This is a genomic window from Pseudomonas sp. FW305-E2, assembly GCF_058782925.1.
Map to the genome: position 1 here is coordinate 1 of NZ_JBYSYE010000030.1, position 50,812 is coordinate 50,812.

Annotated in this window: 43 protein-coding genes and 2 pseudogenes; 17 read left to right on the forward strand and 28 right to left on the reverse strand. The window is 61.1% G+C overall.

Going from position 1 to position 50,812, the window contains the following annotated elements:
* Window positions 1–295: 295 nt before the first annotated feature.
* From AC3WLP_RS19550 to AC3WLP_RS19560, 3 genes are all read left to right on the forward strand, one after another.
* The gene (locus tag AC3WLP_RS19550; protein ID WP_088513492.1) at window positions 296–2,986 is read left to right on the forward strand and encodes a putative bifunctional diguanylate cyclase/phosphodiesterase; all 2,691 of its coding nucleotides are present in this window, start codon (window positions 296–298) and stop codon (window positions 2,984–2,986) included.
* A gap of 168 nt (window positions 2,987–3,154) precedes the next feature.
* Window positions 3,155–3,823 (forward strand): peptide-methionine (S)-S-oxide reductase MsrA, encoded by a 669-nt coding sequence (gene msrA, locus AC3WLP_RS19555; RefSeq protein ID WP_010951691.1) that lies wholly within the window; start codon window positions 3,155–3,157, stop codon window positions 3,821–3,823.
* A gap of 3 nt (window positions 3,824–3,826) precedes the next feature.
* The gene (locus tag AC3WLP_RS19560) at window positions 3,827–4,450 is read left to right on the forward strand and encodes a glutathione S-transferase (protein ID WP_003255655.1); all 624 of its coding nucleotides are present in this window, start codon (window positions 3,827–3,829) and stop codon (window positions 4,448–4,450) included.
* 165 nt (window positions 4,451–4,615) lie between these two features.
* Here AC3WLP_RS19560 and creD read toward each other — a convergent pair whose 3' ends face one another.
* The 4 genes from creD to rloA2 form a co-directional block, all read right to left on the reverse strand.
* Window positions 4,616–5,944, reverse strand: a complete 1,329-nt coding sequence (gene creD / locus AC3WLP_RS19565) for a cell envelope integrity protein CreD (RefSeq protein WP_004576363.1) — start codon at window positions 5,942–5,944, stop codon at window positions 4,616–4,618.
* Between the two features lie 107 nt (window positions 5,945–6,051).
* Window positions 6,052–7,488 carry a two-component system sensor histidine kinase CreC gene (creC, locus tag AC3WLP_RS19570; RefSeq protein WP_003255662.1) on the reverse strand — a complete coding sequence of 479 codons (1,437 nt, stop codon included), beginning with the start codon at window positions 7,486–7,488 and terminating at the stop codon, window positions 6,052–6,054.
* Window positions 7,488–8,168, reverse strand: coding sequence for a two-component system response regulator CreB (gene creB / locus AC3WLP_RS19575; protein ID WP_011953261.1), 681 nt, complete (start codon window positions 8,166–8,168; stop codon window positions 7,488–7,490). Before creB ends, creC begins: the two co-directional genes overlap by 1 nt.
* Before the next feature lie 147 nt (window positions 8,169–8,315).
* A complete protein-coding gene (gene rloA2, locus AC3WLP_RS19580; protein WP_010951688.1) occupies window positions 8,316–8,816 on the reverse strand; it encodes a retropepsin-like aspartic peptidase RloA2 in 501 nt (166 codons plus the stop codon).
* Between the two features lie 181 nt (window positions 8,817–8,997).
* On the opposite strand from rloA2, the gene yihG reads away from it, so the two are divergent.
* Complete coding sequence (gene yihG / locus AC3WLP_RS19585) at window positions 8,998–9,885, forward strand: 1-acylglycerol-3-phosphate O-acyltransferase, YihG family (RefSeq protein WP_088513491.1); 888 nt, start codon at window positions 8,998–9,000, stop codon at window positions 9,883–9,885.
* 85 nt (window positions 9,886–9,970) lie between these two features.
* Here yihG and AC3WLP_RS19590 read toward each other — a convergent pair whose 3' ends face one another.
* Window positions 9,971–10,546 carry a DUF2780 domain-containing protein gene (locus AC3WLP_RS19590; protein WP_014755089.1) on the reverse strand — a complete coding sequence of 192 codons (576 nt, stop codon included), beginning with the start codon at window positions 10,544–10,546 and terminating at the stop codon, window positions 9,971–9,973.
* 200 nt (window positions 10,547–10,746) lie between these two features.
* Here AC3WLP_RS19590 and AC3WLP_RS19595 point away from each other — a divergent pair, with 200 nt between their 5' ends.
* A complete protein-coding gene (locus AC3WLP_RS19595) occupies window positions 10,747–11,535 on the forward strand; it encodes an RHS repeat-associated core domain-containing protein (protein WP_011953257.1) in 789 nt (262 codons plus the stop codon).
* A gap of 158 nt (window positions 11,536–11,693) precedes the next feature.
* Here the strand turns inward: AC3WLP_RS19595 and fdhA are convergent, their stop codons facing one another.
* The 7 genes from fdhA to AC3WLP_RS19630 all read right to left on the reverse strand — a co-directional run bounded on the left by fdhA (window position 11,694) and on the right by AC3WLP_RS19630 (window position 20,748).
* Window positions 11,694–12,893 (reverse strand): formaldehyde dehydrogenase, glutathione-independent, encoded by a 1,200-nt coding sequence (gene fdhA / locus AC3WLP_RS19600; protein WP_003255673.1) that lies wholly within the window; start codon window positions 12,891–12,893, stop codon window positions 11,694–11,696.
* A 302-nt stretch (window positions 12,894–13,195) separates the two neighbouring features.
* A complete protein-coding gene (gene purU / locus AC3WLP_RS19605; RefSeq protein WP_003255675.1) occupies window positions 13,196–14,053 on the reverse strand; it encodes a formyltetrahydrofolate deformylase in 858 nt (285 codons plus the stop codon).
* 11 nt (window positions 14,054–14,064) lie between these two features.
* Window positions 14,065–14,697, reverse strand: a complete 633-nt coding sequence (locus AC3WLP_RS19610; protein ID WP_003255677.1) for a sarcosine oxidase subunit gamma — start codon at window positions 14,695–14,697, stop codon at window positions 14,065–14,067.
* Between the two features lie 170 nt (window positions 14,698–14,867).
* Window positions 14,868–17,882 (reverse strand): sarcosine oxidase subunit alpha, encoded by a 3,015-nt coding sequence (locus AC3WLP_RS19615; RefSeq protein WP_003255678.1) that lies wholly within the window; start codon window positions 17,880–17,882, stop codon window positions 14,868–14,870.
* Window positions 17,879–18,214: a sarcosine oxidase subunit delta gene (locus AC3WLP_RS19620; protein ID WP_003255679.1), complete on the reverse strand. Its 336-nt coding sequence runs from the start codon at window positions 18,212–18,214 to the stop codon at window positions 17,879–17,881. The genes AC3WLP_RS19615 and AC3WLP_RS19620 overlap by 4 nt, the downstream gene beginning before the upstream one ends.
* A gap of 14 nt (window positions 18,215–18,228) precedes the next feature.
* Window positions 18,229–19,479, reverse strand: a complete 1,251-nt coding sequence (locus AC3WLP_RS19625) for a sarcosine oxidase subunit beta family protein (RefSeq protein ID WP_003255680.1) — start codon at window positions 19,477–19,479, stop codon at window positions 18,229–18,231.
* 15 nt (window positions 19,480–19,494) lie between these two features.
* Window positions 19,495–20,748, reverse strand: coding sequence for a serine hydroxymethyltransferase (locus AC3WLP_RS19630; protein ID WP_003255681.1), 1,254 nt, complete (start codon window positions 20,746–20,748; stop codon window positions 19,495–19,497).
* A 324-nt stretch (window positions 20,749–21,072) separates the two neighbouring features.
* Between AC3WLP_RS19630 and AC3WLP_RS19635 the strand changes: the two genes are divergently transcribed.
* Window positions 21,073–22,113, forward strand: coding sequence for a threonine aldolase family protein (locus AC3WLP_RS19635; RefSeq protein WP_011953255.1), 1,041 nt, complete (start codon window positions 21,073–21,075; stop codon window positions 22,111–22,113).
* 138 nt (window positions 22,114–22,251) lie between these two features.
* Here the strand turns inward: AC3WLP_RS19635 and AC3WLP_RS19640 are convergent, their stop codons facing one another.
* From AC3WLP_RS19640 to AC3WLP_RS19655, 4 genes and pseudogenes are all read right to left on the reverse strand, one after another.
* Complete coding sequence (locus AC3WLP_RS19640; RefSeq protein ID WP_370588310.1) at window positions 22,252–22,989, reverse strand: methyl-accepting chemotaxis protein; 738 nt, start codon at window positions 22,987–22,989, stop codon at window positions 22,252–22,254.
* Window positions 22,990–23,115: 126 nt separating this feature from the next.
* A pseudogene (gene mcpH, locus AC3WLP_RS19645) lies at window positions 23,116–24,189 on the reverse strand (methyl-accepting chemotaxis protein McpH); the annotation flags it as partial.
* Between the two features lie 322 nt (window positions 24,190–24,511).
* The gene (locus AC3WLP_RS19650) at window positions 24,512–24,814 is read right to left on the reverse strand and encodes a cell division protein ZapA (RefSeq protein ID WP_003255684.1); all 303 of its coding nucleotides are present in this window, start codon (window positions 24,812–24,814) and stop codon (window positions 24,512–24,514) included.
* The gene (locus AC3WLP_RS19655) at window positions 24,811–25,041 is read right to left on the reverse strand and encodes a hypothetical protein (RefSeq protein ID WP_003255686.1); all 231 of its coding nucleotides are present in this window, start codon (window positions 25,039–25,041) and stop codon (window positions 24,811–24,813) included. The genes AC3WLP_RS19650 and AC3WLP_RS19655 overlap by 4 nt, the downstream gene beginning before the upstream one ends.
* 281 nt (window positions 25,042–25,322) lie before the next feature.
* Between AC3WLP_RS19655 and AC3WLP_RS19660 the strand changes: the two are divergent.
* Window positions 25,323–26,078: pseudogene (locus AC3WLP_RS19660) on the forward strand (MCP four helix bundle domain-containing protein); the annotation flags it as partial.
* The gene (locus AC3WLP_RS19665) at window positions 26,070–26,933 is read left to right on the forward strand and encodes a methyl-accepting chemotaxis protein (RefSeq protein WP_404940831.1); all 864 of its coding nucleotides are present in this window, start codon (window positions 26,070–26,072) and stop codon (window positions 26,931–26,933) included. The pseudogene AC3WLP_RS19660 and the gene AC3WLP_RS19665, both read left to right, overlap by 9 nt.
* A gap of 2 nt (window positions 26,934–26,935) precedes the next feature.
* On the opposite strand, the gene AC3WLP_RS19670 is transcribed toward AC3WLP_RS19665, so the two are convergent.
* Together AC3WLP_RS19670 and gbcB are read right to left on the reverse strand one after the other, a co-directional pair.
* On the reverse strand, window positions 26,936–27,658 hold the full coding sequence (locus tag AC3WLP_RS19670) for an RHS repeat-associated core domain-containing protein (RefSeq protein WP_080580351.1): 723 nt from the start codon (window positions 27,656–27,658) through the stop codon (window positions 26,936–26,938).
* A gap of 93 nt (window positions 27,659–27,751) precedes the next feature.
* Window positions 27,752–28,852 carry a glycine betaine monooxygenase reductase subunit gene (gbcB, locus tag AC3WLP_RS19675; protein ID WP_017148040.1) on the reverse strand — a complete coding sequence of 367 codons (1,101 nt, stop codon included), beginning with the start codon at window positions 28,850–28,852 and terminating at the stop codon, window positions 27,752–27,754.
* Between the two features lie 295 nt (window positions 28,853–29,147).
* Here gbcB and gbca point away from each other — a divergent pair, with 295 nt between their 5' ends.
* Window positions 29,148–30,440, forward strand: a complete 1,293-nt coding sequence (gene gbca / locus AC3WLP_RS19680; RefSeq protein ID WP_011953250.1) for a glycine betaine monooxygenase oxygenase subunit — start codon at window positions 29,148–29,150, stop codon at window positions 30,438–30,440.
* A gap of 80 nt (window positions 30,441–30,520) precedes the next feature.
* Here gbca and AC3WLP_RS19685 read toward each other — a convergent pair whose 3' ends face one another.
* The 7 genes from AC3WLP_RS19685 to AC3WLP_RS19715 all read right to left on the reverse strand — a co-directional run bounded on the left by AC3WLP_RS19685 (window position 30,521) and on the right by AC3WLP_RS19715 (window position 39,753).
* Complete coding sequence (locus AC3WLP_RS19685; RefSeq protein WP_011953249.1) at window positions 30,521–31,348, reverse strand: RHS repeat-associated core domain-containing protein; 828 nt, start codon at window positions 31,346–31,348, stop codon at window positions 30,521–30,523.
* Window positions 31,349–31,948: 600 nt separating this feature from the next.
* On the reverse strand, window positions 31,949–32,719 hold the full coding sequence (gene etfB / locus AC3WLP_RS19690) for an electron transfer flavoprotein subunit beta (protein ID WP_003255694.1): 771 nt from the start codon (window positions 32,717–32,719) through the stop codon (window positions 31,949–31,951).
* A 10-nt stretch (window positions 32,720–32,729) separates the two neighbouring features.
* On the reverse strand, window positions 32,730–33,962 hold the full coding sequence (gene etfA, locus AC3WLP_RS19695; protein ID WP_014755077.1) for an electron transfer flavoprotein subunit alpha: 1,233 nt from the start codon (window positions 33,960–33,962) through the stop codon (window positions 32,730–32,732).
* On the reverse strand, window positions 33,962–35,914 hold the full coding sequence (dgcB, locus tag AC3WLP_RS19700) for a dimethylglycine demethylation protein DgcB (RefSeq protein WP_088513489.1): 1,953 nt from the start codon (window positions 35,912–35,914) through the stop codon (window positions 33,962–33,964). Before dgcB ends, etfA begins: the two co-directional genes overlap by 1 nt.
* 178 nt (window positions 35,915–36,092) lie before the next feature.
* On the reverse strand, window positions 36,093–38,153 hold the full coding sequence (gene dgcA, locus AC3WLP_RS19705; protein WP_003255697.1) for a dimethylglycine demethylation protein DgcA: 2,061 nt from the start codon (window positions 38,151–38,153) through the stop codon (window positions 36,093–36,095).
* Window positions 38,154–38,168: 15 nt separating this feature from the next.
* The gene (locus tag AC3WLP_RS19710; RefSeq protein WP_011953247.1) at window positions 38,169–38,699 is read right to left on the reverse strand and encodes a DUF5943 domain-containing protein; all 531 of its coding nucleotides are present in this window, start codon (window positions 38,697–38,699) and stop codon (window positions 38,169–38,171) included.
* 76 nt (window positions 38,700–38,775) lie between these two features.
* A complete protein-coding gene (locus AC3WLP_RS19715) occupies window positions 38,776–39,753 on the reverse strand; it encodes a dipeptidase (RefSeq protein ID WP_003255700.1) in 978 nt (325 codons plus the stop codon).
* Between the two features lie 285 nt (window positions 39,754–40,038).
* Here AC3WLP_RS19715 and AC3WLP_RS19720 point away from each other — a divergent pair, with 285 nt between their 5' ends.
* From AC3WLP_RS19720 to AC3WLP_RS19730, 3 genes are all read left to right on the forward strand, one after another.
* The gene (locus tag AC3WLP_RS19720; protein ID WP_088513488.1) at window positions 40,039–40,455 is read left to right on the forward strand and encodes a lysozyme inhibitor LprI family protein; all 417 of its coding nucleotides are present in this window, start codon (window positions 40,039–40,041) and stop codon (window positions 40,453–40,455) included.
* A gap of 138 nt (window positions 40,456–40,593) precedes the next feature.
* Window positions 40,594–41,286, forward strand: coding sequence for a hypothetical protein (locus AC3WLP_RS19725; RefSeq protein WP_003255705.1), 693 nt, complete (start codon window positions 40,594–40,596; stop codon window positions 41,284–41,286).
* Between the two features lie 71 nt (window positions 41,287–41,357).
* Window positions 41,358–41,975, forward strand: coding sequence for a hypothetical protein (locus AC3WLP_RS19730; RefSeq protein ID WP_003255706.1), 618 nt, complete (start codon window positions 41,358–41,360; stop codon window positions 41,973–41,975).
* 3 nt (window positions 41,976–41,978) lie between these two features.
* Here the strand turns inward: AC3WLP_RS19730 and AC3WLP_RS19735 are convergent, their stop codons facing one another.
* The gene (locus AC3WLP_RS19735; protein ID WP_011953245.1) at window positions 41,979–42,926 is read right to left on the reverse strand and encodes a GlxA family transcriptional regulator; all 948 of its coding nucleotides are present in this window, start codon (window positions 42,924–42,926) and stop codon (window positions 41,979–41,981) included.
* A gap of 144 nt (window positions 42,927–43,070) precedes the next feature.
* Here AC3WLP_RS19735 and choX point away from each other — a divergent pair, with 144 nt between their 5' ends.
* The 4 genes from choX (at window position 43,071) to AC3WLP_RS19755 (ending at window position 46,636) form a co-directional block, all read left to right on the forward strand.
* Window positions 43,071–44,015: a choline ABC transporter substrate-binding protein gene (choX, locus tag AC3WLP_RS19740; protein WP_014589378.1), complete on the forward strand. Its 945-nt coding sequence runs from the start codon at window positions 43,071–43,073 to the stop codon at window positions 44,013–44,015.
* Between the two features lie 123 nt (window positions 44,016–44,138).
* On the forward strand, window positions 44,139–45,023 hold the full coding sequence (gene cdhC / locus AC3WLP_RS19745; protein ID WP_003255710.1) for a 3-dehydrocarnitine:acetyl-CoA trimethylamine transferase CdhC: 885 nt from the start codon (window positions 44,139–44,141) through the stop codon (window positions 45,021–45,023).
* A 166-nt stretch (window positions 45,024–45,189) separates the two neighbouring features.
* A complete protein-coding gene (locus AC3WLP_RS19750) occupies window positions 45,190–46,155 on the forward strand; it encodes an L-carnitine dehydrogenase (RefSeq protein ID WP_014755071.1) in 966 nt (321 codons plus the stop codon).
* A 10-nt stretch (window positions 46,156–46,165) separates the two neighbouring features.
* The gene (locus tag AC3WLP_RS19755) at window positions 46,166–46,636 is read left to right on the forward strand and encodes a thioesterase family protein (protein ID WP_047603179.1); all 471 of its coding nucleotides are present in this window, start codon (window positions 46,166–46,168) and stop codon (window positions 46,634–46,636) included.
* 205 nt (window positions 46,637–46,841) lie between these two features.
* Here AC3WLP_RS19755 and AC3WLP_RS19760 read toward each other — a convergent pair whose 3' ends face one another.
* Window positions 46,842–48,506, reverse strand: coding sequence for a reprolysin-like metallopeptidase (locus AC3WLP_RS19760; protein ID WP_223817354.1), 1,665 nt, complete (start codon window positions 48,504–48,506; stop codon window positions 46,842–46,844).
* A 366-nt stretch (window positions 48,507–48,872) separates the two neighbouring features.
* On the opposite strand from AC3WLP_RS19760, the gene AC3WLP_RS19765 reads away from it, so the two are divergent.
* On the forward strand, window positions 48,873–49,130 hold the full coding sequence (locus AC3WLP_RS19765; RefSeq protein WP_003255717.1) for a hypothetical protein: 258 nt from the start codon (window positions 48,873–48,875) through the stop codon (window positions 49,128–49,130).
* A gap of 121 nt (window positions 49,131–49,251) precedes the next feature.
* Here the strand turns inward: AC3WLP_RS19765 and gbdR are convergent, their stop codons facing one another.
* Window positions 49,252–50,358, reverse strand: a complete 1,107-nt coding sequence (gene gbdR / locus AC3WLP_RS19770; protein ID WP_003255719.1) for a choline metabolism transcriptional regulator GbdR — start codon at window positions 50,356–50,358, stop codon at window positions 49,252–49,254.
* Window positions 50,359–50,812: the final 454 nt, after the last annotated feature.

The window sequence follows — 50,812 nt, forward strand, 5'->3', positions numbered from 1 at the left end:
CTTTTAGAAATTGAGCAAGACAGTTGCTCCCACAGGCAATCGCAGTCCACATTGTGGGAGTAACTGTCTTGCTCAATTTCTAAAAGCTGGCGCGATCCCTGTGGGAGCGGCCTTGTGTCGCGATGGGCCGCAAAGCGGCCCCAAAATCTCCAGCCAAACTGCAGAATCGGCCACGTCAGCCGATAACCTGTCCACAGCATCAAGCATGGCCGCTTGCCAGCCCTCGGGACATGATGCAACCTTGCCAAATCCGCCGCAGCCACAAGGCAGCGTTCCCTCTTCAAGCGAGTCTTCGATGAAAAGCCAACCCGATGCCGCCAGCCGTGTGGCGGCCGAGGTCGTGACACAGTTACCCGTGCCCTCGCGGCTCGGCATGCTGCGTTTCGAAAGGCTCAACGAAGCCACCTGGGCCATGCTCTACCTTGACCCAGCCTGTGAGCGCCAGTTCGGCCTGAAAACCGGCGAGCTGTGTGCCCTGATTGACGCGCCCTACGCCAGCCTGATGGAACCCGAAGCACGCTACCGGCTGCACGACGAAATCCAGTTGCAACTGGCCCAGCGCGGCTACTATCGCGTGCGCTACACCCTGCACACGCCGAACACCGCGCTGCGCCTGCTGGAAGCGGGTGAAGCCTACAAGCAACACAACCGCCAGCTGTTGCGCGGCTACCTGAGCGTGCTCGACGACCAGCAGGAAGAGACCGGCGAACCCGGCGCCAGCGACCTGGAGTCACGCAACAACCGCCTGCAACTGGCCCTGCAACTGAACCAGCGCACGCAGCAAGAACAACTGGAGCACCTGGAGCGGGTGCGCGGCCAGCAGGACCTTATCCTGCGCCTCGCCCGCCATCGCTACAGCGCGGGCAACTCGCTGCTCGAAGCGGCCCAGCTGATCACCCAGAGCGCCTGCGAAATCTACAAGGTCGACAGCGCCAGCATCTGGCACCTGGAAGACCAACGCCTGGAACCGATCATCGCCTGGTACCGCGACGCGCAGGAGCACCGCCAGCCCGAAGCCATCGATGCCAGCCGCTTCCCCGACTACCTGGATGCACTGCACGCAAGCCGCGCCATCGACGCTCACAACGCCGGCCACGACCCGCGCACCCGCGCCCTGGCGCAAAGCATGCGCCCGGAAAACAAGGCCATGCTCGACGCCAGCATCCGTGTCGATGGCCAGGTGATCGGCGTGCTGTGCCTGGAGCAAACCGGCCAGCCACGGGCCTGGCAGTCGGACGAGATTGCCTTTGCCGGCGAGCTGGCCGACCAGTTCGCCCAAGTGATCACAAACCACAAACGACGGGCCGCGGCCAGCGCCCTGCACCTGTTCCAACGTGCGGTCGAGCAGAGCGCCAGCGCCTTTCTGCTGGTGAACCGCGACGGCCGGGTGGAGTACGTCAACCCCAGCTTCACCGCCATCACCCAGTACAGTACCGACGAAGTGCAGGGCCGCCAGCTGGGCGAGCTACCGGCACTGGAGAACCTCAGCGAACTGCTGTTCGACTCGCCGTCGAGCCTGGCCATGGGCAACAGTTGGCAGGGCGAGTTCAAGAGCCGGCGCAAAAACCTGGAGCCGTACTGGGGCCAGTTGTCGATTTCCAAGGTGTACGGTGACAACCGTGAGCTGACCCACTACATCGGCATCTACGAAGACGTCACCCAGACCAAGCTGGCCCAGCAACGCATCGAACGCCTGGCTTACACCGACAACCTCACCAACCTGGGCAACCGCCCGGCGTTCATCCGCAGCCTGGACGAGCGCTTCGCCCGCGATGGCGAAAGCTCGATGTGCCTGCTGCTGGTGGACATCGACAACTTCAAGCGCATCAACGACAGCCTAGGCCACCAGACCGGTGACAAGCTGCTGATCAGCCTGGCCAGGCGTTTGCGCAACAGCCTGCACAGCGGTGGCATCCTGGCGCGCTTTGCCAGTAACGAGTTCGCCGTGCTGCTCGACCACACCAGCCTTGAAGATGGCCAAGGCGTCGCCCAGCAGTTGCTGTGCACCCTCGACAAGCCGATGTTCGTCGACAACCAGCTGATCAACGTCACCGCCTCGGTAGGCCTGGCCTGTGCTCCGTTGCACGGCGTCGACCCGGCCAGCCTGATGAAGAATGCCGGCCTTGCATTGCACAAGGCCAAGGCCAACGGTAAACACCAGGTACAGGTGTTTACCGAAGTGCTCAACGCCGAAGCCAGCTACAAGCTGTTCGTCGAGAACAACCTGCGCCGTGCCCTGACCCAGAATGAGCTGGACGTGTTCTACCAGCCCAAGCTGTGCCTGCGCAGCGGTCGCCTGCTGGGCCTGGAAGCGCTGCTGCGCTGGAACCACCCCGAACGCGGCATGATCCGCCCGGACCAGTTCATCAGCGTGGCCGAGGAAACCGGCCTGATCATCCCTATCGGCAAATGGGTGGTGCGCCAGGCGTGCTGCATGAGCCAGCAACTGCGCAAGGCCGGCCTGGGCAACCTGCATGTAGCCATCAACCTGTCGCCCAAACAGTTCTCCGACCCGGACCTGGTGGCGTCGATCAGCACCATCCTCAAGGAAGAAGCCCTGCCCCCGCACCTGCTGGAGCTGGAGTTGACCGAAGGCCTGCTGCTGGAAGCCAGCGAAGACACCCACCGCCAGCTGGACGAGCTGAAGGCCCTGGGCCTGACCTTGGCCATGGACGACTTTGGCACCGGTTATTCGTCGCTGAGCTACCTGAAGAAGTTTCCGATCGACATCCTCAAGATCGATCGCAGCTTCATCAACGAAATCCCCGACAACCAGGACGACATGGAAATCACCTCGGCGGTGGTGGCCATGGCCCACAACCTGAAGCTGAAGGTGGTGGCCGAAGGGATCGAGACGCCGGAGCAACTGGCGTTCCTGCGCCGTCACCGCTGCGATGTGGGCCAGGGTTACCTGTTCGACCGGCCGATTCCCGGGCGCGAGCTGGCCGAACGGCTGAAGCGCTATCCGCGTGGCCCGGTGGCCTGACAGCTGCGTAATCCTCGGGCACTATAGAAGCCATTCGGGCCCTTTCGCGGGCACGCCCGCTCCCACAGGAACACCACAACCTTTGAAACCTGTGCTGTACCTGTGGGAGCGGGCATGCCCGCGAAGGCCCAAACCCCTACCCCACTGAATAAACACAGAGGAACGGCCATGGTCCTGCGTTCGGAAATCCTGGTGAACAAAAACGTCATGCCAACTGCGGAACAGGCCCTGCCTGGCCGCGACACGCCAATGAGCCTGCCCGAGTTCCACTACGTCTTCAAAGACACCCCGCTGCTCGGCCCGTTCTTCGAAGGCGCCATCGACTTCGCCATCTTCGGCCTGGGTTGCTTCTGGGGCGCGGAGCGCCGCTTCTGGCAGCGAGAAGGTGTGGTCAGCACCGTGGTCGGCTACGCCGGCGGCTTCACCCCGCACCCTACCTACGAAGAAGTCTGCTCGGGCCTGACTGGCCACACCGAAGTGGTGCTGGTGGTGTTCGACAAGGACAAGGTCAGCTACCGCGAACTGCTGGCAATGTTCTGGGAGCTGCACAACCCGACCCAAGGCATGCGCCAAGGCAACGACATCGGCACCCAGTACCGCTCGGCCATCTACTGCACCAGCCCGGAACAGCTGGAACAGGCCAAGGCCAGCCGCGACGCCTTCCAGGCCGAGCTGAGCAAGGCCGGCTTCGGTGAGATCACCACCGAAATCGACCAGGCACCGACCGTCTATTTCGCCGAGGCCTACCACCAGCAGTACCTGGCCAAGAACCCGGACGGCTACTGCGGCATCGGCGGCACCGGCGTGTGCCTGCCACCCAGCCTGCAAGGTAACTGAAGCATGAGCACGATGACCCTGTTCCACTCGCCGTTGTCGCCTTTCGTGCGCAAGGTCATGGTGGTGTTGCACGAGACCGGCCAGCTTGAGCGGGTGCAGCTGCAGCCGGTGAACATCAGCCCGGTGAGCGGCGACCCGCAGCTCAACCAGGACAACCCGATCGGCAAGATCCCGGCCCTGCGCCTGGAAGACGGCACCGTGCTGCACGACAGCCGGGTGATCTGCGAGTACCTCGACCTGCAGCACGTTGGCCTGCCGCTGCTGCCGCGTGAAGGTTCGGCGCGCTGGCGGCGCATGACCTTGGTATCACAGGCCGATGCGATCATGGATGCGGCGGTGTCGAGCCGGTATGAGAGCTTCCTGCGGCCAGAAGACAAGCGCTGGGATGGCTGGCTGCAAGCGCAGGGTGACAAGATCCGCCGTAGCCTGGCCAACCTGGAGCAGGAGCACTTGCCGGAGCTGATCTCCGGCTTCGACCTGGCGGCGATTGGTGTGGCCTGTGCGCTGGGCTATCTGGATTTGCGTCAGCCCGGGTTTGGCTGGCGTGAGCGCCAGCCTGGGTTGGCGGCGTGGTATGCCGAGGTGGTCAAGCGGCCATCGATGGTCGCTACAGCGCCAGTGGCCTGAGGGCCCCTTCGCGGGTAAACCCGTTCCTACAAGGTTTTCCACAGTGTGCGCTATCTGTGGTGGGCTTGTGGGAGCGGGCGTGCCCGCGAAGGCCTCACCTCGGTATCACAGGAAACAACAGCCCGATCCTGAGCGCCAACCAGCGCCCGATCTCTCTATCCTCCCTCATGCCGCCCTCCCCACACGCGCCCAGTCCAGCCGCCGGGTCAGCACCATGAACACCCCAAGCAAGCCGAAACACAACAGCGACCCCATCAGCAGCGCATAGTCTTCGGCACTCAGCAGCCCGAAGAGCAGCGCGTACAACGCCGCCAAACCCGCTGCAAAACCCACCCCTCGCACCAGGCTGCGCAACACATGGCTCAGGTAGAAGCCGATCAGCATCACACAGGCTGAAGCCGACAGCCCATACGCCAGACCAAAGCCAATGTGCTCGGACAACGACAGCAGCAGCAGATAGAAGAACGCCAGCGCCACGCCCACCAGGATGTACTGCACGGGGTGCACGCTCAGGTTCTTCATTACCTCGAACAGGAAGAAGCCGGCAAAGGTCAGGGCAATGAACAACAACGCGTATTTGATTGCCCGCTCGCTTTTCAGGTACTGGTCCACCGGGTCTATAAAACTCACGCCAAAGCTGCGCTCACTGAAATCCGTACACTGCCCGGCGTTAGCGCACTGGCGGATGGCATCCTCAAGGTTGGTGGCAAAGAACGAGGTTTGCCAATGGGCACTGAAGCCTTGAGCATCGATTTCGCGGCGGTTGGGCAGGTAGTTGCCGACGAAGCTCGGGTGCGGCCAGTTGGCGCGCATGTCCACGCTGCTGGTACGGCCCACGGGGACCACGTGCAACTGGCCGGTACCTTGCAGCGCCAGGTCAAAGCCATAGCTGAACGCTCGCGCCTGTAGCCCGTCCAGCCCCGGCAGGCTGGCGTGCACGCCGCCGCGCATCCAGTCGAGCTGGGTGCCGGGCTCGAACGGCACTTTTTGCTCGTCCATGCTCAGCTCCAGAGCACTTTCGATACCGCGGATATCACTGATGCCCACCACCAGGAACGGCGTGTCGAAGCGGTAGTCGTCAAAGTCCTTGTCGATGCCCCAATGCGCCGGGAGCTTGAAGCGGCCGCTGATACGGCCTTTGGTGTGGAACAACCGGGCCTGGTAGATGCCGCGGGCGCGCAGTTCGGTGTCCACCCCCAGGTCGGCGTCGAAGGTTTCCGGCAGGAAGTACAGGTGGCCGGCGATGGTGCTGGTTTCCTGGGTACGCTCACCGTCCTTTTCGATCCAGCGGCGCTGGTACTTGCGGTACGGCACCACCAGCAGCGGGCCGCTGAGTTGCTGGTCGAAGCTGGTGCTCTGGGCAATATCGCGCAGCACGCCGTCGCGCATGGCCTGGCGTTCGTCGATCAGGCCGTTGATCAGCAGTAGCGGGATGAGCAACAGCAACATCAGCATGGCGATCATGCCGAGTTTGAAACCGAGGGTCTTGTTCATGTGGCCTCCTGTGGCAGTGGGCGCAGTGTCTGCGCCTTGCGTGGAGGCTTTGTGGAGCGCGTGTGTGATTTACGTGTATTTGGGGCTGCTGTGCAGCCCCGGCTATCTCAGCTAATGCGCCGCACCGGCAGCCACAACCGCACCCGCACCCCGCCATCGACGTTGTCCACCGCCAAGGCTCCGCCATGCAGCTGCATCACCTCGGCCACGAAGTTCAGCCCCAGCCCGGTGCTCTTGCGCCCGCTCCCGGGTCGCGGCAGCGAGTAGAACCGCTCGCTGACCCGCCCGATGGCGTAGGCCGGTATCGCTTGCCCCTGGTTGAACAAGCTCAACGCCACCCGCTCGCCATCGCGCTCCAGGTCGAACAGCAGCGTGCCACCTTCCGGAGTGAAGTCCAGTGCGTTGTCGAGCAGGTTGGCCAACGCCTGGCGCATCAGAAACGGATCGCAGAGCAAGCGCAAAGTGGCAGGCACCCGCTGACGTACCTGCAAACGGGCGCCTTCGATACGCGCCGCATGGGCCAGCAGCAACTCATCGACCAACGCCGCCAGCGCCACCTGCTGCTCGTCCTCCAGCGCCTGCATCTGCTCGACCCTGGCCAGGTTGAGCAGCCGCTCGATCATCTGCTGCAAACGCTCGCTCTCGCGCTCGATATTGCCGGCAAAGCGTGCCCGCTGATCAGCGGGCATATCCTCGCCCTGCAACAGCTCGGAAGCACCACGGATGGCCGCCAGCGGGCTTTTCAGCTCGTGAGTCAGGGTGTGCACGTAGCGCTCGACATAGGCCTTGCCTTCCAGCTGGGTGCGCATGCGCTCCACTGCCTGTGCCAGGTTCGCCAGCTCGCCGCCCTTGTAATGCGGAAGCTCCGCACGCTCACCTTCGCTGACCGCCTGCGCATAACCTGCCAACTTGCGCAGCGAGCGCGCAAGCCACCACGACAGAGCCGCGCCGATCAGCAAGCCCAGGCCGATCAGCCCTAGCCCCAGGGTGAGCAGGCGCCGCTCGGAGCGGTCGATGTAGGGTTGCAATGAGCTATTGGGCTTGGCGACGGTGACAACGCCGATGATCTTGCCGTTGTCGATGATCGGCGCGCCAACGTGCATCACCGAGGTGCTTTCGTCGTTGGGGTCGCTGCGGGTGGAGCGGGCGCCATACTGGCCACGCAGGGTCAGCAGCACGTCATTCCACTGCGAGTAATCCTTGCCCAGGGCCTCGCCACTGGAGTCCAGCAACACGATGCCCTTGGCGTCAGTGACGTAGATGCGGTGGCTGACCTGGTTCTTGGCCAGCCCCCAGATCTGTGCGCCCGGGCTGCGCGAGCCGTAGGCCTCGAGCACCTCGGGCAGGCGGCCCTGGTTCAGGGTGCCGGCCTTGACGTCATCCCGCAGGATTTCTGCCAGCAGGTTGGCAGTGTCTACCAAGGTTTCTTCGGAGGATTGGCGCACCACCGGGCGAATCTGTTCGCGTACGGTATTGAGCAAGAAGTAACCGGCCAAGCCGACGAACAGGAAGTACACCAGAAAGATGCGAATGCCCAACCGCATCAGGCGTGCTCCGGGCTATAGCTGTAACCGAGGCCGCGATGGGTCTGGATCGGCTCGGCATCACCCGCTACCTGGCGCAGCTTGGCGCGCAGGCTCTTGATATGGCTGTCGATGGTGCGCTCATAGCCCACGTCGGAGGCCACGCCCAAAGCGTCGAGCAGCTGTTCGCGGCTGAACACCCGCTGCGGTTGTTCGAGCAGGCATTGCAGCAAGCGGAACTCATGCCGGGTCAGCGTGAGCGGCTGGCTGCGGTAGGTGATCTGCATGCGCAAGGTGTCGAGGTGGAACAAGGTGGTTTCGCCGACAACCTCGGCCCTCGGGGCCATGCGTTTGAGGATCGCCCGAACGCGCGCTGCCACTTCACGAGGGCTGAATGGTTTTACCACGTAGTCGTCGGCACCGATTTCCAGGCCCACGACGCGGTCGATTTCACCGTCCCGGGCGCTGAGAAACATCACCGGCACCTCGGTGAACCGGCGCAGCTGGCGACAGGTTTCGAAGCCACTGATGTCGGGCAGGCCGATGTCGAGGATGACCAGGTCGGCCGGGCGCTGGCGCTGCTGGTCGAGGGCGGCACTGCCCAGGGTTACCCACTCAGTGCTGTGACCGTCGGCCTGCAGGGCGTAGACCAGGGTGTCGGCGATGGCGGCTTCGTCTTCGACGATGAGGATATGGGGCATGGCGTCCGGCCTTGCGGTTTTGAAGGTTGGCACATTTCAGTGTAGGAGCGGGCTTGCCCGCGAACACCGGCGAAGCCGGTGCCTGACACCCCATTATGTGTGTTCGCGGGCAAGCCCGCGCCTACATTGTATGGCGCACGCTTCAGATCAGCAGCCTGGCTTGCCAGCAGTGAACTTCTTCGCCGGGTTGACCGCCGCCTTGAACTCGCGCAGCGCCTTGGAACCCACCAGCAGCGGGTAGTTGAAGTTGCTGCGGTCCACCAGATTCACCTCGACGGTGCGCTTCACATCCCCCAGGCACAACTCCAGGTCGACCACCGGGCGCTTAGAGACCTCTGGCGCATCCCCTTCGTCCTCTTCATCGGCACGGCCCTTGATCTTGCTGATGCGCGAGACCTTGTGCTCGTACACCTTGCCATCCGATTCCTTGGTCGCCAGGCGGAAGCGCACCCACTCGTCGCCATCGCGGGTGAACAGCTCGATATCCTTGGCCGACAACGACGCGGTAAAGGCACCGGTGTCCATCTTGGCTTTCAGGGTTTCGCCCAGCTCGGGCAGGGCGATGTTCTCGTAACGGCCGTAGATAGTGGGTTCTGCGGCCATCACCGGCAGCGCCAACAGCGACAACATGGCTAAAAGAGATTTCACAAGCAGGCTTCCTTGAGAGGGTCAATGCTTAGACTGCACTGGGCAGATAGGTTCGCTGTCACGAGCCTAACCAACATAATGTGAAACATTTGTCCCCGCCGTCGGGCATTGCACATTTGGCGTAGGCCACCGCCCTGCTTATCATTGCCAACCGTTTATCTCCCACAACAAGAGTCTCTTTATGCGTCGCCTGCTGACCGGCATTCTTACTACCACCCTGCTGCTGCTCAACACCGTGGTGTTGATCTGCCCGCTGCTGGTCTTCGCCCTGCTCAAGCTGGTGCTGCCAGGCCGTGGGCGTGACTATGCCTCGTGGGCAGTGATGTGGGTGGCCGAAACCTGGTCGGAAATCGACAAAGCCATCTTCGCCCTGTGCATCCCTACCCAGTGGGACATCCGCGGTGTGGAAAACCTGCGCAAGGACACCTCGTACCTGGCCGTGAGCAACCACCAGACCTGGGTCGACATCCCGGCGCTGATCGAAAGCCTCAACCGCCGGACACCGTTCTTCAAGTTCTTCCTGAAAAAGGAGCTGATCTGGGTGCCGTTGCTGGGCCTGGCCTGGTGGGGGCTGGACTACCCGTTCATGAAGCGCTACAGCAAGGCGTTTCTGGAAAAGCACCCGGAGCACAAGGGCAAGGACCTGGAAATCACCAAGGCGGCCTGCGAGCTGTTCAAGCGCCAGCCAGTGACCGTGGTCAATTACCTGGAGGGCACGCGGTTTACTGAAGCCAAGCGCCAGGAGCAGCAGTCGCCGTATCGCTACCTGCTCAAGCCCAAGGCGGGTGGTGTGGCGTTTGTGCTCGCGGCATTGGGCGAGCAGTTGGATGCCCTGCTGGATGTGACCATCGTGTACCCCGGCAACAAAGCACCGGGGTTCTGGGACTTGCTCAATGGCAGCATCAGCCGGGTGATTATCGACATTCAGGTGCGGGAGCTGGACCCGGCGTTGTGGGCGGGGGATTACGAGAATGATCCCGAGTTTCGGCAGACGGTGCAGGCTTGGGTGAACCAGCTGTGGGTGGCGAAGGACCAGCGGATCGAGCAGCTGCGGCAGGAAATGAGCTGATAATTTTCAAGTGTCTGCCCGGGCCTCTTCGCGGGCACCCTGCGAAGAGGCCCGGGCAGACTGCGCAAGAATCCTCACCCGACCTTCAGACCGAGGGCTGAGCCAATGGCGCCGGTGTGGTCCACAAACTCCCCAGATTCTGCAACAACGCCCCGGCAATCCCCTGCTGCCCCAGGTACTGCAGCAGCAGCGGCGCAAACTGCCCGATCATCCCGGTATCCATGCCTAGCGCCTTGAACGCATTGTCCAGGTCGCTACGGTTTTCCACGTTGTTGCCCAGTGCGTTGCTCAACGCCGACTGGCTCTCGCTGCTCTTGCCCAGCAAATCACCCAACCCACTTAACCCGCCCAGCGCATTTGCACCGGCCAGCAGGTCCAGCCCTGGCACCGCCTTGGTCAGTTGCCCATAGTCATCGCTGCTAAGGTTGTTGCGTGCCAGCCCCAGCATGGCTCCTGCTCCGCCTACCGCCTGTTCAGGGGTAATGTTCAACTGGCTGCCCAAGGTGTTGAGCAAATTGGCCTGCGCTTCGGGTGCCTGTACCTGGCCTTGTTGTTGCTGGTTCTGCATGGCGGACACGGCGTTGGCGGCGTCGCTGAGGTTGAAGGCGAACACCGGGCTTGCGGCCAGGGTCATCAGGGTTGCCAGGGTGATTGCTTTCATCGGGAGGGACCTCGTTGGCCGGGATGGCCTGGGAAACGACAATTTGACTTGTGGTTTTGGGGTTTGTTCCAAGCCAATTATCGGGACTCTTGGCCATTAAGGGCCGGCATCGCCTACCTGATATTTCTGTCAGTAGCGGACTCCGCTGGATTGGCAGACACTGCCGAATGTGCGTTCACAGCCGCTATAGGTCAAATTCAATGAGTAACCACCAAACACATACCTATACTGCCTATGGTTACGCAACGACATTGCCGTCGGAAAAAGCACGTCAAGGATTTAATGGTGAGTTCCCTGACGCGCTGACGGGGCTTTACTTTCTAGGTTCCGGATATAGAGCATATGAAACCAAACTGATGCGCTTCATATCACCTGACAGCTTAAGCCCATTTGCTGAAGGGGGCATTAATTCATACTGCTACTGCGGCAACGACCCAGTCAACAACAGTGACCCCACGGGCCATGTCGGTGTACGCGCAGCTATTGTTAAGCGGCGACTTCCATTGCCCCGGACACGCTCACAGACACTGCTTCAACTCGATAGTCCGGCCCAAGTCAACACACCTTATCATCGGGATGCTCCGCCTTACTTTACCTCCCATCCCGCAGTATTTTCGACATCAGGTACTCCGCCCACTTATAACCTTGGAGCGCTTCCAAGCTATTCCGAGCAGTTGCCAACCGGGCACCAGCGCATTGTCACACCTACCCTGTTGCCCACTGATAAAGGCCCGAAATTTCTGCCCCCCCCCAGACCACCTAGATATCCGATACCTAAACCCCAGCCTGAGATACAAGCTGCTCTTCCGCCAGATCAAGCTCGAGCCTACCGAGTTAGGCTACAGGCTATGCACGATAGGTATCGCCGGTTGAAACAGGTACTCAGAAGGTTGGAACGTGGAGACATGCATGTCCCTGAAGAACTTCGCCGGAATATCGAACAATTGCGCCAAGAGGGAACCCGCATCCGAGAGTTGCTAGCAGATTAGCGTGAAGTAAAGTCGACCCAAGAGCGTTATGTGAGCAGCGTTATACCAGCTGTCGAAAGTAACGCGATCGCAAGTGCAGATGCTGGCTGAGATGCGGTAAGCCAGAACAGCCATAAAAGAGCCCCTCTGTTCGAGGGGCTTTTGTTAAGCGTCAGTTGTTACGCCGCACCCCACATCTTATGCGGGTCAATCACAAACTTCTTAGGCACACCCGCATCAAACTCGCCATACCCTTCCGGCGCCTGATCCAGGTTGATCACCTGCACACCTACAACCTCAGCAATGTTGATCCGATCCCACATGATCGCCTGCATCAGCTGGCGGTTGTACTTCATGGTCGGGGTCTGGCCGGTGTGGAAGCTGTGCGATTTCGCCCAGCCCAGGCCGAAGCGGATGCTCAGTGCCCCGATCTTGGCAGCGGCATCGACCGCGCCCGGGTCTTCGGTCACGTACAGGCCCGGGATACCGATGTTGCCAGCTACGCGGGTCACTTGCATCAGCGAGTTCAGCACGGTGGCCGGGGCCTCGTGTTTGGCACCTTCGTGGCCATGGCCACGGGCCTCGAAGCCGACGGCGTCGACGGCGCAATCCACTTCCGGCTCGCCGAGGATGTCGACGATCTGCTCGTGCAGCGGGGTGTCCTTGGACAGGTCGACCACTTCGAAGCCCTGCGACTTGGCATGGGCCAGGCGAGCCGGGTTCAGGTCACCGACGATCACGCAGGCGGCGCCCAGCAGGCGCGCCGAGGCAGCGGCAGCCAGGCCGACCGGGCCGGCACCGGCAACGTAGACCGTGCTGCCTGGGCCTACGCCTGCCGTTACGGCACCGTGATAGCCGGTGGGCAGGATGTCGGACAGGCAAGTCAGGTCACGGATCTTTTCCATGGCCTTGTCGCGCTCAGGCAGCTTCAGCAGGTTGAAGTCGGCGTAAGGCACCAGCACGTATTCGGCCTGGCCACCGGTCCAGTCGCCCATGTCGACGTAGCCGTAGGCACCGCCGGCGCGCGCCGGGTTGACGGTGAGGCAGACACCGGTGTGCATCTCTTTGCAGGAGCGGCAGCGGCCGCAGGCGACGTTGAACGGGACCGATACCAGGTCGCCGATCTGCATGCGCTCGACATCGCGACCCTTCTCGACGATTTCACCGGTGATTTCGTGGCCCAGGACCAGGCCGACCTGGGCAGTGGTGCGGCCACGGACCATGTGCTGGTCAGAACCGCAGATGTTGGTGGAGACCACCTTCAGGATGACGCCGTGTTCGATTTTCTTGCCGCGCGGGTCCTGCATTTTCGGGTAGTCGATCTTCTGTACTTCGACCTTGCCAGCGCCGAGATACACCACTCCACGATTGCCAGACATGCTCTTACCTCGCTTGATTTTTATTTATGCAGCGGTGGTTGAACGCGCCGCCATCCGTGGGCGGCATGTGTTTCTGGAATGAGGGAATTGTGGGCCGGATGGGGAGATCTGCGCTGACTGGGAGCGACAGAGAGATGCCTTTTAGCGGCAGGAGTGTCGTTGGGGAGTTTGGGCAAACAGAGAGCGGCGGCCTGTGCGGGCCTCTTCGCGGCTAAAGCCGATCCTACGGGGACCGCACCAACCCGAGGGCTGTGCAGTACCAGTAGGCGCGGCTTTAGCCGCGAAGAGGCCGGCACCGGTTATTACAGAACGACAGTCCGGTTGGCGTTCAGGAACACCCGCCGCTCGATGTGATAACCCACCGCCCGCGCCAATGTCAGGCATTCGATATCCCGCCCTTTGGCAATCAGGTCTTCGGGATAGTGACTGTGATCCACCACCTCGACACCCTGGGCAATGATCGGCCCTTCATCCAGGTCGTTGTTGATGTAGTGCGCTGTGGCACCGACCATTTTCACGCCCTTGTTGTAGGCCTGGTGATAAGGCTTGGCGCCTTTGAAGCCCGGCAACAGCGAGTGGTGAATATTGATCGCCCAACCATCCAGACGGCGGCAAAGCTCGGGCGACAGTACCTGCATATAGCGGGCAAGAATAACCAGCTCAGCACCGGTCTCCTCGATCACCTGCAGCACCTTGCGCTCTTGCCCGGGCTTGTCCTTGGGGTCGAGTGCGAAGTGGTAATAAGGAATCTTGTGCCAATGCGCCAAGGGTTCGAGGTCCGGGTGGTTCGACACCACGGCCACCACATCCATACCCAGTTGGCCAATGCGCTGGCGATACAGCAGGTCATTCAGGCAATGGTCAGCCTTGGACACCATGATCACCACCTTGGGGCGGTGGTTGGGTGCGGTCAGCTCGAAAGCCATGCCGAACGCTTCGCTGCGCTCTGCGAGGCCGGCCCGGAAGCCCGCCTCGTCAAAATCGTCCGGCTGACGGAACTCGACGCGAATGAAGAAGCGTCCCGACTGCCGGTCATCGAAGGAGTGATGCTCCGTCACGTAGCAGCGCTGCTCGAAGAGGTAACGCGTCACCACGTCGACGGTGCCGAGCATGCTCGGGCAATCGGCGGTGAGAATCCAGGTATCCGGTGCCCGACTCATGTTCTTGCTCCTTAGGCTTCGATGCTCAGGCCGTATTCGGCAGAAGCGTCCTGCAGCCACAGCCACCAGTAATCGGCGAAGCTGCGGCGAATTACCAGCTCCCAGGTGTCTTCTGCAGTGCGGCGGATCACCAGTTGCGACTTGGCGAACACGGTGCCCACGGCCTTGCCCACCGGGAAGTTGTTCGGGTGAACATCATAGCTGGTGGACTTCATCAGCACGTCGCGCACGTTCGGGCCGCGCAGTTCCAGCAGGCTTTGCCCGCCACTGACATTGACGACCTGAATGTGCTGGCCTTCAAGGGCCGCGCGCAGCTTTTGCTCCGCTGCCAGCTCCTGGCCGCCGGGTACGATCAGCAGCCACTCATCTGGGCCGACCCATTGCAGCGACATGTCCTTGTTGGCGACCACGGTCAGCGCCACGGGCAGCTCCAGGCCAAGGGCCTTGTGCACGCCGGCGGCGAATTCCGGGTTGTGGCCATCACCACGCAGGGTGAGGTGACCGAGGAACTTGCGTTCACGCAGGGTCACGCCTGCGTTCTTGCGGCCTTTGCCTACCAGGCTGGCCAGGTCGGCATGGTGCAGTGGCGACTGGGCTTTGGCCTCGGCGCCGGGGTTTTGCTGGAAGACGTTGATAGCGCTCATTTCTTACCTGCCTTGAATTCTGGATTCGACCACGATGCCTGCGGGAGACGGCCATCCTGTGGGAGCGGGCATGCCCGCGAATGCGATGTTGAATTCACCGCCCTCTTCGCGGGCACGCCCGCTCCCACAGAGACCTCATTCCACGCTTGGCACCGGTTGGACCGGGGGCCTTAGACGTTCTGCCGCTCACCCTTCGGATCGAAGAACACCGAAGACACGATCTCCGCCTCGATCACGCTGCCATCTGCCTGCGGCGAGTAGACACGCTCGCCCATGCGTTTGAGGCCGCCTTTGACCACTCCCATGGCGAACGAGTAGCCCAGGGAGTTGGAGGCGTAGCTGGAGGTGACGTGGCCGACCATGTCCATCGGGATCGGCTGTTTCGGGTCGAACACCAATTGGGCGCCTTCCGGCAGCCACTTGGTCGGGTCGACCGGCTTCAGGCCCACCAGCTGCTTGCGGTTCTCACGTACGCAGTCTTCGCGGTTCATGCCACGCAGGCCGATCCACGAGAACGGCTTGTTGCGGCCAACGCACCAGCTCATGTTCAGGTCGTCCGGGTTCATCGAACCATCGGTGTCCTGGCCCACGATGATGAAGCCCTTCTCTGCACGCAGTACGTGCATGGTCTCGGTGCCGTACGGGGTCAGGTTGTACTTCTTGCCAGCTTCGATGATCTGTTCCAGCACGCCCATGGCGTAGTTGGCCTGCACGTTCACTTCGTACGACAGCTCGCCGGTGAACGAAATACGGAACACGCGGGCCGGCACGCCACCGACGTTGCCTTCCTTCCAGGTCATGAACGGGAAGGCTTCCTTGTCCATGTCGATGTCGGTCAGCTCGCTCAGCAGCTTGCGGCTGTTAGGGCCGGACAGGGTCATGGTGGCCCAGTGGTCAGTGACCGAAGTGAAGTACACCTTCAGCTCTGGCCATTCGGTCTGGTGATACAGCTCCATCCACTGCAGCACGCGGGCAGCGCCGCCGGTGGTGGTGGTCATGATGAAGTGGTTGTCGCCGACGCAGGCGGTTACGCCGTCGTCGAAGACCATGCCGTCTTCCTTGCACATCAGGCCGTAGCGGGCCTTGCCCACGTCGAGCTTGGTCCAGGCGTTGGTGTAGATGCGGTTGAGGAATTCGCGCGCGTCCGGGCCCTGGATGTCGATCTTGCCCAGGGTCGAGGCGTCCAGCAGGCCCACGCTGTCGCGCACGGCCTTGCATTCACGCGTGACGGCAGCATGGATGTCTTCGCCGGCTTTCGGGAAGTACCACGGGCGCTTCCACTGGCCGACGTCTTCGAACTCGGCGCCGTTCTTCACGTGCCAGGCATGCAGGGCAGTGAAGCGCACAGGCTCGAACAGGTGACCACAGTGACGGCCCGCTACCGCGCCGAACGTCACCGGCGTGTAGTTGGGGCGGAACATGGTGGTGCCCATTTCCGGGATGGTGATGCCGATCGAACGGGCGGCGATGGCCAGGCCGTTGATGTTGCCCAGTTTGCCCTGGTCGGTACCGAAGCCCAGCGCGGTGTAGCGCTTGACGTGCTCGACCGACTCGAAGCCTTCACGGGTGGCCAGCTCGATGCCGGCCGCGGTCACGTCGTTCTGCTGGTCGACGAACTGCTTCGGCCCCTTGGTGCCTTTGTCGTGCGGCACCAGGAACAGTGCCACGGTGGCCTCTTCCTTGCGCGCCACGGTTTTTGGCAGGGTGCCGACAGTGGCCTTGAAACCGGCCTCAGTGGCTGCGCGGACGCCGCCTTCGAAGCCATCGGCAATCACATCGCCCAAGGCATACACGCCGTTGATACCACCGACGCACTCACGCTTCTGCGGCGCATCGCCCGGCACGAAGCCAAGGATATCGTCACGCCATACCGGGCGACCGCCCAGGTGCGAAGCCAGGTGCACGATCGGGCTGTAACCGCCCGAGGACGCGATCAGGTCGCACTCGAGGACTTCGCCTGGGCTGGTGACTTTGTGTGCCTGCACATCGATCGCCGCCACACGGGCGCCGGTGACGTGCTTGCTGCCTTTGGCCTCGACCACGGCGCTGGAGGTGAGGATGCGTATGCCTTTGGCACGCGCTTCTTCAACCAGCGAGCCACGTGGGTTGTGGCGGGCGTCGGCGATGGCGACCACTTGCAGGCCTGCGTCGTGCCAGTCCAGCGCGGCGCGGTAAGCGTGGTCGTTGTTGGTCGACAGTACCAACTTGCGACCCGGCGCCACGCCATAGCGGCGAACATAGGTGGAAACAGCACCGGCCAGCATGTTGCCCGGCACGTCGTTGTTGCCGTACACCAGCGGGCGCTCGTGGGCGCCGGCAGCCAGTACCACGCGCTTGGCGCGGACGCGGTGCACGCGGTGGCGAACCTGGCCGATCGGGGCGCGGTCGCCGAGGTGGTCGGTGAGGCGCTCGTGAATGGTCAGGAAGTTATGGTCGTGGTAGCCGTTGACCGTGGCACGTGGCAGCAGGGTCACTTCCGGCAGGCCTTCCAGCTCTTTGACCACGGCGTTGACCCACTCGGCAGCAGGCTTGCCGTCGAGGGTTTCGCGGGTGTCGAGCAGGCTGCCGCCGAACTCTTCCTGCTCGTCAGCCAGGATCACGCGGGCACCGCTGCGCGCAGCGGCCAGTGCAGCAGCCAGGCCAGCAGGGCCGGCGCCGACGATCAGCACGTCGCAGTGCCGGTTCATGTAGTCGTAGCTGTCAGGATCGTTCTGCAGCGGTGCACGGCCCAGGCCGGCGGCTTTACGGATGTACTTCTCGTAAGTCATCCAGAACGATTTGGGGTACATGAAGGTTTTGTAGTAGAAGCCCGGCGGCATCATGCTGCCGCCTACCTTGCCGAGGATGCCCATGACGTCGTTGTTGACGTTCGGCCAGCCGTTGGTGCTGGTGGCGACAAGGCCCGCGTACAGTGCCTGCTGGGTGGCGCGCACGTTGGGGATCTGGGTAGCTTCGCTGGAGCCGATCTGCAGGATGGCGTTCGGCTCTTCGGTACCGGCGGCGATGATGCCGCGCGGGCGCGAGTACTTGAAGCTACGGCCGACAATGTCGACGCCGTTGGCCAGCAACGCGGCGGCCAGGCTGTCACCGGCATAACCCTGGTAGGTCTTGCCGTTGAAGGTGAAGTTCAGGACCTTGCTGCGGTCGATACGGCCGCCGCTGGCGAGGCGATAGGTCTGGCTCATACTTTTTCCCCTTGGCCTTTGACGGTCGACGTGGCGCTGGCGGCTTTGCCATTGGCGGTCACTTGCGGCTTCTCGCCAATCTTGTAGGTTTCCAGAATTTCGTAGGTCACGGTGTCACGGGTGACGTTGAAGTACTGGCGGCAGCCGGCAACGTGGTCCCACAGTTCATGGTGAATACCGCGTGGGTTGTCACGGTAGAACATGTAGGTACCCCACTCCTCGTCGGAGCAGGCGTTAGGGTCCAGCGGGCGGGCGATGTGTGCCTGGCCAGAGGCGTGGAACTCTTCTTCGGAGCGCAGCTCGCCGCAGTGGGGACAGAAAATATGCAACATGACGGTGTCTCCGGTTAGTGGGCGACGGCGGCGGCGCCGTGTTCGTCGATCAGTGCGCCGTTGTAGAAACGGTCCATGGAGAACGGCGCGGCCAGTGGGTGCATTTCGCCCTTGGCCAGGCTCGCGGCGAAGACGTTGCCCGAACCGGGGGTCGCCTTGAAGCCGCCAGTACCCCAACCGCAGTTGAAGAACATGTTCTTGACCGGGGTTTTGGTGATGATCGGGCAGGCGTCCGGCGAGGTGTCTACGATGCCGCCCCACTGGCGGTTCATGCGAACACGCGACAGGTTGGGGAACATCTCGACGATGGCCTGCAGGGTGTGCTCGATCACCGGGTACGAACCGCGCTGGCCGTAGCCGACCCAGCCGTCGATACCGGCACCGATCACCAGGTCGCCCTTGTCGGACTGGCTGATGTAGCCGTGTACGGCGTTGGACATGATCACGCTGTCGATGATCGGCTTGATCGGCTCGGATACCAGCGCTTGCAGCGGGTGCGATTCCAGCGGCAGGCGGAAGCCGGCCAGCTTGGCCATGTGCCCGGAGTTACCGGCGGTGACCACGCCGACGCGCTTGGCGCCGATGAAGCCTTTGTTGGTTTCAACACCGATGACCGCGCCGTTTTCCTTGCGGAAGCCGATCACTTCGGTTTGCTGGATCAGGTCGACGCCCAGGGCGTCGGCAGCGCGGGCGAAGCCCCAGGCCACGGCATCGTGACGGGCAACGCCGCCACGGCGCTGTACGGTGGCGCCGAGGATCGGGTAGCGGGTGTTCTTCGAGCAGTCCAGGTACGGGATTTCGGCCGCAACCTGGGCGGTGTTCAGCAGCTCGCCATCCACGCCGTTGAGGCGGTTGGCGCTGACCCGACGCTCGGAGTCACGCATGTCCTGCAGGGTGTGGCACAGGTTGTAAACGCCACGCTGGGAGAACATCACGTTGTAGTTCAGGTCCTGGGACAGGCCCTCCCACAGCTTCATGGCGTGCTCGTACAGGTGCGCCGACTCGTCCCACAGGTAGTTGGAACGCACGATGGTGGTGTTACGGGCGGTGTTGCCGCCGCCCAGGTAGCCCTTCTCGATTACGGCAACGTTGGTGATGCCGTGCTCTTTGGCCAGGTAGTAGGCCGTGGCCAGGCCATGACCGCCACCGCCGACAATGACCACGTCGTAAACCTTTTTAGGGGTTGGCGTGCGCCACATGCGCTGCCAGTTTTCGTGGTGGCTGAGGGAGTGCTTGAAAAGGCCGAAGCCCGAGTAACGTTGCATGGTGTGTGACTCCACTCAGCGGTAGACAGGGAAATCTGCGCACAGGGCCGCGACGTTCTTCGCCACATCGGCTTCGACGTCTGCGTCACCGAGGTTGTCGAGGATGTCGCAAATCCAGCCAGCCAGGGCCACGCACTGGGCGACCTTGAAGCCGCGGGTGGTGACGGCCGGGGTGCCGATACGCAGGCCCGACGTGACGAACGGCGACTGCGGGTCGTTCGGCACGGCGTTCTTGTTGACGGTGATATGCGCACGACCCAGGGCGGCGTCGGCGTCTTTGCCAGTCAGGCCCTGACGGATCAGGCTGACCAGGAACAGGTGGTTGTCGGTGCCACCGGAAACCACATCGTAGCCACGGTCGATGAACACCTGGGCCATGGCCTGGGCGTTTTCGATCACTTGCTGCTGGTAGGCCTTGAATCCAGGCTCCAGCGCTTCCTTGAAGCACACCGCCTTGGCAGCGATCACGTGCATCAGCGGGCCACCCTGGGCACCCGGGAATACAGCGGCGTTCAGCTTTTTCTCGATCTCTTCGTTCGACTTGGCCAGGATCAGGCCGCCACGCGGACCGCGCAGGGTCTTGTGGGTGGTGGTGGTGACCACATCGGCGAACGGGATCGGGTTCGGGTACAGGCCAGCGGCAACCAGGCCGGCAACGTGGGCCATGTCGACGAACAGCAGTGCGCCCACTTTGTCGGCGATGGCGCGGAAGCGTGGGAAGTCGAGGGTCTTGGAGTAGGCCGAGAAACCGGCAACGATCATTTTCGGCTTGTGCTCGACCGCCAGGCGCTCGACTTCGTCATAGTCGATCAGGCCGGTGTTGGTGTCGATGCCGTACTGGACAGCGTTGTACAGCTTGCCCGAGGACGACACTTTGGCGCCGTGGGTCAGGTGGCCACCGTGGGCCAGGCTCATGCCCAGGATGGTGTCACCGGCTTGCAGCAGGGCCAGGTAGACGGCGCCGTTGGCCGACGAGCCGGAGTGTGGCTGGACGTTTGCGTAATCGGCACCGAACAGCTGCTTGGCGCGCTCGATGGCCAAGGCTTCTACCTTGTCTACGTGCTCGCAGCCACCGTAGTAACGCTTGCCCGGGTAGCCTTCGGCGTACTTGTTGGTCAGGCCGCTGCCTTGGGCCTGCATGACGCGCTTGCTGGTGTAGTTCTCCGAGGCGATCAGCTCGATGTGATCTTCCTGGCGCTGTTCTTCGGCATTCATCGCCGCCAGCAGTGCATCGTCGTAACCCTGGATCTGGTCTTGCTTGCTGAACATTGTGTATCTCCCGGCAGCGATCGTTTTTTGTCGTGGGGCACTGTGGCCCTTTGTGGCGATGTTATGACTGGCGGGGTCGGGTCAGATGCCTGCGCACGCCTTGCAATGGCGCGTTTACGACATTCTCTTTGTGCCACCCATGCGGGCCCCTTCGCGGGCGCGCCCGCTCCCACAGTGATTGGCGTTTGCAGGACCATTGTGGGAGCGGGCGTGCCCGCGAATAGGCCGGCACAGTCATGAACAGAAATCGCTGCACGGGTTGTATAGGCAAGTGCTGAATCGATGGTTTAGAGTGCTGATCTGCGTCGTTCACAGGACCGTGCCATGACAGACAAGAGCCAACAATTCGCCAGCGACAACTATTCCGGCATCTGCCCCGAAGCCTGGGCGGCGATGGAAAAAGCCAACCGCGGCCACGACCGCGCCTACGGCGACGACCAGTGGACCGAGCGTGCATCGGAGTACTTCCGCAAGCTGTTCGAAACCGACTGCGAAGTGTTCTTCGCTTTCAACGGCACCGCTGCCAACTCCCTGGCCCTGGCGTCGCTGTGCCAGAGCTATCACAGCGTGATCTGCTCCGAGACCGCCCACGTCGAAACCGACGAATGCGGTGCGCCGGAGTTTTTCTCCAACGGATCCAAGCTGCTGACAGCGGCCAGCGTCAACGGCAAGCTGACGCCACAGTCTATTCGTGAAGTGGCGCTCAAACGCCAGGATATCCACTACCCCAAGCCGCGCGTGGTGACCATTACCCAGGCCACCGAAGTCGGCACGGTGTACCGCCCCGACGAGCTGAAGGCGATCAGCGCCACCTGCAAGGAGCTGGGCCTGAACCTGCACATGGACGGCGCACGCTTTACCAACGCCTGTGCTTTCCTGGGCTGCAGCCCGGCCGAACTGACCTGGAAGGCCGGTGTGGATGTGCTGTGCTTTGGCGGCACCAAGAACGGTATGGCGGTGGGCGAGGCAATTCTGTTCTTCAACCGCCAGCTGGCCGAAGACTTCGATTATCGCTGCAAGCAGGCCGGGCAACTGGCGTCGAAAATGCGCTTCTTGTCGGCGCCATGGGTCGGGCTGCTGGAAGATGGCGCCTGGTTACGCCATGGCAACCACGCCAATCATTGCGCGCAGCTGCTGGCATCGTTGGTCAGTGACCTGCCGGGCGTAGAGCTGATGTTCCCGGTGGAGGCCAACGGGGTGTTCCTGCAGATGCCGGAGCACGCCATCGAGGCGCTGCGGGGCAAGGGCTGGCGCTTCTATACCTTTATCGGCAGCGGTGGCGCGCGCTTCATGTGCTCGTGGGATACCGAAGAAGCGCGGGTGCGTGAGCTGGCGGCGGATATCCGCGCGATCATTGCTGGCTGAGAGATTGCCGGGAGGGCTTTGCCCTCTATCGCGACACAAGGCCGCTCCCACAGGGGTTATGCATTCGCCTGCAGGTGATGCAATCCTCTGTGGGAGCGGCCTTGTGTCGCGAAAGGGCCGCAAGGCGGCCCCGGCAATCTAAAGCCTGAACCCACCCATCTGGCGCGCCAGGTCATCGGCCAGACCACGCAATGCCTGGCATTCTTCCCGACACCCCTGCACCTCCGCCGCCGTCTCACGCGCCAAATCGGAAATCCCCTGCACCGTCCGGTTGATTTCCTCGGTCACCGCCGACTGCTCCTCGGTAGCCGTGGCCACCTGGTGGTTCATGTCACTGATGTGCTCTACCTGGTCGGTAATCGCGCTCAGCGATGCCCCGGTGCGCTGGCTCGATTCCACGCCACTGCCGGTCGCCTGCTGCCCTGCCTGCATTGAACTCACCGCCGAACCTGCACCCAGCTTCAGGCGCTGGATCATCTGCTGCACTTCGTCGGTGGACAGCTGTGTGCGCCGGGCCAGCGTACGTACTTCATCGGCCACCACAGCGAACCCGCGCCCCATCTCCCCTGCCCGCGCGGCCTCGATGGCAGCGTTCAACGCGAGCAGGTTGGTCTGCTCTGAAATGCTGCGGATTACCGCGAGCACTTCATCGACCGAGGCGACTTCGTCGGCCAGCTGGCTGACCGCATCGGCCGCCTTGCCGATGTCGCCCGACATGCCCTCGATGCCACGAATGGATCGTTGCACCACCTCGCGGGCCTGCAACGCCTCGTCTCGTGCCGACTGCGACGCCTGGGCCGCATCGCCGGCATTGCGGGCGATGTCCTGCACGGTCAGGCCCATCTCGTGTACAGCAGTGGCGACCATCTCGGTCATCTCCTGCTGGCGCCCGGAGCGCTCAGCGGTATTGTCCACCACCTGGGTTACCTGCTCCACGGCCCGCCGCAGCCGCTCGGAGGTACTTAACACCTCGCCGATCAGGCTGCGCTGGCTGTCCAGGAAGCGGTTGAAACCACGGGCCAGGTCACCCAGCTCATCCTGACGCGAATCGTCCAGCCGATGGCTTAGATCACCCGCTCCCCCGCCAATCTGAACCAATGCGGCGGTAACGCGGCGGATCGGCCGCACCAGGCCACGCGCCAGCAGTACCACCAACAGCAGCGACACCAACGCGACGGCGCCACCGATCAGGCTGGTCAGCCAGACGGCCTGATGCATTTGCGCGTAAATTTCCGACTCTGGCACTTCGGCCACAAGGGTCCAGTTGAGGTCGCGCAGCGGCAGGCCCAGCGCCAGGTAGCGCTCACCGTCACGGCTGAAGCGGCTGCTACGCAGGCTCTCGCCTCCGGTCATGACGCCTTTGGCTGAGTCCGCGCCAAGCTGTTCGGCAAGCTGGCGCTTGCCACTGAAGGCAGCATCGGGATGCACCTGGATCAGGCCATCGTTGCGCACCAGGAACACCTTGCCGTGCTCGCCAAAGCTGAAGTCGTGGATCAGCTTCGATAATTCGGTCATGCGCAAGCCCATGCCGGCCACACCCACCAGCTTGCCTTCCTTTTCCACGCGATAGTCGATGAACAGAGCCAGTTCGCCGGTGGCACCATCGATGTCGATGTTGATGAAACGCTCGGCGCCGCTGTCGATGTAACCGTAAAACCACTTGTCCTTGGGGTTGCTGCGGCTGAGGGTGCGGTCCAGGCCGTTCTCGTTGTAGTAGTGGCCGGTTTCAGTCGAGGCGAACAGCGTAGTAAAGGCGTGGTTGCGCTGTTTGGCGGCGGTCAGGTATTCGATGAACTGGGGCGCCTGCGCAGGATCTTCACCGGCAGCAAGCCAGTCGCGCAGCAGGGTGTTACCGGCAATGTCCGCGGCAGCGACCAACGGTTGGCCCAGCATGCGCTCGATGTCGTTGCGGATGGCTTCGATGCTGGCTGGCAGGGCAGTGTCGACCAGGTAGCGGTCGGTGAGGCGGTTGAGCGCCACGGTGAAGATAATGACCACCACCAGGATGCTCGCCAGCAAGGCAGCGCCCATGCTGGTGATCAATTGCAACTGGATGCTCTTACGCCAGATACGCATGCCCCTACTCCCCGCACATTATTGTTTTGCGGAAAGTGTATACACTTGCGTATCCAGTTAATCCAGTGATCTGAAGCAATCAGATGCACCCTGTAGGCGGGTTTACCCGCGAATGCGGTGTGAAGCCACTGACGCTTTCGCGGGTGAACCCGCTCCTACGGGGGACGGTGTAAGGCCTTATTGCTCAGCGATGTCTATCTGCGCTTGAGTTCGCGCAAGGGTCTGCTGATGCCTGTAGGAGCGGGTTTACCCGCGAATGCGGTGTTGAAGCCACTGACGCATTCGCGGGTGAACCCGCTCCTACAGGGGAAGGTGTGCGGTCTTATTGCTCTGCAATGGTCCGCACGATGGCATCCACCGTGGCGTCGATCTGCGCTTGAGTTCGCGCAAGGGTCTGCTGATGCTCTTTCTGCAGTTCGACCTGTTTGGAGCACAGGTTAAGGGCAGCCAGCACCAGCAGTTTGTCACCGATCAAGGTCGGGTACTGACGCTTGGTCTCGTTAAGGGCTTTGTTGAGCATCCGTACCGCCTGGGCCAGGGTTTCTTCCTGGCCTTCGGGCGCCTTGATCGAATAGTCGATGCCGAGAATCGACACGACATTGATCGGCTGCTCTTGCAGTCTCATGCGCCAACAACGCCCGCGCTGGCGCGCTCGACCAGGGCCTGGATGCGTGCTGCGGTAGCGCCGTTCTTCTCTTCCTGTTCCATCAGCGACAGCTGCAGGGTTTCGTTCTCTTCCTTGGCCTGGGCCAGTTCCTGGCCAAGGGCGGTGTTCTGCTCGATGAGTTGAGCGTTTTTCTGCATCAGGTCGCTGACCAGTTGCTCGATTTGATTCAGGGAAGCTTCCAGCATGGGTCTATCTCAGGTTGTTGCGAGGGGCGCACACGATAAAGAAAAGTGCGGCCCATCGCCATTAAATATCGGATTCATAAGGTGTCTGACCCGCAGATTGACAGGGTAATCGACCCCTTGTTCCGACCTGGATCAACCGCCGGTCAGGAAAAGGTTCGCGGTTGCACAATTTTCCCCGGCCCCATTCAAGACTAACCAGTCACGACCGATAGCCCGGCAAGTCATGTTTTGTCGCTCTTTCCCCACTTGCCTGGATCCTGCTCTCCATGTCCCTACGCAACATGAATATCGCCCCGCGCGCGCTTCTCGGCTTCGCGCTCATCGGCCTGCTGATGCTCGGCCTTGGTATCTTCTCCCTGGTACAAATGGGCAACATCCGCCAGGCGGGCGTTGCCATCGAGCAAGTCAGCGTGCCCAGCATCAAGATCCTCGACGAACTCACCGCGCTGAACCTGCGCATGCGCACGCTTTCCTACCGCCTGCTGCTCAACCGCGAGCCGGCAACCCAACGCGATACCCTCGATCTGCTGGACCAGCGCAACAGCCAGATCGACCGCGCACGCCAGGCCTACCTGCCAATGATCGTCGCCGCCGACGAACAGGCAGCATTCGACCAGTACGGTCAGTTGCTCAACCAGTATCGCCAGCTGGAATCGCGCATGCGCACACTGAGCCAGGCCGATCGCCTGGACGAATTGCGTGACCTGCTCAACCGCGACCTGCTGGCCAACTCCGAGCAGATCAACAAGGTCATGGACACCTTGGTACGCATCAACACTGACCAGACTCGCGCCACCAACGAAAAAGCCGCCAACCAGTATGCCGGCGCTTTCGCCCTGGTGATCGGCCTGCTGGTTGCCGCCACCGTACTGACCTTCGCCTGTGCTTTCCTGCTGACCCGCAGTATCGTCAAGCCGATCGAAGAAGCACTCAAATGCGCCGAGCAAGTCGCCGACGGCGACCTGACCCACTTCATCCGCGCAGAGGGCACCGACGAAGCCGCCCGGCTGTTGCGCGCCATGGCGCGCATGCAGGACAAGTTGCGCGATACCTTGCAGCAGATCGCCGGCTCCGCCACCCAGCTGGCCTCGGCGGCCGAAGAGTTGAATGCCGTCACCGACGAAAGTGCCCGTGGCCTGCAGCAGCAGAACAATGAGATTGAACAGGCCGCCACTGCTGTCACCGAAATGACCAGCGCAGTGGAAGAAGTGGCGCGCAATGCCGTAAGCACATCAGAAGCGTCCAGTGAAGCCAGCCGCTCCACCGGCGATGGTCGTGACCTGGTGATGGAAACCGTGGGTGCGATCGAGCGCATGAGCGGTGATGTGCAGGCCACCGCCAAGCTGATTACTCACCTGGCCGAACAGTCGCGCGACATTGGCAAGGTGTTGGACGTGATCCGTGGCCTGGCCGACCAGACCAACCTGCTGGCGCTCAACGCAGCCATCGAAGCCGCGCGGGCCGGTGAAGCGGGCCGTGGTTTTGCCGTGGTCGCCGATGAAGTGCGCGCGCTAGCTCATCGTACCCAGCAGTCGACCAGTGAAATCGAGCGGATGATCGGCAGCATCCAGGGGGGTACCGAAGAAGCGGTTGAGTCGATGCGCACCAGCACCGAACGCGCCGAATCGACGCTGAACATCGCCCGCGGTGCAGGCATGGCGCTGGATACGATTGCCGGGGCGGTAGCGCAGATCAACGAGCGTAACCTGGTGATTGCCAGCGCGGCGGAAGAACAGGCACAGGTGGCGCGGGAAGTGGACCGCAACCTAGTGAACATCAATGACCTGTCGGTGCAGAGCGCTACCGGTGCCCATCAGACCAGTGCGGCGAGTGCAGAGCTGTCGCGGTTGGCGGTGGACCTTAATAGTTTGGTGGCGCGGTTCCGCACCTGAGCCTAAAAGGCACTGCTATGCCGCCTTGATAAGAGCCCCTCCCGAACTTGCGTGACCTGCGACACAGGAGGGGCACTATTGACACGCGAGAGCCCATTGGGCGGTAGAATCCCCGCTATCATGGGCCTGACTTTATGCATGACAAAATAGTCAACAGCCTTACGGCCAAAGAAGAAGCCGACATCAACTGTCGCGCTTCCCATTTTTACAGCAAAGCTTGCCACGTTGACCCAGTTAGCACCCGGCACTCCCGCCGCAACCATCACTACGCCGACCTTCTTTACCCATTTGTTCCTATCGTCTAGCCGCTTGAGCCCCTTAAGATTGGACATAGACGCTTTGGCACGCTTTCCAAGCCATACAGTGTTCGCAATTACCTTGGTGACGCTGTATTGGCCAGTGGGGTCCACTCGATTGACAGGATTCCCATGGCAGTAAGCGTATGCATTGATTCCTCCCCGCGAGAAGGGGCTTAGCCGATCCGCGCTGAGAAATCGCATTAATGCTGGGCTGTACATACGCCTGCCTTTTCCGAGCAGATAATTACTGGTAGCGCTGTCACGCAGTTCAGCATTGAATGCGATCATAGCAGCGCCATTGTCATGAACTACACCATAGGGGCTATATGCGCAGACCCTACGGCCAGCATTGGGCAAGAATGAGCTGGATAAATGGAGATGCAATATTCCTTCGTCCACCATGCCCCCCCCTTTTTTGTAGAGCATATTCTATAGCCAACGGCCCCTCATGATTACTGACAGAAATGACAGGGCGCAAAGGGGTTAGCGAGGTACCTGCCGGGGCCCCGCTATCTGGAATCAGTAATCGATCCGCACATCCCCTTTCGGCACGCTGCAGCACGACAGGATGTAGCCCTCGGCTTCATCCTCTTCGGTAATGCCGCCGTTGTGCTCCATTTCTACTTCGCCGCCCAGTTTGAGCACCTTGCAGGTGCCGCAGATGCCCATGCCGCAAGCTTTGGGGATCATCAGGCCAACTTTGGCTGCCGCAGCATGCACGGTCTCGCCCGGGGCAACGCGGATGCTCTTCTCGCTGCCGATGAACTCCACCAGATTGAGGTCGGAAACGTCCAGCTCAGGTGCATCGGCCGCCTGCTCGGCGTGCTCCACGGCGTCGGCTTTGGCTTCCGCCGGCGTCGCGCCGAACGACTCCTCGTGATAATTCTTCATGTCGAAGCCGACCGCTTCAAGCATGCGCTTGACCGCCGTCATGTACGGCGTCGGGCCGCAGCAGAACACAACGCGCTCCATGTAGTCCGGCGCAATCAACTCCATCAGCCGCTGGTTCAGGTAACCGCGGTAACCCGCCCACGGCTCGCCCAGGCCATGCTTTTCGCAAATGATGTGCAGGCTGAAGTTGGGGATGCGCGACGCCATCTGCTCCAGCTCGCGGTGGTAGATGATGTCTTTCGGCGAACGGGCGCTGTGGACGAACACCATGTCGACGTTGGCATTGGTGTCGTAGAACCAGCGCGCCATCGACATCACTGGGGTAATACCGACGCCGCCCGACAGGTACAGCACCTTGCCAGCAGGGAAGTCGATGGCGTTGAACAGCCCCACCGGGCCGTGCACCGGCAGCTCGGCGCCTTCGTGCATGGTGTCGTGCAGGAAGTTCGACACCAGGCCACCCGGCACACGCTTGACGGTGATCGAGAAGCTGTACGGCACTGACGGCGAACTGGAGATGGTGTAGGAGCGCATCACCGGCTTGCCTTCGATCTCCAGCTCCAGGGTGACGAACTGCCCTGGCTTGAAGAAGAACATGATCGGCTGGTCGGCCATGAAGCAGAAGGTGCGCACGTCCCAGGTCTCCTGGATGACCTTGACGCAGCGCACGATGTGGCGGCCGTTGGCCCAGGTCTGGGTAGTGACCGGATTGAGGAAGGTATCGGACATGTTCATCTCCAGCGGCCGACTATCGGGCTTTATATGGCTTGGATAATGCGCAAGCTGAGAGCGACGTACATTCCTGCCAGCGACATCGGCGTGCTTATCGCGACCAGCCCCGCGATACAAGGGCTGGCGCGTCGTTATTCAAATCGGCCATGTCGCCCATGGATACGGTTCGCGGCGTCTTCGGACGCACACTCCACGGCAAAACAACATGCTGTTTTCTGACAAGCAGCCTTGCGGCACCACAACAACGATTAGCCACCTTTTGCCGGCCGCATACGGCCCCGAGGAATACACGATGGACGTCACCGCAACCCTGAGCCTGGGCGATCCACTGGAACCTGCACGCAAGGCCACCGCCGAGATGCTGCAGACCCGCGAGCGAACCTACTCGCTGCCCCAGCCTTTCTACACCGACGAGCGTCTGTTCCAAATCGACATGCAGGAGATCTTCCACAAAGAATGGCTGATCGCCGGCATGACCTGCGAGATCCCGGCGAAAGGCAACTACATCACCCTGCAGATCGGCAAGAACCCGATCATCGTTATCCGTGGTGCCGAAGGTAAGGTGCACGCCTTCCACAACGTCTGCCGTCACCGCGGTTCACGCCTGTGCGTGAGCGACAAAGGCAAGGTGGCCAAGCTGGTCTGCCACTACCACCAGTGGACCTACGAACTGGACGGTCGCCTGCTGTTCGCCGGTACCGAGATGGGCGCCGACTTCGACATGAAGGAATATGGCCTGAAGCCAGTGAACGTGAAGGTGGCCGGCGGCTACATCTTCATCAGCCTGGCGGAAAACCCGCCCGCCATCGACGAGTTCCTGGCCACGCTCGAGCACTACATGGAACCGTACGACATGGAGAACACCAAGGTGGCGGTGCAGACCACCTTGATGGAAAAGGCCAACTGGAAACTGGTGCTGGAAAACAACCGCGAGTGCTACCACTGCTCCGGTTCGCACCCGGAACTGCTGCAAACCCTGCTGGAATGGGACGATACCAACGACCCGCGTGCCAGCCAGGAATTCAAGGACCACGTGGCCGCCTCCGCCGCTGCCTGGGAAGCCGAGAAGATCCCTTACCTGCACAAGAGCCACGGCCTGCGTAACCGCATCGTGCGCATGCCGCTGCTCAAGGGCACCGTGTCGATGACCATGGACGGCAAGCAGGCCTGCCAGAAGCTGATGGGTCGCATCAAGAACCCGGACCTGGGCTCGATGCGCATCCTGCACCTGCCGCACTCGTGGAACCACTGCATGGGCGACCACATGATCGTGTTCACCGTGTGGCCGATCAGCGCCCAGGAGACCATGGTCACCACCAAGTGGCTGGTGCACAAGGATGCCGTCGAAGGTGTGGACTACAACCCCGAGAACATGCGCAAGGTGTGGGATGCCACCAACGACCAAGACCGCCGTCTGGCGGAAGAGAACCAGCGTGGGATCAACTCCACCGCGTACCAACCCGGCCCGTATTCGAAGACTTACGAGTTTGGTGTGGTGAACTTCATTGACTGGTACAGCGGGCGGATGCTGAACAACCTGGGAGCAGAGCCGGCGCCGTATCTGAAGGAAGTGCAGGCGCAGTAAATACGCAACTAGGCTTACAGCGCTCCGACTGATTTCAGGTCGGAGCGCATCAAGCCACCTACAGCCACTGAGGGCCAGTGCTAGACCTGAACCTCATAGGTAGGCGTTCTCCAGAAACTTATCCTGTTCGCAACTGCTGTCAACCCTCTACCCACGTTAGCGGCCATCTCGTCCATCATTGTGACGTCCATTAACGTCTCCAGTGCCACGCCAGGGATTTCACGCGGATATCTCCAAAAGTACCTGCTTACCTCACGGGCTGCAGCAAGGTTGCCAGTCAATCCACCGCTAAGGTTAGTCACTGAGTTCACCAGGCCCAATACATCCGTAGCCGTTTGCAAGGCTGGCGTCACACCAGAGGTCGCAGCGATCACTTGCCCAGCAAGACCTGCGCTCCCCGTTATGAAGAACTGCTGGTTGGATACCCTAGATAAATGGGGTAACTCATTATGAACAACCGGGGTTTCCCTTCCTGAGTTAGTAATCCTGGCCTTGAAAGCAATCCGGCGCCCCACTACATTCTTGACGGTACGCACCACAGAACCGACCAAAGTGGCAGCACTGGACACCACACTGACGGACCTGAGCAAGATGCTCCAGGCCGCTCCGCTCGGGTCATGGCGATTCACGGGATCAGCGCCGCAATAGACGTAACTGTTGATCCCCCCCCTGGAAAATGGGCTTAGCCTGTCGTGCGTAATGAATCGCATCAGGTTTGGGCTATAGAAGCGATGGCCATTTCCCAATGGGTAACTGCCAGTCAAGGGGTCTTGATACTGCCCACAGAATGCAAGCCCTGGTACAGGCGCTGCGTTCATGATGCCGTAAGGCGAATAAACCCGCGGGCTGAAGGCTAACCCATGCAGAACTGATAGTTGCCGATCGGCGCTCAACAAGAATGTCGCCATGAGTGATCCACAAAACAGGGAGTTGTGGACACGGTAATGGCTGATTGAAATTTTGAGTACTAGCAAAAATGTCAGGCAGAACGCTGATCATTATTTGATCATATTGGCGGAGCCCTCATTCTCACTGGGCTGCAGCGGAGTTCATACACCTTGTCCACAGAGAGACCAACAGACTTTGTGAGCAAACGATGAAATGTGTGCAATAGGGTTGTGGATAAGCGATTCAATGCCCTGTTTTTCAAGGAACAAGCAGGATTCAGACGAAATGATCATTTTTTGAACAAATCTATCAAAACCTTGAACGACGCAGCCTGCAGCCGTAACCGAACAGATTATCCACAGACCGGCTAACAGCGATTGTGGGCAAAATCAGGAAGATGCTGGCTTGTGCGTTTACGACGACTGGCACAGTCCCTGAACGGTTTTTGATCAAAACCCTGAAGAACCCGCCGCACAAGGCCTGTGGACATGCACCAACACTTTATCCACACCTTGACGAACAGATTTGGTGGGCAAAAGCGCTCGCTCGATGCTGAGTATTGAATGAGGGGAGCGCCCTTGCCGGGGCGCTCCCAAAAAGAGACCTCTAGCCCTCCTGCTTCAGCGCAGGACGCCCTCTTCCACCAGCAGCTTGAGGATCGCCTCAGCGCCTTCCTGCGGCGAAACGTCCTTCAGCACCTTGCCACCACCGCCACTGGCCTTGGCCGTCGCGGCCTTCATGCGGTCGGCGCCACTCTTGGCCTTGATTACCTTCAAGCGCTTGGGCCGTGGACGGGCCGGTTGCAGCTCGGCTTCGGCCAACAGTTCATCTTCGACAATGGCCACGTTACGCGCCGCCAATACCCCCCGGCGCGCAGGCCCAAAAGCGCTCTGGCGCGGCTTGGGCGCCGCGTTATCCACAGTCGCCAGCAATGGCAGACGCACCTTCAAGCGACGCCGCTGACCACGCGGCAAAGCCTGCAACACCTGCGCGGTGCCGTTGTCGATCGACTCCACTTCGGCCAACCCGACAATCAGCGGCCAGCCGAGCTTTTCGGCCAGCAGGAACGGCAACATGCCCGATCCCTCGCCAGTCTCGGCCTGGCTGCCGGTCAGCACCAGTTGGGCCCCGGCGTCGCGCAGATAATCGCCCAGCACGCCCAGCACATCGGCCCCGGCCGGTTGCTCCAGCACGTCGAGGTGGTCCAGTCCCATGCCCAGGTAAGCGCGCAAGGCCTCTTCCTGTGGATCGCCCGCATGCACCACCTGCAAGTTATCCCCAGCCAGCTGCAAACCCAACTCCACGGCACGGGCATCCTGCTCGGCGCGGCGGGCGCGGCCAGAGCTGGGGTGGGCACCAATGGAAACCAGGCTGATCACTTTCGTACTCATGCTCGTGCCCTTATGCCGCGTCGCGCTGGCCGCTGCTGCGGAAGTTGTCCACAGCCTCAATCAGCGCCTTGAGAATCGCCGAGCTGTCGCCAATCACCGACAGGTCAGCCCGTTTGATCATGTCGCAGCCTGGATCCATATTGATCGCCACCACCTTGTCGCAGGCACCGATACCCTGCAGGTGCTGGATCGCGCCCGAGATACCCACAGCCACGTAGACACGCGCGGTAACCCAGGTGCCGGTAGCCCCCACCTGGCGGTTGCGCGGCATGAAACCGTCATCCACCGCCACCCGCGAAGCGCCTTCGGTGGCGCCAAGGGCCGCTGTGGCCTTGTGGTAGAGGTCCCAGTCCTTGACCCCGTTGCCGCCCGAGACGATGAACTCGGCCTCAGCCATGGCAATGGTGGCAGGGTCCACGGCCACCGAGCCGAGGTCTTCGATGCGCGACAGGCTTCGCGCCACGCTTGTGGACAACTCCACCGGCAAGGCTTCGTGACGGGTTTCGCTGACCGGTTCGGCGCACTCGGCCGCCGCCAGGATCAGGCGCGGCACGGTGCGTTGCAGGTCTTGCTGGCCGGCACCGGCGCGACCGATGCACTGGCCGTCCTTGATCTGCCATACCCGCGTTGCCGGGCGCTCGCCCAGCGCGGCGCCCAGGCGCCGACCCAGTTCACCGCCACCGGTGCGGCTGTCGGGCAGCAGCCAGTGGCGCGGCGCGAACTGGTTATCCACAGCCCGCAGGCCCTGCACCAGTTGCTCCGGTGCATAACCTTCAAAGGCCTCGCCTTCGATAACCAGCAGGCGGTCGACACCGGCTGTGGAAAAGTTGCTTTCCTTGTGCTCGTTGAACACCACGGCCAGCACCGCCCCGTCGCTGCCGGCCAGGCTGTGGGCCAGGCCAAGCAGGTCGCGGTCGTGGCTGCTCAGGCGGCCGCCAACCATGTCCGGCACCACGGCAATGTAGAACGCCGGCGCCGCCACCTGGTGCAGTGGCAACTTGACCTCGACTGTTGCCGTGCGCCGCCCGCCCGCGCCGGTGCCCTGCTGGGCGCCGCTGCGGTCGATACGCTTGATGCCGGCCGGGCCGACAAAGCCCGCGGCAATCGCATGTGGGTTCTTGCGGATGATGCCGTTAGGCCCCATCCAGCTGGTCTGTTGCGTCTGCATCGCGGCATGCAGCGGGTGCAGGCGGTTACGGGCGATCCACTCGGCGCGTGGGTCGCGGCGGATAATGTCGCTCATCAGTGCACCTCCGCAGGTTCACGTTTAGCCGTTTGCGGCTTTGGGACAGTGGATGCGTCCTCCTCGATCAGCACGTCGGCCACCAGTTCGGCCAAGTCCTTGATCTGTGGGCGCGGCTCGACCACGCCTTCAAGCATGGCGGTGCACTGCGGGCAACCCACGGCTACCAGCTCGGCCTCGGTCTCACGAATGTCGTCCATGCGCATATCGGGAATACGCTGCTTGCCAGGGATGTCAGTGATCGGCGCACCGCCACCACCACCGCAGCAACGGGAACGGAAGCCCGAACGCTGCATCTCGCGCACCTCGATACCCAGCGCCTTGAGCACTTCGCGCGGGGCTTCGTACTCGCCGTTGTAGCGGCCCAGGTAGCACGGATCGTGGTAGGTGACGCTGCCGCCCTTGTGTTGGCCCAGGTTGAGCTTCTTGGCCGCGATCAGTTCGGCGATGTAGGTGCTGTGGTGCTGCACCTGGTAGTCACCACCCAGGGCGCCGTATTCGTTCTTCAGCACATGGAAGCTGTGCGGGTCGCAGGTGACGATGCGCTGGAACTTGTACTTGGCCAAGGTCTGGATATTGCGCTTGGCCAGTTGCTGGAAGGTCGCCTCATCGCCCAGACGACGCGCCACGTCGCCGCTGTCGCGCTCTTCCAGGCCGAGTACGGCGAAGTCCACACCCGAGGCTTTCAATACTTTGACAAACGAACGCAAAGTGCGTTGGTTACGCATGTCGAAGGCACCATCACCGACCCAGAACAACACTTCGGTCGCTTTCACTTCAGACAGCAGCCGCAGATTAAGGTCGGCAGCCCAGTTCATGCGCCCGCCGGGGGCGAAGCCGCCGGGGTTGTCGGTGGCGATCAGGTTGTCCAGCACCTCGGCGCCCTTGTTCGGGGTTGCGCCCTTTTCCAGGGTGAGGTGGCGGCGCATGTCGACGATGGCATCGACGTGCTCGATCATCATCGGGCACTCCTCGACGCAGGCACGGCAGGTGGTGCAGGACCACAGCGTTTCGGCGTCGACCAGGCCATTGACGATCGGCTGGTGTGGATTGCCGCCGTGTTCGCCGATCGGTTTGCCAGGGTATGGGCTACCGGCGAATTGCGCGTCAGTGCCACCGGCAAGGCCGATGACCATGTCCTGGATGAGTTTTTTCGGGTTCAACGGCTGGCCAGCGGCAAAGGCCGGGCACATGGCTTCACATTTACCGCACTGCACGCAGGCATCGAAGCCCAGCAGCTGGTTCCAGGTGAAGTCCACCGGCTTTTCCACGCCAAGGGGAGCGTTCGGGTCTTCCAGGTCCAGCGGCTTGAGGCCGGTGGAGCGGCCGCCGCCGAAGCGTTCGGCACGGCGGTGCCAGGCCAGGTGCAAGGCACCGGCGAAGGCGTGCTTCATCGGGCCGCCCCAGGTCATGCCAAAGAACAGCTCCGACACACCCCACAGCACGCCCAGGCCCAGAACGGCGACCATCACCCAACCACCGGTGTTGGCCGGCAGAATTCCGGCGACCGGCAGGGTGGCAATGAAGAAGCTCACGGCGAACGCCAGCAAACTCTTCGGCAGGCGCATCCACGGGCCCTTGGACAGGCGAGAGGGCGGGTTGAGGCGGCGTTTGAAGACAAAGATGGCACCGGTGAACATGATCACCGTGGCTACCAGCAGTGCGTAGCCGAGGATCTTGCTCTGCAGGCCAAAACCATGCACCAGAATGGCCAGCACAGCAGACAGCACAAAGCCGCCCGCAGTGGCCACGTGGGTCTTGGACATGTATTTGTCGCGCTCAACCACGTGGTGCAGGTCCACCAGGTAGCGGCGCGGCATGGCCAGCAGGCCGCCGATCAGGTTGACCTTGGACGGCCGGCCACGGCGCCACATGCGCACCCGGCGCAAGGCACCGAGCACTGCCAGGCCAAGGGCAGCGAACAGCAGGATGGGTAGAAGGGTGTTCAACATGGGAGGCTCCCACAAACAGCTGGATTCTTGCGCCGACCAGAGGGCGAGACTGGCCCCATGTAGGAGCGGGTTTACCCGCGAATGCGTTCGGTCAGGCAACAGTGTTGTCAGTGCTGACGCATTCGCGGGTAAACCCGCTCCTACAGGGATCGCGCCCGATGGCGGCGACTGTTAACGATCAGAAGTCCTTGCACAGGCGCAAGGCGTCGTAGATCGCCGCATGCACGTTGCGCTGGGCCACGCAGTCGCCGATGCGGTACAGCAGGTAGCCTTCGCCCGGCTGGCTGAGGATCGGCTGTGGCTTGATGGCGAACAGCGCCTCCACGTCGATCTGGCCCTTGTTGCGCGAACCTTCCTTGAGCGCGTAGTACAGCTCTTCGTCAGGCCGCACGCCGTTCTCGACCACTACCTGATCGACCACGCGCTCTTCCTTGGCGCCGGTGTATTCGTTCTCCAGTACCGCCACCAGCTTGTCGCCTTCGCGGTAGACCTTTTCCAGCATCATGTCGCCGGTCATGATCACTTCTTTGGGGTACATGCTGCGGTAGTAGGTGGGGAAGGTGGTCCCCCCCATGGCCACGCCTGGCTTGATGTCGTCGGTGACGATCTCGACCTGGCTGCCCTTGTCAGCGATGAAGTCGGCGACCGACATACCGGTGAATTCGCAGATGGTGTCGTACACCAGCACGTTCTTGCCCGGCGCTACCTTGCCATCGAGCACATCCCAGCTGCTGACCACCAGCCCTTCAGCGGCGCCCCAGTGCTCGTTCTGCTCCAGGAACGAGTGCCCACCTACGGCCAGCACGATGACGTCCGGGCGCAGGTCCTGGATCGCCGCCACATCAGCGGCAGTGCCCAGGCGCAAGTCGACTTTCAGGCGAGCCAGCTCAAGCTGGTACCAGCGGGTGATACCGGCAATCTGGTCACGCTGCGGGGCCTTGGCGGCAATGGTGATCTGCCCGCCAATCTGGTCCCTCTTCTCGAACAGGGTCACGTCGTGGCCGCGTTCAGCAGCCACGCGGGCCGCTTCCATGCCGGCAGGGCCTGCACCAACCACCACCACCTTGCGTTTGACGCCGGTGGTCTTCTCGATGATGTGCGGCACACCCATGTACTCACGGGAGGTCGCGGCGTTCTGGATGCACAGCACATCCAGGCCCTGGTACTGGCGGTCGATGCAGTAGTTGGCACCGACGCACTGCTTGATCTGGTCGATCTGGCCCATCTTGATCTTGGCGATCAGGTGCGGGTCGGCCATGTGCGCACGGGTCATGCCGACCATGTCCACGTAGCCGCCTTCAAGGATGCGCGTGGCCTGGTTCGGGTCTTTGATGTTCTGCGCGTGCAGCACCGGGACCTTGACCACTTCCTTGATACCGGCTGCCAGGTGCAGGAACGGCTCCGGCGGGTAGCTCATGTTGGGGATGACGTTGGCCAGGGTGTTGTGGGTATCGCAACCCGAGCCGACCACGCCGATGAAGTCGAGCATGCCGGTGGCGTCGTAGTAGGCAGCGATCTGCTTCATGTCCTCGTGGCTGAGGCCATCAGGGTGGAACTCGTCACCACAGATACGCATGCCCACGCAGAAGTCGTCACCCACTTCGGCGCGCACAGCTTTCAGTACTTCCAGGCCGAATTTCATGCGGCCTTCAAAGGTACCGCCCCATTCGTCGGTACGTTTGTTGACCCGTGGGCTCCAGAACTGGTCGATCATGTGCTGGTGCACCGCCGACAATTCCACGCCGTCCAGGCCGCCCTCTTTGGCGCGACGCGCAGCCTGCGCGTAGTTGCCGATTACCCGCCAGATCTCTTCCACCTCGATGGTTTTGCAGGTAGCGCGGTGCACAGGTTCGCGAATGCCCGATGGCGACATCAGCGTCGGCCAGTTGAAGCCGTCCCAGCGCGAGCGGCGGCCCATGTGGGTAATCTGGATCATGATCTTGGCGCCATGCTTGTGCATGGCGTCGGCAAGGTTCTGGAAGTGCGGGATGATGCGGTCGGTCGACAAGTTGACCGATGCCCACCATTCCTGCGGGCTGTCGATGGCAACCACCGACGAGCCGCCACAGATGGCCAGGCCGATGCCGCCCTTGGCCTTCTCTTCGTAGTACTTCACATAGCGGTCGGTCGTCATGCCGCCGTCAGTGGCGTAGACCTCGGCGTGCGCGGTGCTGAGCACACGGTTGCGGATGGTCAGTTTGCCGATCTGGATCGGCTGAAACATTGCTTCGAATGCCATGACGCTATCTCCGGCTTACAACGGCTTCGTAACGAACAGGCCATCTTCGTGGCCTTCTTCCGACCCGCCATAGACCTGCTCGGCCACGGTGCGGATATTGCTGCCGCGGGCAGCGAGAATCTGGTCCATCGCGCCAGCGAACCAGCCGGTGAACATGTAGTCGACCTTGCGGCCGCACTTGCCATAGACGTACACGAACGCAGAGTGCTTGAGCTTGACGCTGCAGGTACCTTTATCCAGGTCGATATCCTGAATCTCGAACAGGCCCCAGCCGCGCTGGCTCAGGCGCTTCATGTAGTGCTCGAACACCGCCACGCCTTCCAGGCCATGGCACTCGGCCTCTTTTTCACACCAGTGCCAGGCAGACTTGTAGCCAGCCTTGTAGAGGATCTCGGCATAGGCGTCGGCGCCCAGCACTTCCTCGATGCCGATGTGGTTATTGACGAAGAAATGCCGCGGCACATACAGCATCGGCAAGGCGTCGCTGGTCCAGACACCGGTCTCGCTGTCGACTTCGATTGGCAATTGCGGGGCGATTTTGGCCATGGAAACTCAACTCCATAAAATTTTTTTGTGGGTGCCCCGGCGTTGCTGGCAGGGGCTATCAGGCTTGGAGAGCGGCTTACTCGCCCCAGACATCCTTGAGGACGTTGACCCAGTTCTCGCCCATGATCTTGCGCACCACACGCTCGGAGTGGCCGCGTTTCAGCAAGGTCTCGGTGAGGTTGGGGAATTCGCCGACAGTGCGAATGCCCAGCGGGTTGATGATCTTGCCGAAGTTGGTCAGGCGGCGGGCGTAGCCCTTGTCATGGGTCAGGTATTCGAAGAAGTCCTGGCCGTGCCCCTGGGTGAAGTCGGTACCGATACCGATGGCGTCTTCACCGACGATATTCATGGTGTACTCGATGGCCTCGGCGTAGTCATCGATGGTCGAGTCAATGCCTTTGGCCAGGAACGGCGCGAACATGGTGACGCCAACGAAACCGCCGTGATCAGCGATGAACTTCAGCTCTTCGTCCGACTTGTTGCGCGGGTGCTCTTTCAGGCCCGAGGGCAGGCAGTGCGAGTAGCACACCGGCTTTTTCGATTCGAGGATGACTTCTTCGGAAGTCTTGGAGCCAACGTGGGACAGGTCGCACATGATGCCGACACGGTTCATCTCGGCAACGATCTCGCGACCGAAGCCGGACAGCCCGCCGTCACGCTCGTAGCAGCCGGTGCCCACCAGGTTCTGGGTGTTGTAGCACATCTGCACGATGCCCACGCCCAGCTGCTTGAACACATCCACATAAGCGATCTGGTCTTCGAACGCATGGGCGTTCTGGAAGCCGAAGAGGATGCCGGTCTTGCCCAGTTCCTTGGCCTTGCGGATGTCGGCGGTGGTACGCACCGGCATCACCAGGTCGCTGTTGTCGCGGATCAGCTTCTGGCTGGACGCGATGTTGTCGACGGTAGCCTTGAACCCTTCCCAGACCGACACCGTGCAGTTGGCCGCAGTGAGGCCGCCTTTGCGCATGTCTTCGAACAGCTCGCGGTTCCATTTGGCGATGATCAGGCCATCGATGACGATGCTGTCGGCGTGTAGTTCGGCTGGGCTCATCAGGCTGTCCCCTTTTATAGAGTTGGGTCGCGCCAAACCTTCTGCCGGCGCTTTGAGGCCAGCATATGCCTGTGCCCCGAGGCGCCCCGGTGCAAAAACGACAGGGGGTTTGCCGAAAGCGTCAATGCGCGACAAGAGCGCGTCTGGCGCGTGTTCCGGGGATGCGAGACAGTCTCGATAACGACATTTGCGGCCGGTACATGAACATTTGGTCAGGGAGCTACCACCTGGCCTCTGGCTGAGCGAGAATCCTTGCGATTCGACAGCCTGTTGAGGAGAAAACGGATGAAATCAATGGCATGGCTGGTGCTGCTGGCCATCGTGAGCGGGGCCCAGGCCAGTGAGGACGAAAGCACACCTTGCGACAATGTGGAGACCGACCAGCAAACCTTCGCCTGTGCAGCATTCAACAAGCAGGTCGCCGAGCGTGAGCTGCAGTCGGCCTACGAAGACCTGGTCGCGCGCATGCGTGATCAGTTCGGCGACGAGGCAGGCCTGATGTCGCGAATAGAGGCAGCCGAGAAAGTCTGGAGCCAACTGCGCGATGCAGACTGCAAGGTCGAAACCCATGCTGAACAACCCGGCAGCAGGGCCTACCAGATCGCCTGGAACAGCTGCATTGCACAGCGCAGCGATGAGCGAGCCGAGTATTTGCGCAGCCTGGGCGCGCAAAACAGTGACGAGCCAGCACCCGAAGATTGATCAGCACGTGTGAGTGAAGGATCAACTCCAGGGGAACAACGTGCCGCTGATGCCCCCTGCGTAATTGCTCGATAGTGCCCCCAGACCACGTGCTCACCATGTGTGTCTTGGAACTCACAACTATCAAGGAATTACAAAGTGGCTGACATCAAAGTTGAAATGGAAAAAATCCGCAAAGAGGGTCAAGAGCGCGTAGCCGCTACCGGCCAGACCATCTGCGTCTTCGCTGACAATGTCCCTGCCAACATTGCAGAAGACATCCTGGCCGGCATGCGTTTGATGACCGAACTGGCCAACAAGAAGTTCGACAAGGAGACCCAGCAGCGCGAGTGGTACAACTTCTACAACGATGGCCTGATCAAGTTTGGCTGGACCATGACGGGCGCAGCACATGCCGAAGATGCCATTGATGAGGACAACCTGACCCTGGCAGAGCTGATTACCAAGTCCGTCACCATCAGCGTCTCCGCGGACCCTCGTCGCGCCGCCTGCGCCAGGCGTGTTCTGCAAATTGTCGTGCAGAAGCCGGAAGTCAAGGCGCACCTGGAAAAGCACAGCCATAGTGAATCCGGCAAATCGAGCAACTTCGTGGTCGCCCAGTGCGAAATGACGCCACAAGGCCTGCCGGCGATGCACATGACCAGCTTCCAGGCCAGCTACGACTCGAAAGTCGAGCGTGAAGGCGCCCTGACCCGCAAGGTCGACAAGACCTCTACCCGCGTTTATCGCGCTTCGCAACAAGGCACGTTCAGCGTTCGTCACTTCGACGCTGCACGTGATCTTGTGAATGAGAAGATAAAAGGCGACATCGCCGCGTTTCTCGCTATCTGATTAGCGAGACCGGGTACCAGCTCTCTGGTACCCGGTTCTGGTCATCTGCATCCATCAAGGAGCAATGCCACATGGGCGATACGAACCTGGATACCCGTGTATTCGAGGAGCGGCTAAGCATCAAGCCTGCGCCCTGGCTGACACTTGAGACATGGGAAGACTTGCAGCTATGCCTGCGTTATTCACAAGCAGTGGCCAATGAAAAATTCTCGATGGAGACCCAGCCTCAGCAATGGTTCACTGTCGCTCTCGCCACCTTGCAATCATTGAAATTCACCCTGTTCGAACACACTCATAAAACCATCGTGTATGAGCCACACTTGCTTGCATTAAGCGATGTTTACAGTGGCTATCTACCCCCGCCCCGCGAGAAAGGACCTTGGTTCAAGAGCCTCGAAGAAAATGTTCAAGCCGCTCTGCAGTCGGCCGGTACGCGTACCTTCACCGTCATGAACGCCTCTTCACATCTCAGTATCGAAATGGACCATGAAGGGGACCAGGTCCCGGTTGCGATCCTGTTTTATGCCTACTGCGTTACCGACCCGGTCGAGCCCACCAGAAAGTTGAACCTGATATTTGACCATTTGGGTGCACGCTTCAATGCAGCGGATTTCGCCCCGCTTCGCAAAGATCTGCAAGCAAGGAATCGCGAAAAGCTAAGGGCCATTCTCGAGCGTGAACTGGATTAAAGCTCACTTTGTACCGCTGGGCCGTCGCTCCTCCCGCGGGCACCGTCCAAACCTCAGCTTGTAGCGCCGCGTGAAATAGGATGGCAGTTCAAACCCGCACGCAAGGCTGACTTCAGTCACCGACATGTCGGTCTGGGCCAACAGCTGGCGCGCCTTGTCCAGCCGTAACCCGAGATAGAAACCGCTCGGGGTTGCATCAAGGTGCATGCGAAACAAACGCTCCAGTTGACGCCTTGTCACCTTGATCGCGGCAGCCAGTTCCAGCGTACTCAACGGTGGCTCGATGTGTTTTTCCATTTCGCCAATGGCATGGACCAGCTTCTTGTTGCTGATGCCATAACGCGCACCGATCTGCATGCGCTGGTGGTCCTGGCGCTGACGGATACGACCCAGCACGAACTGCTCCGACACCTTGACCGCCAGTTCGCTGCCGTGAGACTGGGCAATCAGGTGCAGCATCAAATCGATCGAGGCGGTTCCGCCAGCGCAGGTGATGCGGCTGCGGTCAATTTCGAACAGCTCCTGGGTGGCTTGAAGGCCTGGATAGCGTTCCTTGAATGCCTCAAGCGCCTCCCAATGCAATGTCGCCCGGTAGCCCTCGAGCAGCCCTGCCTCGGCCAGCACCATCGCGCCCGTGTCGATGCCACCGAGCATGACAGCTTCGTGGTTGAGCCGGCGCAGCGCATGCAGCAGTTTGGGTGCGACATTGGCCAGTGGCTCAAAGCCCGCAACCACCAGCAGGATGTTGGCCGGCTCTCCTTCCCCCAGGGCGGCATCGGCATTGATCGACATGCCATTGCTCGCCAGCACCGCCTCACCGTCCAGGCTAAGCACCTGCCACCGGTACAACTGCCCGCCAAAACGATTGGCCACCCGCAGTGGCTCCACCGCCGAAATGAACCCCATGGCAGAAAAGCCGGGCACCAACAGAAAGGCAATCGTCTCCATCATCCCCTCCTCCACAGAAACTGGTCGCCCCGGTGCTAATTCCTGTCGCTAGCGTGCGCTTGGGCAAGGTAGCGCCAGCGTAGCGTATTCACACGGTCCGCAGAGGCCGCCCTCAATAACAATATGCACTGCCGATGGAGAGCCACCATGCACAGCTTGATCCGCCGCAGCCTGTTGCCCCTTGCCCTGAGCAGCATCGTCGCCACCCCGCTTTTCGCCGCCGAGCCCGCCGCCTGCAAAAACGTGCGCCTGGGCGTGGTCAACTGGACCGACGTCATTGCCACCAGCGCCATGGCCCAGGTACTGCTCGACGGCCTGGGGTACCAGACCAAACAGACCAGTGCCTCGCAACAGATCATCTTCGCCGGCATACGCGACAAACGCCTGGACATGTTCCTGGGTTACTGGAACCCGATCATGACCCAGACCATTACCCCGTTCGTCGATGCCAACCAGGTCAAGGTGCTGGACAAGCCAAGCCTGGAGGACGCGCGCGCCACCTTGGCCGTGCCGAAATACCTCTACGACAAGGGCCTGAAGACCTTCGCCGACATCCACAAGTTCGAGAAAGAGCTGGGCGGCAAGATCTATGGCATCGAACCGGGTTCCGGTGCCAATACGCAGATCAAAGCGATGATCACCAAGAACCAGTTCGACTTGGGCAAGTTCCAGCTGGTCGAGTCCAGCGAGGCCGGCATGCTCGCCGCCGTCGACCGCGCGGTGCGGCGCAAGGAGGCCGTGGTGTTCTTCGGTTGGGCGCCGCACCCGATGAACGTGAACATCGACATGGCCTACCTGGGTGACAGCCAGGATGCACTCGGCCCTGACGAAGGCCGTGCGACGGTGTGGACAGTGACGGCGCCGGACTACGCCGAACGCTGCCCCAATGCCCACCGCCTGCTGGCCAACCTGAAGTTCAGCGCCGAGGACGAGAGCCGCATGATGCAGCCACTGCTTGACCACAAAGACGCGCTGGAATCGGCCCGCCAGTGGCTCAAGGACCACCCCGAGGACAAGGCGCGCTGGCTTGAGGGTGTGACCACCTTCGATGGCAAGCCGGCCGCGGACAACCTCAAGCTTACCGCCAACTGACAGGGCCCTTTCGCGGGCACGCCCGCTCCCACAGGTACAGCGCCACACTCGGGATCACATTGATCCTGTGGGAACGGGCATGCCCGCGAAAAAGCCAACACCGACATCACAAGGAACTGCACCATGAACCACGACGTCATCATCACCTGCGCCCTCACCGGCGCCGGCGACACCGCCTCGAAAAGCCACCTGGTCCCGGTCACGCCCAAACAGATCGCCGAATCCGCCGTAGAGGCCGCCAAGGCCGGCGCCACCGTGGTCCACTGCCACGTCCGCGACCCACAGACCGGCCGTTTCAGCCGTGATGTAAACCTCTACCGCGAAGTCATGGAGCGTATCCGCGAAGCCGACGTGGACATCATCGTCAACCTCACCGCCGGCATGGGCGGCGACCTGGAAATCGGCCCGGGTGAAACGCCGCTGGCGTTCGGCCCGGGCACCGACCTGATCGGCCCGCTGGAGCGCCTGGCCCATGTCGAAGCACTGTTGCCGGAAATCTGCACCCTCGACTGCGGCACCCTCAACTTCGGCGATGGCAACTCGATCTACGTGTCCACCCCGGCCCAACTGCGCGCCGGTGCCAAACGCATTACCGAACTGGGGGTGAAGGCCGAGCTGGAAATCTTCGACACCGGCCACCTGTGGTTCGCCAAGCAAATGATGAAGGAAGGCCTGCTTGAAGACCCGTTGTTCCAGCTGTGCCTGGGCATCCCGTGGGGCGCACCGGCCGACACCACCACCATGAAGGCCATGGTCGACAACCTGCCTGCCAACGTCACTTGGGCCGGCTTCGGCATCGGCCGCATGCAGATGCCCATGGCCGCGCAGGCCGTGTTGCTCGGCGGGAATGTGCGGGTGGGCCTGGAAGACAACTTGTATCTGGACCGTGGCGTGCTGGCCAGCAATGGCCAACTGGTGGAACGCGCAAGCGAGATCATCACCCGCATGGGTGGCCGCGTGCTCAGCCCGGCAGAAGGTCGGGAAAAAATGAACCTCAAGCGCCGCTGATCCTTTCAACGATCGCAAATGCGCCGAAGACCCTGTGGGAGCGGGCGTGCCCGCGAAGCAGGCAACGCGATGGATGGCACCGGCCGTGCCGGTGTTCGCGGGCATGCCCGCTCCCACAGGGTTAGGCATTAACCCTGATGACTGTGTTTTACCCTGAGGACCAGCTATGCCCTTTATCACTGAAATCAAAACCTTCGCCGCCCTGGGTAGCGGCGTGATCGGCAGCGGCTGGGTCGCCCGCGCCCTGGCCCATGGCCTGGACGTGGTGGCCTGGGATCCCGCGCCCGGCGCCGAACAGGCACTGCGCAAACGTGTCGCCAATGCCTGGCCGGCACTGGAAAAACAAGGCCTGGCCCCTGGCGCATCGCAAGACCGCCTGAAGTTCGTGGCAACCATCGAGGAATGCGTGCGCAACGCCGATTTCATCCAGGAAAGCGCACCAGAGCGCCTGGACCTCAAGCTCGACCTGCACGCAAAAATCAGCGCCGCAGCCAAGCCTGACGCAATCATCGGCTCAAGCACTTCGGGCCTGCTGCCCAGCGAGTTCTACGAGTCGTCCACTCACCCTGAGCGCTGCGTCGTCGGCCACCCGTTCAACCCGGTGTACCTGCTGCCGCTGGTCGAGATCGTCGGCGGCAGCCGCACCTCACCCGAGGCCATTGAAGCTGCCAAAACCATCTACACCGCCCTCGGCATGCGCCCACTGCATGTGCGCAAGGAAGTGCCAGGCTTCATCGCCGACCGCCTGCTCGAAGCGCTCTGGCGCGAGGCCTTGCACCTGGTCAACGACGGCGTTGCCACCACGGGCGAAATCGACGACGCGATCCGCTTCGGCGCAGGCTTGCGCTGGTCGTTCATGGGCACATTCCTTACCTATACCCTGGCCGGTGGCGATGCCGGCATGCGCCACTTCATGTCACAGTTCGGCCCTGCCCTGAAGCTGCCCTGGACGTACCTGCCAGCACCGGAACTGACCGACAAGCTGATCGACGATGTGGTGAGCGGCACTTCCGAGCAACAGGGCGAGCGCAGCATCGCTGCACTGGAGCGCTACCGTGACGACACCCTGCTGGCGGTACTGGAAGCGGTGAAGTCCAGCAAGGCCAGCCACGGCATGTCGTTCAGCGATTAAGGAGACCAAGATGCCTGCTCTGATCACCTACCGCACCACGGTCCAGGAGGACTGGGTCGATTACAACGGGCACCTTCGCGATGCCTTCTACCTGCTGATCTTCAGCTACGCGACCGATGCCCTGATGGAGCGCATTGGCCTGGACGCCGACAGCCGCGGGCAAAGCGGTAATTCGCTGTTCACGCTGGAGGCGCACATCAATTATCTGCACGAGGTGAAGCTGGGCACCGAGGTGTGGGTGCAGACGCAGATCATCGGCTTCGATAAAAAGCGACTGCACTTGTATCACAGCTTGCATCGATCAGGTTTTGACGAGGCGTTAGCCGCCAGTGAGCAATTGCTTTTACATGTGGACCTGGCGGGGCCAAAGGCCAAGCCTTTTGGAGAATTCAGCACCAATCAACTACAAAGCGTGGTCGATAGCCAACGGGATTTACCAACGCCAGCCTTTACAGGCCGTGTGATAAAGATTCCTGGTTGATACCAACGAGAGCAGCCAGACCATGGCTGCTCGCTAGTGTGGTGTTTTGCAAATACGGCCAATAACTCGCGAGCGATTTTTGCGCTCAGGCAAGGCGTCGCGACGAGTCGTAGCCCAGCTACGGCGAGGAGCGACAACGCCGCATGAGCGCAAAAAGCGCCGCGAGTTATGGTCGTTATTTGTGAAACACCACACTAGGCCTCGGTTATTGTGGGATATCGAGATTTATCCAACTTTGGTACCTACCGTTATCACATGCCAGTAACTCAGGCCCCGGCCTCAAGCTGGGCTGAGAGCCTAGGCAAAGGTTGCGGTTATAACTCTGTATTTTCAAGGTGTGATCGGGCTGCGCTGATACCATCCAGAGAAGACCATCTTTGACTGTTGCGGGGCATGGCTCAGCCAAAACATAATTGTCAGCGCGCGCGACCATACAATTACCGCCCGGCGCCACAATCCTGAACGTACCCGCATCGCCCCACGGCTCTAAGGTCCACTTCTGCTGCGGGCCAGGAGAGCACGCGACGAACTGGATATTTGACCCGGCAAAATCCTGCAAGCAGGGGTGAGGGGAACCTTGCTCCAGCCGACCTTTATTTTTAAGCACGCCCGGCATGGGAGGGTAGAAACTCTCTATACTTGCCCTACGCTCGTTGATCGCGCGGGCGACATCATGATGTGCGACAGTACCCAGAGGTTGTCCTTGATAACTCAGCCGCGGATTGGAGTAAAACGGTACTCTCGGACATGTCGGGCTACAGTCATAAGACATCTGAGTTCGGAACCTGAGGTTCCCCCCATCCGGACCGTAGCGATACCCATGAATATAAGTATCCGTTTGCCCATCCCAGTTATGAACCATGCCAAAGTTGTGGCCAATCTCGTGGCCTAACGAGGTAATGCAACTAATCGCCGAAAAGCCTTGCGTCTTATTACTCGACGGCTTACCCGCGCCGCAGAGCTCATTATTGGCAACGTACATCGAAACTAGATCTGCCCTGAGCTCCACCCTTTTGGCATTGACAGCGGGATTGTTATATTGAACCTCATTGAGCAGCGTTCCAAAGTCTTTCCCCTCTTCGTCAATAGCAGAATCTATAAACCCCGCAAACTCGTAAGTAATATTCACCTTGCTGTTTTTTGCAATTTGATTTACATCCTGCAACCCTAACATCAAATCAGCACGATAGTTTGGATTTTTCGCGCGAGACTGAACGGTACTTACAAATAGCAGTCTTATTATACTGTAGGCAGACGAGACCTGCTGCGGTTCTTCTAGAGCAGGATATACCGTATTCTCAACTTCTACGCCCCGTGCATCTTCAGAGGGCAGCTTTGACTCGTCAACCTTGATCAGCACGTGCATACCTGAACCGATATAAACCAATCGGTACCGCTGGCCACCCACCAAAAAATTGCCTGCCAGCTGATTATCAAGACGGACGATTGACATATAGTATTTAGGATCGAAATCAATTTCTCCTTCCGACCCCGAGTGGCCTGCCTTCCACTGTGAAGGCTGATAGCCAACCCATCCTTCATACCCATCAGCCAAGGCATTGAAGTTTCTCCGATTAAACTTTTCAGCCTTTCGATCCGGTAGTGTTATAGCGATGTTTTCAGCGTTCCCCCCAATCAATGACGCCTCAACCTTCACTAGCGTGAATTCTTCATTAGCGGGGTCGGCCAACAACGTTTTCAGATAGCCTTTTGCTGTTTTCTGAAGCATCTGGCGGTTTTGAGTAGGCTGCAGTGTAAACAGCTGCGGAACAACACTGCCAACAGTGCTCATTGACGGGGTAGATGACGAACATGAAGCCATTATCAAAGTCGCGCCTAGGACAATGATCATGCAGATATTCTTTTTCACATTTTCCGCTCCTGTGGAATCCATCTTCCACAAAAGAGCACAGACTTCTGCAGTCCGTCACCTGACATAAATGCTAGGTGTATGTATAGGGGAGTCTGGCGGAATAAAAATAACCCCGGAAAGCCGTGAGCTACCGGGGCCAAGAGCGAGCAACATCCACTGTGCGTGAGCGAGGGTGACCAAACCCTCTGTACCGTGAATGGCTTCAGTGTGCGTGCTTGCCTGGCAGGGGATTTAGTCGTAAACGACCTGTTCTTAGCCAAAGCAGCCATGGCGACATTCTGTCCTTGCGAGGCTGTCGCACACGTCACAGAATCGGTCGTAAATCACAGCAGCACTCTCTTAGCGATAAAAGGGACAACAGCCATGATGCATGCGGATTTGATTGATCAGGACGACCTCGCCGGCCATTTGCGCGCGCGCGGTTTCGATATTCCGGCCGGGGCTAGCGCCGAACAGGCGTGTGAAGCGGTGGTTCGTGGGCTGACCGAGCCCAATGCGCGGGCGCTGAAGGGGATGGTGGAGCAGATGTACACCGGCAGTGCGACGATCCTGCCGGCAGTTCGCCAGGCCATCGACAAGCAACTGTTGCCGGCATTGGCGCAGTTCAACAAACGCGCGTAATTCATTTACCCAGGACCGGCCCCTTCGCGGAACAAGCCCGCCCCCACAGGTCACCGCTGGCTCAAGCTCAGCGGGTGTGACCTGTGGGAGCGGGCGTGCCCGCGAAGAGGTCGGCGCGGTCTCAGAGCCTTACACTGGCAAATGTCGACTCGTTGCGTGCCTGGCTCAGGGCCGCCATCGGCCCGCTGTGCGGCGACAGGGTCATGGCCTGCGGAATCGGCATCATGGCCACCTGCTGCGCGGTGTTGGAGCCCACGCGCTCGTCACGCGGCGGAATACCGAAGTACTCGCGATAGCACTTGGAGAAGTGCGGGGTCGACACGAAGCCGCACACCGATGCCACTTCGATGATCGACATCGGCGTCTGCTTCAGCAACTGCCGCGCACGGATCAGGCGCAACTTCAGGTAGTAGCGCGAAGGTGAGCAGTGCAGGTACTTCTGGAACAGGCGCTCCAGCTGACGCCGCGAAACCGCCACATAGACCGCCAGTTCGTCCAGGTCGATCGGTTCCTCCAGATTGGCCTCCATCAACGCGACGATTTCCTGCAACTTCGGCTGGTTGGTGCCAAGCATGTGCTTGAGCGGCACACGCTGGTGGTCCTGCTCGTTGCGAATACGCTCGTAGACGAACATCTCGGAGATCGCCGCCGACAGCTCGCGGCCGTGATCACGGCTGATCAGGTGCAGCATCATGTCCAGCGGCGCGGTGCCACCGGAGCTGGTGAAGCGGTTGCGGTCAAGGGTGAACAGGCGGGTGCTCATGTTCACCCGCGGGAAGGCTTCCTGCATTGCGGCCAGGCATTCCCAGTGCACGCTGCAATCGAAGCCGTCGAGCAGGCCAGCGCAGGCCAGTGCCCAACTGCCGGTGCACACGGCACCCAACCTGCGCGACTGACGGGCCTGGGCTTGCAGCCAGGTGACGTGTTCACGGGTGACGGAACGCTGGATGCCAACACCACCACAGACAATCACGGTGTCGATAGGCGGAGCATTGCTGATGGCGGCATCCGGTGTGATTTGCAGACCATCGCTTGCCCACACCTGGCCGCCATCGATGGTCAGCGTGTGCCAACGATACAGCTCACGGCCAGACAGCTGGTTGGCCATGCGCAGCGGCTCGACCGCCGATGCCAGGGAAATCAGGGTGAAATTGTCCAATAGAAGAAACCCGATGGACTGGGGTGCTGTGCGGTTCTGGGTTGGATTCCCGGAGGTGTACGACGTCATCGCGATTTCTCCTCACACAAATGCAGGGTGTGCCTCAGGCGGGCACTTACTTCTTGTTATGACCCCTCGGTCATTTTCCGGGGGTAGGCTTGCCAATCTCAACGCAAACGCCGTGCCTAAACTTGAACGGCCATCCAAAAAAACCTGAAAACGACGCCTTTATGGGGCAATTCAAGTGCTTGCATCGTGTTGGCCAGTCGTCCAGAACAGGCGAGCTAGCGCGTTGCCTGTAACGGTTGAGCAGTTTAGTGACACGCGCCGCGTGGGTTTCCCAGAAGCGACACCTTTAAGTGTCACCGACAACCCTCACACTGATCGCGACATCCGACGATCGGTAGCGTGGCGCCGCACCATAAAGAGGCATTGGCGGTTGTGTTGCACCTGCATCAGCCTCAAGGACCTCTTCGCGGGCAAGCCCGCTCCTACAGGGATTTCAAGAAGCCCAGGCCTGGCA

Coding starts and splice junctions, on each gene's coding strand:
- creC (WP_003255662.1), bottom strand. CDS start 7,488: ATGCGGTTGGGCATTCGCATCTTTCTGGTGTACTTCCTGTTCGTCGGC.
- AC3WLP_RS19620 (WP_003255679.1), bottom strand. CDS start 18,214: ATGTTGCATATTTTCTGTCCCCACTGCGGCGAGCTGCGCTCCGAAGAA.
- AC3WLP_RS19655 (WP_003255686.1), bottom strand. CDS start 25,041: ATGCTGGAAGCTTCCCTGAATCAAATCGAGCAACTGGTCAGCGACCTG.
- cdhC (WP_003255710.1), top strand. CDS start 44,139: ATGAACCACGACGTCATCATCACCTGCGCCCTCACCGGCGCCGGCGAC.
- AC3WLP_RS19635 (WP_011953255.1), top strand. CDS start 21,073: ATGACAGACAAGAGCCAACAATTCGCCAGCGACAACTATTCCGGCATC.
- purU (WP_003255675.1), bottom strand. CDS start 14,053: ATGAGTCGGGCACCGGATACCTGGATTCTCACCGCCGATTGCCCGAGC.
- AC3WLP_RS19750 (WP_014755071.1), top strand. CDS start 45,190: ATGCCCTTTATCACTGAAATCAAAACCTTCGCCGCCCTGGGTAGCGGC.
- AC3WLP_RS19615 (WP_003255678.1), bottom strand. CDS start 17,882: ATGAGCCAGACCTATCGCCTCGCCAGCGGCGGCCGTATCGACCGCAGC.
- gbdR (WP_003255719.1), bottom strand. CDS start 50,358: ATGACGTCGTACACCTCCGGGAATCCAACCCAGAACCGCACAGCACCC.
- dgcB (WP_088513489.1), bottom strand. CDS start 35,914: ATGTTGAACACCCTTCTACCCATCCTGCTGTTCGCTGCCCTTGGCCTG.
- AC3WLP_RS19625 (WP_003255680.1), bottom strand. CDS start 19,479: ATGCAACGTTACTCGGGCTTCGGCCTTTTCAAGCACTCCCTCAGCCAC.
- creB (WP_011953261.1), bottom strand. CDS start 8,168: ATGCCCCATATCCTCATCGTCGAAGACGAAGCCGCCATCGCCGACACC.
- AC3WLP_RS19665 (WP_404940831.1), top strand. CDS start 26,070: ATGCAGGACAAGTTGCGCGATACCTTGCAGCAGATCGCCGGCTCCGCC.
- AC3WLP_RS19650 (WP_003255684.1), bottom strand. CDS start 24,814: ATGAGACTGCAAGAGCAGCCGATCAATGTCGTGTCGATTCTCGGCATC.
- AC3WLP_RS19735 (WP_011953245.1), bottom strand. CDS start 42,926: ATGATGGAGACGATTGCCTTTCTGTTGGTGCCCGGCTTTTCTGCCATG.
- AC3WLP_RS19590 (WP_014755089.1), bottom strand. CDS start 10,546: ATGAAAGCAATCACCCTGGCAACCCTGATGACCCTGGCCGCAAGCCCG.
- AC3WLP_RS19630 (WP_003255681.1), bottom strand. CDS start 20,748: ATGTTCAGCAAGCAAGACCAGATCCAGGGTTACGACGATGCACTGCTG.
- AC3WLP_RS19640 (WP_370588310.1), bottom strand. CDS start 22,989: ATGACCGAGATGGTCGCCACTGCTGTACACGAGATGGGCCTGACCGTG.
- fdhA (WP_003255673.1), bottom strand. CDS start 12,893: ATGTCTGGCAATCGTGGAGTGGTGTATCTCGGCGCTGGCAAGGTCGAA.
- AC3WLP_RS19765 (WP_003255717.1), top strand. CDS start 48,873: ATGATGCATGCGGATTTGATTGATCAGGACGACCTCGCCGGCCATTTG.
- etfA (WP_014755077.1), bottom strand. CDS start 33,962: ATGAGCGACATTATCCGCCGCGACCCACGCGCCGAGTGGATCGCCCGT.
- choX (WP_014589378.1), top strand. CDS start 43,071: ATGCACAGCTTGATCCGCCGCAGCCTGTTGCCCCTTGCCCTGAGCAGC.
- AC3WLP_RS19595 (WP_011953257.1), top strand. CDS start 10,747: ATGAGTAACCACCAAACACATACCTATACTGCCTATGGTTACGCAACG.
- AC3WLP_RS19755 (WP_047603179.1), top strand. CDS start 46,166: ATGCCTGCTCTGATCACCTACCGCACCACGGTCCAGGAGGACTGGGTC.
- AC3WLP_RS19715 (WP_003255700.1), bottom strand. CDS start 39,753: ATGAGCCCAGCCGAACTACACGCCGACAGCATCGTCATCGATGGCCTG.
- yihG (WP_088513491.1), top strand. CDS start 8,998: ATGCGTCGCCTGCTGACCGGCATTCTTACTACCACCCTGCTGCTGCTC.
- AC3WLP_RS19610 (WP_003255677.1), bottom strand. CDS start 14,697: ATGAGCGCTATCAACGTCTTCCAGCAAAACCCCGGCGCCGAGGCCAAA.
- dgcA (WP_003255697.1), bottom strand. CDS start 38,153: ATGGCATTCGAAGCAATGTTTCAGCCGATCCAGATCGGCAAACTGACC.
- AC3WLP_RS19550 (WP_088513492.1), top strand. CDS start 296: ATGAAAAGCCAACCCGATGCCGCCAGCCGTGTGGCGGCCGAGGTCGTG.
- etfB (WP_003255694.1), bottom strand. CDS start 32,719: ATGAGTACGAAAGTGATCAGCCTGGTTTCCATTGGTGCCCACCCCAGC.
- gbca (WP_011953250.1), top strand. CDS start 29,148: ATGGACGTCACCGCAACCCTGAGCCTGGGCGATCCACTGGAACCTGCA.
- AC3WLP_RS19720 (WP_088513488.1), top strand. CDS start 40,039: ATGAAATCAATGGCATGGCTGGTGCTGCTGGCCATCGTGAGCGGGGCC.
- msrA (WP_010951691.1), top strand. CDS start 3,155: ATGGTCCTGCGTTCGGAAATCCTGGTGAACAAAAACGTCATGCCAACT.
- AC3WLP_RS19560 (WP_003255655.1), top strand. CDS start 3,827: ATGAGCACGATGACCCTGTTCCACTCGCCGTTGTCGCCTTTCGTGCGC.
- AC3WLP_RS19710 (WP_011953247.1), bottom strand. CDS start 38,699: ATGGCCAAAATCGCCCCGCAATTGCCAATCGAAGTCGACAGCGAGACC.
- creD (WP_004576363.1), bottom strand. CDS start 5,944: ATGAACAAGACCCTCGGTTTCAAACTCGGCATGATCGCCATGCTGATG.
- gbcB (WP_017148040.1), bottom strand. CDS start 28,852: ATGTCCGATACCTTCCTCAATCCGGTCACTACCCAGACCTGGGCCAAC.
- AC3WLP_RS19670 (WP_080580351.1), bottom strand. CDS start 27,658: ATGCTCTACAAAAAAGGGGGGGGCATGGTGGACGAAGGAATATTGCAT.
- AC3WLP_RS19730 (WP_003255706.1), top strand. CDS start 41,358: ATGGGCGATACGAACCTGGATACCCGTGTATTCGAGGAGCGGCTAAGC.
- AC3WLP_RS19685 (WP_011953249.1), bottom strand. CDS start 31,348: ATGGCGACATTCTTGTTGAGCGCCGATCGGCAACTATCAGTTCTGCAT.